We start from the raw sequence: 44,406 nt of genomic DNA on the forward strand, positions 1-44,406 counted from the left end.
CGCAACCAGGCCAGAATCAAATCGTCAATGCCCGAAGCCCACAACAGAAACGCGCCCCACAGCGCAGCGGCCAGTGAAGATTCCATCCGCTCGGAAAAACGGTTGGCCGGAATCGCCGAATGAAACACCGCCAGCACCACCCGAATCAAAATCATCCAACGCGCCGCCATCACCAGCAGGCGGAACCACACCGCCGTTGCCCCGAAAAAGGCAAACCAGCCGCCCAAAGCCAACGCCCCACCCAGCAGCATCAATAGCGGCCAAGCAATGCGGCGCCCGATATGGCGCAAAAAATGCGGCTTGCCGTCTTCCGTCGGCATCTTGCCCAGCAGCCGGCTGGAAAGGAAATACGCCCCCACCAGCAAAGCTAACGCCAACACCAAATCCACCCAACCAAGCGTTTTGGATAAGCTGCCGAGCAGCTGGTTCAGCCCGAATTCCTCACGCGAAAACAGGCTGAGCAAAAAGGTGTGCAGATTGGTACCGAGTTGGTCGAGCCAATCGGCATTGGTGGCGGCAGTGAGCAAAGGAGGCATAATGATTTTCCGTGCGGTGTGTGATGGCGGCGATTATATAGGCAAACGGTGGGGCTTCATATGGTGGCAGGATTAGCAGAGAAAGTAATGTTTAACTGAGGCATGAAATGGGAAGATGGGAGCAGGCTACCTGAAAAGTTTCAGGTAGCCATAACAATAATCGCTGCTAAGATGTAAAAACAGGAAACCTTTATCTTACCGCTTTTTCCCAATCAATACGGGGGCAGCATTACTCCTCTCCACAGCACTCCTGATGCCATCTACAGTACTCTGCCCTAATATTGTATTGGTCCATTGAGAACCTCTCTGTAGTCATTACCAGTTTCCAACATCCTAAAAATTAACCACTTTGCTTGACTGCGGAAATTGCCTTGTTTCAAGCTTCCTTTATATAATACTGGGCAATGTGGATTATTTGCAGGTTTTGGTAAAGGATAGTGTTTATGACGCAGCAAAACGTCCAACGGGCAGACGCGCTGGTTGCAGGTAGCCAGCTTCACACTTACATCGTCCTCAAAGTGCTCGGCTCCGGCGCATTCGGCATCACCTATCTGGCCGAACATATCCATTTCGGCTCGCAACACGTTATCAAAGAATACCTGCCCGACAGCGGCGTTCGCGTTCAAGGGCTGACCATTCAAGCCAAAAGCAGCAGTGACCAGGAAATCTTCAACTGGGGCTTAAACGGCTTTTTCAACGAAGCCAAGCTGCTCTACGGCTTAAGCCACCCCAACGTAGTCAAGGTAACCGACCTGTTCGAGGCCAACGGCACCGCCTATTTTGTGATGCCCTATCTGCGCGGTATCACCCTGCACCAATGGATTAAAGAACACCCCAGACCGAGTGAAAATGAGCTGGCCAGTATTTTTATCCCCTTGCTTGAAGGCCTGAAATATATTCACGAGCGCCAGCTGCTGCACCGTGACATCAAACCAGAAAATATCTTCATCACCGAAAACCAAACCCCGGTATTAATTGATTTCGGAGCCGCCCGGCAGGCTGTCGGCCAAAAAAGCCGACCACTTACCCAAATCCTTACCCCTCCTTTCGCCCCTATCGAACAATACCACTCACGCGATGTTTTCATGCCCGCTCTGGATTTATACAGTATCGGCGCCTGCATTTACCAATCCATTACCCACCAGCTGATTGAAGAAGCCCCCGCCCGCATCGCCGGCGAAGATACCCAACCCAAGCTGGCCGGCAGTCGCTATGAAGGCCGCTACAGCCATCATTTCCTTGCCGCCATCGACTACGCTCTCAACGTGCGTGCCGAAAACCGTTTCCAAAATGCTATGGATATGCAGCAGGCACTGCTTGGACTGGCAGAAATTCCATCTCAGGCTGCCTCCCTCCCCGAAGCCGGCAATACCACCCAAGCCTCTTACCCGACACAAACCGCCGTGCACGGGAAAGTGCTACCCAAACAGCGTAAAACTGCTCCAGCAGCGACCAGCAGCAAATCGAAATGGCTGTTGTGGGGTAGCATCGTTGCAGCAATGTTGGTAGTGCTGGTTATCGCCGCTTCCGTCCTGATGCGCGACAGTGATAAAAACGGCGAACCTGCCTCCCCACCCACTGCCTCAACTGCTGCTGATACACCGGTAGTACTGCCACCCGCCAGCCAAACCCAACCTGAGCAGCCCGCCGAAAACGATAGCGGCAAGAATGACGGCACCGGTATCTCGGCTGCTTATCTCAACGAAATTAACAAACAGCTGCCACAAATGATCAGCGACGGTGTGCGTTGGGACAAAACCGTCTATGTCGAGAGTAGCAACGAACTGATAATGCAGATTACCATGACCGACCTGCACCTCCGTGACCTCAACAACGACCAGCTCAACGAATTGCAGAGTGCTATCGGCCCAGCTATGGCCAAAACCTCCTGTACCGATCCCAATATCAGCCCGTGGCTGATCCAGCATAACGGTACCCTTATCATTGCCTTCTACGACAAAAACGGCAAACACCTTGTCGATGGCACAGTATCCGGCAGCGACTGTCCATAAACCAGCCCCTTCTGCCACATAGTTTTCAGGTAGCCTGCTGCCCAATTGCGGTATCAGATGGCCGCTGAAGGAGTACCTATGCAGATCAATTTCCATCAAGGCCAGTACATCGGCCAACGTGAAGAACAGCAAGACGCACTGGGCAACCTGGTGCTTTCTCCCCAGCACAAACTCTATGTGCTGGCCGACGGCATGGGCGGGCAGCGCGGCGGGCAAATTGCCGCCAAAACCGTAGTAGCTGCCTTTTTAGACTATTTTCAACAATATGGCCTACACGAAGCTGAGCAGGATTTGCGCCGAGCCCTGCACCAAGCCAACCAGACCCTGTCCGACACCCTGCGCCGACAGCCAGAACTCGAAGGTATGGGCACCACCGTTATTGCCGTGGTGGTAGACGAAACCGACAACCGCTACAGCTACATCAGCGTCGGCGACAGCCCTCTCTACACCTACGACCAAGGCAGCCTGCGCCGCATCAATGCCAACCATGCCTTTGCCGAAGATCTCAAACGCATGATCGCTGCGGGGGAAATCAGCAGCGAAGCCGCCGACCGCCACCCCGCCCGTCATGCCGTAACCAGCGCCGTAATGGGCAAAGACATCGCCCATATCGATTGTTCCTCCGGCACACTCTCTCCCGGCGAATTACTGCTCTTGGCCAGCGACGGTGTGCAAACCTTAAGCGATGAGGAAATCGAGCAAACCCTTATAGCTGCTTCAGGTAGCCTCGAAGACAAAGTAAACACCCTACTGGCCCTTGTGCAGGCCAAACGGCATCCGCATCAAGACAATACCTCGCTACTTTTGGTACAGGCAACTGCCAAACAAACCTCGCCCGCTACCCAAGTGCACGACCTGTCTACGCAAGCCCTCCCTACCACCGGCGAGTCCACGCTCTCTACCCGAATTTCAGGTAGCCCCCCGCCCGCACCATCCACCCCCAGCTTCCCAGCCAAAGGCCTTATCATTGGCTTTATTTTGGGTGCCCTCTTAGTTGGTACCTGGTGGTTCACATCCGACCGCCACACCCAGCACATGCCGCCAAACGAGGATGTTTCCTCCGCATCCGCAACCTCTGCACCGGCCACATCCGAACCTTATACACCGGCCTCTCCTACCCCTGCATCTGAGCCACCCTCTGTCGTATCCAACCCGAAAAATCCACCCGCTGCTTCCGTGCCGCTACCACTGACGCCGCCTGACTCCTCTGCGCCGCAAACCCGATAACACCATCTGCACAATCAATTAAGGAACCTCTATGAAACACTTTTGGCGAAAATTTCTGCTGCTATCCCTTTTGATGCTGCCCTGGCAGGCCAGCGCCAATCAGCCCGATGTTTTGAGCGCGGCCAAATCGGTATACCGCCTATGGATAGGCGTGCCGCTGCCGACGCAAATCGCCTCGCAGCTGGTCAGCCCGCAGATGCTCTCGGAAATCAACAGCAACGGCTATGTGCGCGTTGCCGCACAAAACGGGCAGAACCTTACCCTCTTCAAACAAAACGGCCAAATCTACCTCTTTGCCGGCCACGGTTCGGGCTATTTGGTGTCGACAGAAGGCCACCTCGTAACCAATGACCACGTTGCTAACGCAGATGTGGGTGAGATGGCACAGCTGGGCAAACCGGAAGTGTTTGTGGTGCGCACCATTGCCCCCCACCTAGAGCTAATTTCCACCCAGCAGATTTTCAGCGACAGTGCCAAAGATCTTAGCCTACTGCAAGTGCACGGCCTCACTGGCAAACCGCTGCCGCTGGCTGCCGAAAAATTCCTCCAACCTACCCTACCGGTGTTTTCCATCGGTTTCCCCGGTGCTTCCGATGATATTACCTCCGGCTTCGGCTTCGGCGACCCCAATGCCTACATCCAGCCGGTAATTGCCGAAGGTACGCTCAAACGCGAATTCAAAAACTACGAAAACCGCAGCTACTGGGAACACCACGCCCCCATCAGCGGTGGCAACAGCGGCGGCCCGCTGGTAAACCGCTGCGGCCAGGTGGTCGGCACCAACGAAGGTGCGCACAAAGAACAGGTTAATACTGTTATTGCCGTTTCCAATTCCGAACTTGTACCGATTCTGCAAAGCCACAACGTCAAATTCACCCAAATCAAGAACGAATGCGTAGACAGCGCCACCGCCAGCACTAAGCGCCAGCTCACCCTGCTTTATAGCGGCATGGGTTTGCTGATATTGCTGGCCGGCGGCGGCGGCGTGTATCTGCTGCGCCTGAAAAAACAAGTGAAAGCCGGCTCCAATCCGCCGATCAACTCCCAGTTGATCCGCCGCATCGTCGGCGCGCAGCAGATACAACAGGCGCAGCCAGCCCAAGCCGGCATTTCAGGTAGCGTTACACTCTCTGCACTCTGTGGCGGCAGCAATATCGTCTTGCCGGCCGGCAAACCCACGATTATCGGCCGCAGCGCACCCGCCTCCGTTATTATCAACCAAGCACAGGTATCCGCCCGCCACGTACAACTGCTGTTCGACGGCCGCCAAGTACAGGTGGAAGACTTGGGCAGCACCAACGGCACCTATGTAAACGGCAGCAAAATCACCCGTGCCGTTTTAAACGCCGGTGATGTATTGCAACTGACTGCCGACGAAAACATTGCCCGCTTCAGCATGGGCTCGCCACAAGCCGCCCAACCTCGTATTACCGCCACCCTACAACCGCTCAGCGCCGGTCTGCCCGCCATCGCACTCTACCTCGGTCAAACCGTCCGCATCGGCCGCAGTAGCGGCAACGACGTGGTGATCAACCGCCAGCAAATCTCCGGCAGCCACTGCCGTATCAGCGTAGATGCAGCCGGCAACGTTGTGTTGGAAGACCTGCAATCCACCAACGGCACCTTTGTAGACAGCCTGGAGCAGCGCATCAGCCGCACCACCTTGCGTCCCGGCCAAACCATCTATCTGGCCAACCGCGATATTGCCTACCAACTCACCCAATCATAAAAGGAACACAGCATGGCAATGACTCTCTGTGCTGCCGGCAAACACTACTACGACTCCGCAATACAGGCCGACTGCCCCTATTGCGGAGATTCTGGCTTTTCCGGCAGCCCCTACAGTGTAGCCACCCCGGCTCTCGCCAACGAACGCACCCAAATGCTCACTGCCGATTCGCAGGGACTGGCTGCCCAAAGTGCCAAGACCCAAATTCTTGATAACTCCACCACTACGGCAAATGGCAACCCTGCCTTGAAAACCCACATCATCGGCATGAGCAACCGACCCGATACCGAAGCCCGCGCCAAAGGCATGTGCGAATTCCCCGTGGTCGGCTGGCTGGTTATTACCGAAGGCCAAGGGTACGGCACCGATTTCCGCCTGATTCAAGGGGAAAACCGAATCGGGCGCAACGCCGATCTGGAAGTCTGCCTCGATTTCGGCGCGCAAAGCGACAACACCGTCAGCCACGAAGCCCATGCCGTCGTGGTATACGACCACCACGCCAACGAGTTCTTCATTGAGCGCGGCAGCAGCCGCAACCTTGCCATGCTTAACGGCAGCACTATCCGTGGCGAGCCCACCCTGCAACGCAACGACATCATCCAAGTCGGCGCCACCAAGCTGCTGTTCCTGCCCTTCTGCGATCACAGCTTTAAATGGCAGGCAGACTGATTGAGAAGACGTGAAAAGGCTACCTGAAAAGCAGCACAGCAAGTTTCTGCGAAGCTGAAATTTTCAGGTAGCTTTTATTTACATCCACTTTTCGACACAAGCAGTAGGCCGTCGCGAATACAAGAGTACGGCAAAGCGGGCTAATGCCGTACAGAAGGGAAATACTTTCGTTATATACCCGCCCCAACATTGTTTCAGGTAGCCTCAAATACCCGAGCCACTCAATCCTCGGGCTGGATAAAGCGCCACTGCCCCGGCAGCAAATCATCACACTCCCAATCGCCGAAGCGCAGGCGGTGCAGGGCTTCCACGCGGTTGCCGGCAGCGGCCACCATGCGTTTTACCTGGTGGTATTTGCCCTGGGTGATGGTGAGCAGCAGGCTGTGCGGGTTTTCCAATTCGGCCGCGGCAGCGGATACGGTTTCGTTGTCGTCGTGCAGCAGCACGCCTTGGCGCAGGGCGGCGCACAGCTCTTCGCCGGCAGGATGCTTGAGCGTGGCGCAGTAGAGCTTTCCCACATGGTGTTTGGGCGAGGTTTGGCGGTGGTTGAACGCGCCGTCGTTGGTGATGAGCAGCACGCCGGTGGTGTCGGCATCGAGCCGGCCGATGGCTTGCGGCTCGGTGGCGCGGATGTGGTCGGGTAGCAGGGAAAACACGCTGGGATAGTCGCGCGGTTTGTGCGAAGTTTCGTAGCCGGCGGGCTTGTGCAGCAGGATGTAGTAGTGCGGCAGGGGGATGACAGCGAGCTCTTCGCCGTCGATGGCGAGACGCTGCACTTGGTCGGGCTCGATTTCGGCAGCAGGCTGCTCGGCAGCTTCGTCGTTAATCGTAATGCGCCCTTGTTCGACCAGCTGGCGACATTGTTTGCGGCTGCCGATACCTTGGGCTTGCAGGTATTTGGTGAGTTGCATGGTTGGCGAATAGCGGATTGGATGCGGGGATTATAGCAAAGCAAGTTGGCGGCCTAGCTGTACTGCTAGAGGCTACCTGAAACCCAAAGGAACAGACGGAGCCCTATATCGGCATGGTAATGCCGACCTGCCATACAAAAGGCTACCTGAAAACGGTAAACCGTATTTTCAGGTAGCCTCTTCATATTGCAGCAGTGCAGTTTATGTGCGCCGTTGCAGTTTGCAGGCGAGCATAATGCTGGCGGCAAGCTCTTCCACGGATTTATGGGTGGTGCTGGTGTGGGGGATGCTGTGTTGACGGAACATGGATTCGGCTTCGCGCACTTCGCGCCGACAGTTTTCGGGGCTGGCATATTGGGAGTTGGGGCGGCGTTCGGTGCGGATATGGTGCAAACGGGCGGGATCGATGGTGAGGCCGAAGATTTTGGATTTGAAGGGCTTAACCATGCGCGGCAGGTCGGTGTTGTCCAAATCGTCGGGGGTAAGCGGGTAGTTGGCGGCACGGATGCCGTATTGCAGGGCGAGGTAGAGGCAGGTGGGGGTTTTACCGCTGCGGGATACGCCCATGAGGATTACGTCGGCGTCGGCAAGATCTTTGGCGGATACGCCGTCGTCGTGGTTGAGGGAGAAGTTTACGGCTTCCATGCGGGCATCGTAGCGCTCTGTGTTTTGGATGCTGTGGGTGCGTCCCACCTGCAATACGGCTTGGGTGCCGAGTTCTTCTTCAAGTTTATTGATAAAGGCATCGAAAAAGCTCAGGTGTAGGCCGTTGCAGTTGCGGATGATGTGGCGGATGTCTTCGCTGACGATACTGGTAAAGATAATGGGGCGCAGGTTGCAGCCGTCGGCAATTTTATTCACTTCGGCCACAATGCGTTCAGCTTTTTCGGGAGTATCAATGAAGGGGTAGGTGAAGCGTTTGAATTCGATGCTGTCGAACTGGTTGAGCAGGGCGTCGCCCATGCCTTCGGCGGTGAGGCCGGTGCGATCGGAAATGAAGATGGCGTGGCGTGTGCAGGGTGGCATTGGTGTTCCTTTCAGCTAGCCTAGTGGGATTCCTAATAAATTATTGATGCGTAAATATGCTTAAAAACGACTTATTCTAGCAGCTTTTGCGGTCCAGGTTTGGGTGTAGTTTTCCTACAAGGCAACGAGCCAACAGTACAGGCAGTACAGCAAGACGAGCCAACGCAGCAGGAAAAAAGCATGTGCTTCAGCTATAGCCCATGACAGAAACCCAGCCAGCGGCTAAAATACTGCCGCTTTCCCTTAACTACCCACAGGACGGAATAGAATCATGTCTGGCAACAATGTAATCTGGTTTGAAAATCTGCGTATGACCAACGTGGAACAGGTGGGCGGCAAAAACGCTTCCCTGGGAGAAATGATCAGCCAGCTGGCTGAAAAAGGCGTGCGCGTGCCCGGTGGTTTTGCTACCACGGCCAAAGCATACCGTGCGTTTCTGTCGCACAACGACTTGGACAAGCGCATTTCCGTCGCGCTGGCTGCGCTGGATGTAGACAACGTGACCGAACTGGCACGAGTGGGCGCACAAATCCGCCAGTGGATTTTGGATACTCCGTTTCCGGCTGAACTAGAAGCCGACATCAAAGCCGCTTGGGATAAACTGGTGGCCGACGCGGGCACCGACCAAATCTCCGTGGCCGTACGCTCTTCTGCCACTGCTGAAGACTTGCCGGATGCATCTTTTGCCGGCCAGCAGGAAACTTTCCTCAATATCCAAGGGCTGGACAACATGAAGGAAGCGATGCACCATGTGTTTGCCTCGCTCTATAATGACCGTGCCATTTCCTACCGTGTGCACAAAGGCTTCGCACATGACATGGTGGCCTTGTCTGCTGGCGTACAGCGTATGGTGCGCTCCGACGCTGGCGCTTCTGGCGTAATGTTTACCATTGATACCGAATCCGGCTTCGACCAGGTAGTATTTGTTACCGCCTCCTACGGGTTGGGTGAAACTGTAGTGCAAGGTGCGGTAAACCCCGACGAATTCTATGTGCACAAGCCCACCCTGCGCGCCGGCCGCCCCGCCATCCTGCGCAAAACCATGGGTTCTAAACTGATTAAAATGGTGTTCACCGACACCGCCGAAACCGGCAAATCTGTGCAGGTGGTAGATGTGGACGAAGCCGAACGCAAACGCTTCTCCATCAGCAACGAAGAAATCACTGAATTGGCCAAATACGCGCTGATTATTGAAGAGCACTACGGCCGCCCGATGGACATCGAATGGGGCCGCGACGGCTTGGACGGCAAGCTCTACATTCTGCAGGCTCGCCCCGAAACCGTGAAATCGCAGGAAGAGCGCAACAGCACCCTGCGCCGCTACCGCATCGAAAACAAATCTGCCGTATTGTGCGAAGGCCGCGCCATCGGCCAAAAAGTCGGTCAAGGTACCGTGCGCCTGATTAAAAACGCCGCCGAGATGGACCAAGTGCAGCCCGGCGACGTATTGGTGACCGACATGACCGATCCGGATTGGGAACCAGTGATGAAGCGCGCCTCCGCCATCGTTACCAACCGCGGCGGCCGCACCTGCCACGCTGCCATTATCGCCCGAGAATTAGGCATCCCGGCAGTAGTGGGCTGTGGCAACGCCACCGATGTGCTCACTCACGGCCAAAGCGTAACCGTATCCTGCACCGAGGGTGACACCGGCCTGATTTATGACGGTCTGCTAAAAGTAGAGGTAATTGATTTGGCATTGGATAACATGCCTGCTTCGCCAGTGAAAATCATGATGAACGTGGGCAACCCTGAGCTCTCCTTCGGCTTTGCCAGCCTACCCAGCGAAGGCATCGGCCTGGCGCGTATGGAATTCATCATCAACCGCCAAATCGGTATCCACCCGCGCGCATTGCTCGAATTCGACCGCCAAGATGCCGAACTGCAGGTGCAGATTAACGAGCGCATCGCCGGCTACTCCTCACCGGTAGATTTCTACGTGGACAAACTGGCCGAAGGCATCGCCACCATCGCCGCCTCCGCCTATCCGAAAAAGGTTATCGTGCGGATGTCCGACTTCAAATCCAACGAATATGCCAACCTGCTCGGCGGCAATATCTACGAGCCGCACGAAGAAAATCCCATGCTCGGCTACCGCGGCGCCGCCCGCTACATTTCACCCGATTTCAAAGACTGCTTCGCGCTCGAATGCCGCGCCCTGAAATACGTGCGCGACGAAATGGGTCTCACCAACGTGGAAATTATGATTCCCTTCGTGCGCACCCTGCACGAAGCCGAAGCCGTGGTGAAAGCACTAAAAGAAAACGGCCTAGAACGCGGCAAAAACGGCCTGCGTCTGATTATGATGTGCGAGCTGCCTACCAACTCCATCCTTGCCGAACAGTATCTGAAATACTTCGACGGCTTCTCCATCGGCTCCAACGACATGACCCAGCTCACCATCGGCGTAGACCGCGACAGCGGCGGCCCGATTGCCGGTACCTTCGACGAGCGCGATCCGGCGGTGAAAGTGATGCTGCACCTAGCCATCAAAGCCTGCCGCAAGCTGAACAAATACATAGGCATCTGCGGCCAAGGCCCGTCCGACCACCCGGATTTCGCTAAATGGCTGGTTGAACAAGGCATCGAAACCATTTCGTTGAACCCGGATACCGTGATTGAAACCTGGCTCTATCTGGCTAAAGAGCTGCCGCCCAAGCAGTAAGCCCGGCTAGACAGCCATAGCAAAGGCTACCTGAAACGCCACGCCGCTATTTTTGCACGGCGGGGTTTTCAGGTAGCCTCAATTACGCTTTGCCCGCCCGTATAGAAGGCAAGCTGTGCTGCATTTTGCAGCAATATGCAAATTTTGCTGCCGCCGCAGGCAGCATGAATTACAATGCCGCATCGCAACAGGCTACCTGAAATTTCAGGTAGCCTCTGCATCACCCCACGCCTAATCAGAAGAACTTGCCTGATATGAACAATTTCATCATCACCCCCTTCGAATCGGTACGCACCAACTCGGAAATATTCCGTTTGGATAGCACGTTCGACAGCATCAACCAAGAATGGGGCGAGGCCTCGAAAATCCTAATCGACAACATCCTGCGCCAAACCACCGAATACCGCTCTGCCTGCGAGCTGGTGTATGAAAATCAGGGCAAGAAATTGAAATCCATCATCTGCAACAAGCACACCAACCCCACGCTAAACAGCCTGGCCGTGTTCTCTGCCGAGAGCATTGCCGCCTGGAACGAACAATACGATTATGTGGAAGACAACTACTACCTCACCATCCCCGGCCTGGGCGTGTGCATCGGCAGCATGGGCGGCAAAAAATCCCCAAAGCGAAGACCGGCTGGTGATTGCGTTTGCGTGCGGCGAAATTGAGTATTACAAAATGTTTGTTCAGGTATAGCCGGTTTTTCAGGTAGCCCATTACACACCACTACAAGGATTTCCCTTATGACTACCCATTTAGGTTTCCCGCTGGAAACCGTTGCCGTTTTCGTTGTCCTCTCCGTGGGCGCTATTGCCATTGACCTGTTTGCCCACCGCAGCGACAAGCCCATGTCGCTTAAAAGCGCCGCACTGTGGTCGGTGTTTTGGATTGCGGTGTCGCTGGCGTTCGGCGGCTATTTGTGGTTCCACCACGGCAGCGAGATGGCCAGCCTGTTTTTCACCGGTTATGCGCTGGAGAAAGTGCTGTCGGTGGACAACTTATTCGTGATTATGGCCGTGTTTTCCTGGTTTAAAATCCCAGAGGCCTACCGCCACCGTGTGCTGTATTGGGGCATCATCGGCGCGATTGTGTTCCGCATGGTGTTCGTGGCCATCGGCACCGGCCTGATGGCGCTGGGGCCGTATGTGGAGCTCGTGTTTGCCGTAGTGGTGGGCTGGACGGGCGTCATGATGCTGCGCCGCGATGAAGAGGAGGAAGCCAACAAAGACTACTCCGAACACCTGGCCTACCGCTGGGCGCACCGTTTCTTCCCGGTATGGCCGCACCTCTATGGGCACAATTTCTTCCTACACGGCCACGAGCTTACCGAAGCTTGCCGCCAAAACCCCGACGTGCGCCTCGAGCCGGCCGGCGAAGACCTGAAACACCCAGAGCAACACCACCCGCAGCCGGTGAAAAAAGGCGCACTAGTGGCCACGCCGCTGTTTTTGTGCTTGGCCATTATTGAGATTTCCGATGTGATGTTTGCCTTCGACAGCGTGCCGGCGGTGATTGCCGTATCCAAAGAGCCGCTGATTGTGTACAGCGCCATGATGTTCGCCATCCTCGGCCTGCGTACCATGTATTTCGTGCTCGAAGCCCTGCGCGGCTATTTGGTACACCTGGAAAAAGCCGTGGTGGCGCTGCTGTTTTTTATCGCGGTAAAACTGGCGCTTTCCGCCTCCGAGCACCTGTTCCAACACGGCTACGAAATTTCGCCCAACGCCTCGCTGGTGGTGGTGCTGGTGGTACTGGCCTTGGGCGTGGCCGTTTCTTTCGTGTTCCCGGAAAAAAGCAAAACAGAAGAGCAAAACAAACAGCCCTAAGCACACAGGCTACCTGAAAGCGCTGCTGCAATTCAGCACGGCAAAGCTCAATTTCAGGTAGCCTTTGCGTCTGCTAAGGGCAGGCCCTTTGTGGCATAATACCGCCCATTTCCATCTTTCCAACAACCGCTAATCATGACCAAATCACTGCAACGTAAAATCTTGGTTACCTCCGCCCTACCCTATGCCAACGGCAGCATCCACCTCGGCCACATGGTCGAACACATTCAAACCGACGTTTGGGTGCGCTTTCAAAAACTGCGCGGCCACGAGTGCCACTACTGCTGCGCCGACGACACCCACGGCACGCCCGTGATGCTGGCCGCGCAAAAACAAGGCATCGCGCCCGAAGACATGATTGCCAAAGTGCGCGAAGAGCACATCGCCGACTTCACCGGCTTCCACATCGGCTACAGCAATTATTACAGCACCCATTCACTTGAAAACAAACAGTTTTCCGAACAGATTTACCGCGCGCTGAAAGCCAACGGCAAAATCGAAAGCCGTGTCATCGAGCAGCTTTTCGACCCTGAAAAACAAATGTTCCTGCCCGACCGCTTCGTCAAAGGCGAATGCCCCAAATGCCACGCCCAAGACCAATACGGCGACAACTGCGAAGTCTGCGGCACGACCTATTCCCCGACCGAACTGATTAACCCGTATTCCGCCGTTTCCGGTGCCAAACCCGAATTGCGCGAATCCGAACACTTCTTCTTCAAACTGGGCAAATGCGCGGGCTACCTGAAAGAATGGACTTCCGGCAACAACCCGCACGACGGCAAGCCCCATCTGCAAGCCGAAGCCCTCAACAAAATGAAAGAATGGCTGGGCGAAGGCGAAGAAACCACCCTGTCCGACTGGGACATCTCTCGCGACGCGCCATATTTCGGTTTCGAAATCCCCGACGCGCCGGGCAAATACTTCTACGTTTGGCTGGACGCGCCTGTCGGCTACATGGCGTCGTTTAAAAACCTGTGCGACCGTATCGGCATCGATTTTGACGAATACTTCAAAGCCGACAGCCAAACCGAGATGTACCACTTCATCGGCAAAGACATCCTCTATTTCCACGCCCTGTTCTGGCCCGCCATGCTGCATTTCTCCGGCCACCGCGCCCCGACCGGCGTGTACGCACACGGTTTCCTGACCGTGGACGGACAAAAAATGTCCAAATCGCGCGGCACCTTCATTACCGCCAAATCCTATCTGGAACAAGGTCTGAACCCCGAGTGGATGCGCTACTACATCGCCGCCAAACTCAACAGCAAAATCGAAGATATCGATTTGAACCTGCAAGACTTTATTTCCCGCGTAAACAGCGACCTCGTCGGCAAATACGTCAATATCGCCGCCCGCGCGTCAGGCTTTCTGGCCAAACGCTTTGAAGGCCGTCTGAAAGACGTTTCAGGTAGCCTGTTATTGCAAAAACTCGCTGCCGAAAGCGACGACATCGCCGAGCAATACGAAAACCGCGAATACGCTCGCGCCCTGCGCGACATCATGGCATTGGCAGACGCGGTGAACGAATACGTCGATGCCAACAAGCCGTGGGAGCTCGCCAAACAGGAAGGTCAGGACGAACGCCTGCATGAAGTATGCAGCGAACTCATCAACGCCTTCACCATGCTGACCGCCTACCTCGCCCCCGTGTTGCCGCAAACCGCCGCCAACGCCGCGCGTTTCCTCAATCTGGACGCGATTATCTGGGCGAACACGCGCGAAACCCTAGGCGAACACGCCATCAACAAATACGAACATTTAATGCAACGAGTGGAGCAAAAACAAGTGGACGATTTAATCGAAGCCAACAAACAAAGCATTCAGACGACCCCCGCGCCTGCCGCCGAAGAGAGCAAATACGAAAAAGTTACCGAACAAGCGAGCTTCGACGACTTCATGAAAATCGACATGCGCGTTGCCAAAGTATTGAACTGCGAAGCCGTCGAAGGCAGCACCAAACTCTTAAAATTCGACCTCGATTTCGGTTTTGAAAAACGCATCATTTTCTCCGGCATCGCCGCGTCTTATCCCAACCCTACCGAATTGAACGGCCGCATGGTTATCGCCGTCGCCAACTTCGCCCCACGCAAAATGGCAAAATTCGGCGTATCCGAAGGCATGATTCTCTCCGCCGAACTGCCAGACGGCTCCTCCCGTATCCTCAGCCCCGATACTGGTGCTCAGCCCGGGGATAAGGTTTGCTAAATGCGGAAAGGTTATCTGAAAATTGTTAGCTTCGCAGACACTACACTACTGTGCTGCATTGAAACCTTGCTTTCAGATAGCCTTTTCTGATACATTCTACTGCCGTTTCTTGCTGAAGCAACTCTGCTAGAGGAATCAATATTATGAAAAAATCCCTCGCCCTCCTGCTACTGGCCTCCTTCGCCGTGCCTGCCTTTGCTCAAACCCGGCCAGGCACCGACCATGCCTCACTGGCTGCCGAGTGCGAGCAGCTAATTAAAGATACCAACACCTTGGCCAACGGCACGCTCTGTTATCGGGAAAGCCCGGAAGCATCAAGCTATTTCAACGATTTATCCATGATACTGCTGTTTAACCACCCCAAAGTGGATCAATGCCGCCAGCAAGCTAGGCAATCTCCAAATCAAAGCCATACGGCCCGCCCCACCAACGCTGATTTGGGCAAACTGTGCGCCGAGAGCCGAGTCGAACGCGCCCGTCTGCGCCGTGAGATTGAAACCTATCTCGACAGCAAAATGGCCGAATACGCCGCTGTAGAAGCCCCCAAACGCGGCATCTCCGCTGCAGAACTGCTGCACCAAACCCGCGCCAAGGAAACCGAGCGCCGAGCCAAAGTGGATGCCGCCATACGCCGGATAGACGGCCGTTAAGCAGCATATACCTGCAAGCAAAAGGCTACCTGAAAATTTGTTTTCAGGTAGCCTTTTCATATGCTCAAGCAGCCGTTTATTTCTGTTGCTGTGGCGCGCTCATCTGCTCCTGCCAGCGCTGCATATTCTGCTCCAATTGCGTTTGGTTGATGATACCGGCCGAAGCAAACAATACCATAACGACCATGGCCGTTACCAATAAAGTACAGAAACCGGCAAAATAGCCCAGCAACACCTGCCACAGACGCACGCCGCAGAGGCGGGCATAGCCCATCACACCCACGGCAAACGCCCAAGCCATCCAAACTTGCAGCAACAGCGCCAAAGCAGGCACATACAGCACCAACAAGGCTGGCACGGTGAGCACATCGGTGAGCAGCGTGTAGCCCCACAAGGATTGCCGCCGGCCACCGAGTGCGCCCATCAGCCGGGTCATCACGCCGGCAAACACCGGCCATTTCACCAAATTTAGGCAAAACACAAACACCATCATGCCGTATTGCCCGGTCAGCACGGGCGAAAGCATCGCTGTATTCACGGCAGCCACCATCACCAGCGCGCCCAGGCAATCCGGCAGTGAGTAGGCGTATTCTTCGGCAGGGCGCAATCGCAGCCGCATCAGGTTGGCGGCATCGCTCATCAATCGGTACATGGCAAGCAGTCGTTGGTTGTGGAAAGGCGGCATTATATCGCCAAAGCCATAAACGTTCGCACAAAAGCTGAGGCTACCTGAAAGCTGCAACAAAGTTAAACCATCTCTGTTTCTCAGGTAGCCTCTTAGTATCCCGGCCTTACCGCGCCCGATAATCGGCCACCGGCGTAGGGTAGCCGTTGGTGTTCACTTCCGCTGCGGCCAGCCACGGGGCATGGATACGACGGCTATCGAGGTGCGCCAACTGCGGCAAATGGCGGCGAATGAATTGGCCGTCGGGATCGAGCTTTTGCGACCAAACCACGGGGTTGAAGGGCTGCCGCTCAACCCGCTTGCCGCCCAAACCGGCTGCCAGCTGCCAGTTGCCGCTATTGGCGGCGGGCTCGAAATCCAGCAGCTGGCAGGCAAACCAGTCGGCACCATCCTGCCAGCGGCCGCCCAGCACGCGGCAGAAAAAGGCGGCGCAGAAACGGCGCAGGCTGTGCGGCAGCCAGCCGGTATCGCGCAAGAGGCGCATGGCGGCATCGGCCAGCGGGTAGCCGGTTATGCCTTGCTGCCAAGCGGCCAGCAGTGCTTGATTGGTCTGCCCGGCGGCGCGGTGTTCGGGCAGGCCATGCTGCAACACATCGGGATATTGGCGGAAATAATGCTGCCAAAATTCGCGCCGTGCCAAAGCTTCGTGCCAAGCGGCGGCATCAGGCACGTTACCGGCTGATGCCCACACTCGGCGCACCGACAGCGTGCCGAGCACCAGATGCGGCGAGAGCTGCGAGCTGCCGTGTTGGGCGGGCAGGTCTCGTAGCACGGCGTAATACGGCAGGCGCGGCAAAAATTCGGCCAGCTGCTGCTGGGCGGCAGTTTCGCCACCGGGAATGGTGAGCACGGCTCGAGGGACAACAGGCAGCGCGGCGATTTTCAAATTTTCAGATAGCCTTTGCTGCTGCGCAGCCAAATCCGGCGGAGGCCAGATCGGCGCTTGCCAAGAGGCATATTGTTCAACACACGCGGCCTGCCAGGCTACCTGAAACGCGGCAAAGGCCGGCTCATTGAAATACGGCTCACGGATAAATTGGAAGGGCGGCTGCAATAAGCCGTCGGCCACGCTGTACAAACGGCAGCCCTGCTTTTCCAGCGCGGCACGTAATGCGCCCTGCCCAGCCCCGTCGCTTGCACACACTATTTCCACCGCGCGGCAATGTGCCGCCGTTTCGGCCACCGCCTGCACGGGATTGCCTTCACGCACATACAGCGGAATACCGCACTCGGCCAGCCGCGCCTGCAAATCGCGCAGGCTCTGCCAAATAAAATAGCGCCGCCGCGCCGTAAGCGTGCTTTCGCTCGGCCAGACATACAGGCCGAGCAGCGGACGGCCGCTGCGGGCGGCTGCTTGCAGGGCGGGCTGATCGTCGGTACGCAGGTCGTGGTGGAACCAGACTAAGGTGGTGGGCACACTCATTTTGCGGGGGTTTCCGGCGTTTGTTCGGGGAAGCGAGAGCAGATGGCACGGCAGCCTGCTTGGTGCACCAATTCCGGTTCGAGCTTATTGAGGCAGTCGGTGTGGCCCAGCGGGCATTCGCGCTTGAAACAGGGGCTGCACTCGAGGTGCAGGCTCACCACCTGCGCGTGCGGGCTCAGGGGTGGGGTGTGCTCGGGGCTGGACGAGCCATAGACGGCGGCCAACGGGCGGCTCAGCGCGGCAGCCAGATGCATCAGGCCGCTATCGTTGCACACCACGATTTGCGCCAAGGCGAGCAAATCGATGGCTTCGGAAAGGCTGGTGTGCCCGCACAAATTGGTGCAGAGGCTACCTGAAAGCCGCTGCACTTCTTCGGCGGTTTCATGGTCTTTGGCCGAGCCGAACAACCAAATCTGATAGCCTTCGGCGGCATAGCGTTTGGCCAGCGCGGCAAAATGGCGCGGCGGCCAGCGTTTGGCCGGGCCGTATTCCGCACCTGGGCAGAAGGCGGCGATTGGCCGGGCGTTGTCCAAACCATGTGTCTGCATGGCGGCTTCGCTGGCAGCAGCGGAAACGGCGAGGCGGGGGAAATCGCCGGGGCGCGGTTCGAACGGCACGCCTTTCGGGTAGGCCAAGGCGGTGTAACGATCAACCATCAGCGGCAACGCGGCCTTATCCAGCTTGCGGATGTCGTTGAGCAGCAGATAGCGGCTCTCGCCCACATAGCCGGTGCGCTGCGCGATACCACCGGCGCGGGCAATCAGCGCGGATTTAAATGAGCCGGGCAACACGATCACTTGGTCATAACCGCACCGCGCCAGTTCTTTGCCCAGCCGCCAACGCTCGCGCAGCCGCAATGCGCCGTGAGCGAAGGGGTTTTCCAAAATCCGGTTGATTTCGGGCATGCGTTCGAACACGGCCATCGACCACTTGGGCGCAAATATGTCAATCCGGCAGCCGGGATGCAATTCGCGCAGGTGGCGGTAAAGCGGCTGCGTCATCACGCAATCGCCAATCCAAGAAGGAGAGATGATGAGGATATTTTTGGGCATGGCAAGGAATCGGCGGGATATAGCGAATGAATTTAACGTTCGCTATAGAACAGCGGCGTAGACATTTTTCAGGCAGACTCTGGCGGCTTTGGTATGCCGTTATAGAGGGATTCCTGTAGTAATGCTAAGAGGGCCAAGGCGGTAACAGTTGCGAACTGCCCCACTATACTAAAACCAGAGCGTTAGTGATGCCCACCTACTTCGCCGTTGAGCTGATAGATGCTGCCACAATACGAGCATTCGATGCTGCCGTTGGAGGTAATCGGCAAAAATACACACGGTTGGCCATCCCAGGCTTCGTGCGTGGGGCCGCTGCAATGTAGAGGCAGATCAGCAGGCGTGATAACGATGGGAAGCTGTACTTGGTAGGGCATGGTGGGTATCCTTATTAGATAATTGGTGTGTTGGTTGCAGGAAAGCATTTTGTACACAGGGTTGCTAGCAAATTAGCCTAGTCTTGGCTATGTATTAGCTTGCTATACTGCCTTATATTGGGAATGTATTTAGCCGGCCGATTGGTGGATCTGGCTAACCTTAAGGGATTATACCGATGCTTGGATAGGAGGTGTAGCAGATAGCTATTGCGGGGGTAGATTAGTATCCGCAGCTGGAATACGAACAAAGCTGCCTGAAAATAGTGTGCCAATCATAAGAATTGAGAGCACTGAATAAACGGGATTAGTGTCCTGTCCATCAAGATAGGATACTACACCGAAGTTCAGCAAAAGTAGCGGAGTTGTGCATGATTCCAAATATGGGACGATTAGATTCAACGCCTTTCAGAAGAGAGCTTTGAAGAAAGAAGGAGTTGGCCATTTAATTGTTGCATAAATAGAATATAAATTTAGTTTGCTTTGCCACACTCCTCTGTGCTGTCCGCAACTTACCACCTTGTCTCATCCCTATTTGGAACAAATATAAAGCTTAATTCAAAGCCCAACAAATAAAAAAAGCCGAATTCTATGTAATCCACAGAATTCAGCTTTCAGCAACAGCTCAATCAAACAGTTATGCAGCCTCAGTATTTGAGTCTTCAGCGGCCAAATCGGTCAATTGCACCAATGCTAACGGCGCATTGTCACCTTTACGGAAGCCATATTTCAAAATACGAACATAACCACCATTGCGGCTGGCAAAACGAGTACCCAACTCATCGAACAGTTTCACTACAACATCTCTGTCGCGAGTTCTGTTAAAGGCAGTACGACGATTAGCCAAAGAAGGCTTCTTACCCAAAGTAATCAAAGGCTCTACTACTCGTCTCAACTCTTTAGCCTTAGGCAGAGTAGTTACAATAGTTTCATGGGTTAAAAGCGAATTAGCCATATTACGCAACATCGCTGCACGATGGCTGCTTGTGCGGTTTAATTTGCGGTTGGCATTACCATGACGCATAATTTTATTATCCTTTTCAATTAAATATTAAGGCTTATCTAAACCAACAGGTGGCCACACATCCAATTTTGAGCCCAAGGTCAAGCCTTTTGAAGCCAATACTTCTTTAATCTCGTTTAAAGATTTTCTGCCAAGATTCGGGGTTTTCAGCAATTCGGTTTCGGTTCGCTGAATCAAATCACCAATATAGTAGATATCTTCAGCTTTCAAGCAATTCGCTGAACGAACAGTCAATTCCAAATCATCTACTGGGCGTAGCAGAATCGGGTCGATATGCGGAGCTTCTTCTTTAGACTCTTCAACCGGTGTCCCTTCCAAGTCAGCAAATACCGACATTTGATCAATCAGTATCCGAGCTGCTCGACGCACTGCCTCTTCCGGATCAATTGCACCATTGGTTTCAATATCTAAAACCAAACAATCCAAGTCCGTCCGCTGCTCCACACGAGCAGCCTGAACCTCAAAGCTAACACGATGAACAGGAGAAAAGTTGGCATCCAAATGAATAGCGCCAATTTGCTTGTGGTCATCATCCCTGCTACTAACAGTTTGATAGCCACGACCCTTTTCTACAGTAATTGTCAGTTCAATCTTGCCATTATCAGACAAGCGGCAAATAACATGTTCTGGATTAATTACTTCCACATCATGCGGCAATTCCAAATCAGCAGCAGTTACTACCCCACTACCTGATTTATTTAAGCTAACCTGGACCGAATCACGTCCCTGAAGCTTGAATACCACTCCTTTAATATTCAGCAATATGTCTACAACATCTTCCTGAACACCATCTAAAGTAGAATATTCATGCAGTGCACCGTCAATTACCACCTCTGTAGGTGCAAAACCATTCATTGATGATAGCAATATACGGCGCAACGCATTGCCTAATGTATAACCAAAACCCCGCTCAAATGGCTCCATAAAAACTTTTGCACGCGTTGCAGACAAAGCATCTACATCAATCTGTCGCGGCTTCAGAAATTCATAGGTGCTGTTTTGCATTTAACTGCCCCCTTTTTTGAGCCAATGAAATTATTTTGAGTAAAACTCAACCACTAACTGCTCGTTAATATCACTATACAAGTCAGCACGGTCAGGCATATTTCTAAATACGCCCTCTTGCTTATCGACATCTACAGAAACCCAGCTTGGCAAGCCAATTTGAGCAGCCAATTGCAATGATTCTTGGATACGAACCTGTTTTTTAGCTTTTTCCCGCACAGAGACAGTATCTCCCGCTTTTACCTGGAAAGACGGGATATTAACTACTTCGCCATTCACTAAAATTGCTTTATGGGATACCAACTGACGAGCTTCCGCACGAGTAGAACCAAAACCCATGCGATATACCACGTTATCCAAACGTGACTCAAGCAGCTGCAACAACAGCTCGCCAGTCGCACCCCTACGACGTGAGGATTCAGCAAAATAACGGCGGAACTGTCTCTCTAACACACCATATAATCTACGGATTTTTTGTTTCTCACGTAGCTGAATACCATAGTCAGACAAACGACCTCTTCTTGCACCATGCTGACCAGGAGCGTTTTCAAGTTTACATTTTGACTCAATAGGACGGCGCGCACTTTTCAAAAAAAGATCGCTACCTTCACGACGAGCTAATTTGCATTTAGGGCCAATATAACGTGCCATAAGTTAATTACTCCAGATTAAATACGACGTTTTTTAGGTGGACGACATCCATTATGAGGCAATGGAGTAACATCGGTAATACTTACAATCTTAAAACCGATAGCATTTAGAGAACGAACAGAAGACTCTCGACCAGGCCCAGGCCCTTTAATGCGAACTTCCAAATTTTTCACACCATATTCCTGCGCAGCCTTACCAGCTGCTTCAGCAGCTGCCTGAGCGGCAAAAGGGGTGCTTTTACGAGATCCTTTAAACCCTGCACCACCAGATGTAGCCCAAGACAGAACATTACCCTGTCGATCAGTAATGGTAATTATAGTATTATTAAAAGAGGCATGAATATGGACAATACCATCATTCACTACTTTCCGTACTTTTTTACGCGCACGCGCAACTGTAGTTGCTTTAGCCATTTAACTTAATCTCCTAACCCTTTTTGCCTGCAATTGCCTTACGAGGACCTTTTCTAGTACGGGCATTAGTCCTAGTACGCTGCCCACGACATGGCAAACCACGACGGTGACGAAACCCACGATAACAACCCATATCAATCAGTCGTTTGATATTCATAGTAATTTCACGACGCAGATCACCTTCAATTTCATACTGCGCAACCTGCTCACGCAAAGCATCTAACTGCCCCTCTGTCAAATCCTTTACCTTAATATCAGGAGCAATAGCTGCATTATTACAAATCAATTTTGCGCGACTGGCGCCAATACCATAAATTACCTGCAAACCAATTACAACATGGGCATTATTAGGAATATTCACTCCTGCAACACGAGCCATTCTTCGTTTCCTTTTAAGACGAAAAGCTACACAAGCATAGCATATTTTATTTTAAACAATTAGCCTTGTCGCTGTTTATGACGTGGATCTGTGCAGATCACTCTCACAACGCGATTGCGACGAATAACCTTGCAATTGCGACAAATCTTCTTTACCGATGGTTGAACACGCATTTATTTTCCTTTTCATGATTTAACGAGCTCGAAAAACGATACGAGCACGGGATAAGTCATAAGGTGTCATTTCTACAGTAACCTTATCACCAGGTGAAATCCGGATATAGTGCATTCGCATCTTCCCAGAAATATGTCCTAATACTTCATGGCCATTTTCCAGTTTAATTTTAAAAGTCGCATTAGGCAAAGTCTCCAATACCTCGCCCTGCATTTGTATAGTATCTTCTTTAGCCATAATCTCTTTACTTACATAGTACAATTACTTCTTAGCTGAACCTTTCCTCATTAAATGCTCATACTGCTGATTCATACGATAGGAAGCAACCTGAGTACCAAAGTCCATAGTAACAACAACCAAAATAAGAAGAGACGTTCCACCCAAATGAAATGGAATGCCGAGCACTCCCGTAACAAACTCTGGAATCAAGCAAATAATAGTTATATACAACGCACCAAAGAAGGTAAGGCGCATAACCACTTTTTCCAAATAATTTGAGGTTTGTTCACCTGGCCGAATACCTGGGATGAAAGCCCCACTTTTCTTCAAATTCTCAGCCATTTCTCTTGGGCTAAATACTAACGCAGTATAAAAATAGCAGAAGAAAATTATGGCCGCTGCAAATACTACCAAATATAAAGATTTACCTGGGGAAAGATTAGCAGCGATAAAATCAACAAATACATTACCATCCACTCTTTTATCCAACCACCCAATAATTTGAGACGGGAATAAAATTACGCTAGATGCAAAAATTGGAGGAATCACGCCTGCCATATTTATTTTAAATGGCAAATGGGTTTTCTGTCCTTGTACAATTCGGTTCCCGATTTGTCGACGCGCATAATGAATAGGAATCTTACGCTGAGCACTCTCAATATAAACAACTATATAGATCAGGCACAACCCACCGAACAATACAAAAAGAATTGCCCCATAGCCACTAGCACCAGTAATTGCCAGATTCAACAAGTTACTAACCGCGCTAGGGAGAGCAGCCACAATTCCTGCTGTAATTAATAATGAAACACCATTACCAATACCACGCTCAGTCATCTGCTCTCCAAGCCACATCAAGAACATGGTTCCGGTTACCAGACACGTAATTGTAGAAATGTAGAACTCTGACCGTCCAATCACTACAAGATCTGGTTGCTGATAAACAAACGCTGCCGCTGTAAATGCTTGTACTATCGCAACAATCAGAGTTCCCCAACGAGTATATTTGGTCAAAGCTCGGCGTCCCGCTTCCCCTTCCTTTTTCAAGGCCTTTAACGATGGTAGTACCTCAGCAACCAATTGAATAATAATAGATGCTGAAATATATGGCATAATTCCTATGGCAAAAATACTAAACCTCTCTAAAGAACCACCAGAGAAGAGATTAAGCATCCCCAAGATACCGGCATTACCTTCCTTAAAACTATTAGCGAGTGCTGCAGCATTGACTCCAGGTACAGGAATATGAGCCCCTACCCTAAAGACGATAAGAGCCCCGAGCAAAAATAACAGGCGTCTTCTCAAATCATTCATTCTTGCTAAATTCCTAATTACAGCCACCTCTCGGTATTTTCAACAAATATCAAGACAACTCTACAACCCCACCAACAGCCTCAATAGCTGCCTGAGCACCTTTGGTAACCTTAACGTCGCCACGAACAGTAAGTACTTTAGCAATAGACCCAGTAGCAACCACTTTAACCGCGCTCACCTCAGAGTTTAATAAGCCGTTTTGTTTTAATGTTAGGATATCAACCTCTTTACCATTTACTTTATTCAAGTCAGACAAAGTAATAACTGCTGCTTTCAAAGAAGAGATTGGCTTAAAACCCCTCTTGGGAAGGCGGCGTTGAAGAGGCATCTGCCCGCCTTCAAAACCAACCTTATGAAATCCACCAGCACGGCTTTTTTGCCCTTTATGTCCACGACCACACGTTTTACCAAGACCACTACCAATACCACGTCCAACACGACGCTTAACATGGATAGAGCCTGCAGATGGTTGAATTGTATTCAAAAACATAAATAATTAGCCCCCAACCTTCAAGAGATAACTTACTTTATTAATCATTCCACGATTTTCAGGAGTATCTAACACTTCAACTGAATGATGCCGATGGCGCAAACCCAAGCCCTGGACACACTGCCGATGAGATTTAACCGTACCAATCAAACTCTTAGTAAGCGTTACAATAATTGTCTTTTGCGTACTCATCTTAAACCCCTAACTCTTCCACAGACATACCGCGTTTAGCTGCCACCTCACTCGGGGTATATAATTTTACCAAACCGTCTAAAGTGGCTCGAACGATATTATATGGATTAGTAGAACCATGTACTTTTGCAGAAATATTATGAACCCCCATTGCTTCAAAAATTAGTCGCATTGGGCCACCGGCTTTTACACCACTACCTTCTTTTGCAGGCTGCATAAACACCTTTGTAGCACCATGTTTACCAACCACCTCGTGGTGAATAGTTCCATTATTCAATGATACCTTAATCATTGAACGTCTAGCCTGATCCATAGCTTTCTGAACCGCAGCAGGTACTTCTTTAGATTTACCCTTACCCATTCCGATACGGCCATCACCATCACCAACCACTGTCAGTGCTGAAAACGCCATGATTCGACCACCCTTAACCACCTTGGTGACACGATTAACGGCAACCATTTTTTCAATCAAGCCATCATTACGTTCTTCAATATCTTGCTTTGCCATTATCTGATCCTCAAATCTGTAACTATTATCCTAGAAATTCAGGCCATTTTCACGAGCGGCCTCTGCCAATGCTTTGACACGCCCATGATACTGAAAACCAGATCTATCAAAAGCAACTCTTTCAATACCTAATGCTTTAGCTTTTTCCGCAATTCTTTTACCCACTAAAGATGCAGCTTGAACATTACTGCATGAGTCTAAGCTTTTTCTTACCTCTGACTCTACTGTGGAAGCCTGAGACAAAACAATACCACCACTTGCATCAATTATTTGTGCGTAAATATGGTTATTACTTCGAAATACGCACAACCTAATCTCTCCAAGTTGCTTTATGCGCGCACGCGCTTTATGCGCGCGACGAGCTCTTCTAGTATACTTATCCATGAATGCAATTCCTTAGCTATTTTTTCTTTGCTTCTTTCAAAACTACCACTTCGTCCAAATAGCGTACACCCTTACCTTTATAAGGCTCAGGAGGTCGAAAACCACGAATTTCAGCTGCTACCTGCCCTACAATTTGCTTATTGGCGCCCTTCAGCGCTATCTCCGTGGGAGACGGTGTCTGAACAGACACACCTGCTGGCATATCATAAACAACAGGATGCGAGAATCCCAAAGAAAGATTTAAGGTAGAGCCCTGGGCCTGTGCACGATACCCCACACCAACCAACTGTAACCTTTTCTCAAATCCTTCAGCCAACCCTTTAACCATGTTAGCTGCAATCGCCCGAATAGTACCTGACATTGTATCTGCTTCTTTAGTATCAGTAACAGCAGAAAATACTAACTGCCCATCAGCAAACTGAACCAAGATACTACTAGGCACTGCAACACTTAACTTGTCACTCTTATTCTTTATTACCAACTTACCAGCCCCAAGCTCAACATCAAGACCAGCAGGGACATGCACTGGATTTTTTGCTATACGAGACATTTTAAATAAAGCTCCTTAATTGGCCACTTAAAGTCAAGCCACGATGCACAACAACTCACCACCCACACCTGAGGCAAGAGCCTTATGCCCAGTCATCACGCCCTTGGATGTACTAACGATAGCAATACCCAACCCATTCATAACTCGCGGAATTGAATCTGCACCCTTGTACACCCTTAAGCCGGGACGAGAAACTCGCCTAATCTGCTCAATTACCGGCTTTCCCAGGTAATACTTCAACTGAATTTCCAAAACGGGCTTCACACCAGAAGACACCGAAAAGCTATCAATATACCCTTCCTCTTGCAGAACTTTAGCAATTGCACATTTCACCTTAGAAGAAGGCATAGCAACGGAAGCTTTATTTGCACGCTGCGCATTACGAATGCGAGTCAGCATATCAGAAATAGGATCATGCATACTCATTACTATTTATCCTTAAATTTACCAGCTGGCCTTAATAACACCAGGAATCTCACCACGCATCGCAATCTCGCGAATCTTAGTACGCCCTAAGCCAAACTTACGGAAGGTGCCACGTGGTCGACCCGTTAAAGCACAGCGTCTTCTTTGACGAATAGGTGATGCATTTCGAGGAATAGCTTGAAGCTTTAAACGAGCCTCAAATCGCTCTTTATCACTTACCCCAGCATCATTAATTACTGCAAAAATTGCAGCCCTCTTTGCAGCATACTTTTTTGCAAGCGCAACGCGTTTAGCTTCTCGATTAATAAGAGCTTTTTTTGCCATGATTATCCCTTAAATGGAAATTTAAAAAGCGAAAGCAATGCTCTTGCCTCTTCATCCGTTTTCGCAGTAGTAGTAATCGTGATATTTAACCCACGAAGTGTATCAATCTTATCGTACTCAATCTCAGGGAAAATAATCTGCTCACGAACACCCATATTATAATTACCTTGACCATCAAAAGATTTACTATTCACCCCTCGAAAGTCTCTAACACGCGGCAAAGCTACAGAAATTAATCTATCCAAAAATTCAAACATCCTCTCCTTACGAAGAGTAACCTTGCAACCAACCGGATAGTCATCACGGATCTTAAACCCAGCAATTGATTTTCTAGCCAAAGTAACAACAGGCTTCTGCCCAGCAATTTTTTCCAAATCGCTAACAGCATGCTCCATCACTTTTTTATCAGCAACTGCCTCACCAACCCCCATATTTAATGTTATTTTTTCAATACGAGGAACCTCCATGATGGACTTATACCCAAACTGCGACATCAACGCAGGAACAACCGTCTCAATATAAAACTCTCTCAACCGTGCCATACCTAAATTTCCTTAGCTCAACTTAAGCCAACTCAGCACCATTAGACTTAAACACTCTCACACGTCTAACCTTGCCATTCTCATCAATCAACTTAATACCAACTCGATCCGCTTTCTGCGTCTCTTTGTTATAAATAGCGACGTTTGAAATGTGAATAGGCATATTTTTAACAACCACACCACCCTCAATATTACGCATAGGATTAGGCTTTTGGTGCCTCCTAACAAGATTCACTCCCTCAACAACTACCTTATCACCTAACAAACGGGTAACTTGCCCCTGCTTACCTTTATCTCTACCCGAGATAACAACAACATGATCGCCCTTAATAATTTTACTCATAATCTTATCTCTCAGATCACTTCAGGAGCCAACGAAACAATCTTCATAAACCGCTCAGTACGCAATTCACGCGTTACCGGCCCAAAAATGCGCGTACCCATAGGCTCAAGCTTAGTATTCAGCAGTACAGCAGCATTATTATCAAATTTAATTAACGCACCATCTGCACGACGAATGCCTTTAGCTGTACGAACAACAACAGCATTATATACATCACCTTTTTTCACTCGGCCACGTGGAGCCGCATCCTTAACCGATACCTTAATAACATCACCAACGCTTGCATAACGGCGCTTAGAACCACCAAGCACCTTAATGCACATAACGCGACGAGCACCAGAGTTATCAGCCACATCCAAAATAGTCTGCATCTGAATCATGTCATTACCTTTTTAAAACCAACTTAACCTATCATTAGTCTCAAATAGATGACCAGCATCTACCAAAATAGATCAGTTTTGGCCCCGACAGGGAGAAACTCCTAGGAAACTAGAAGCTAGAAAGGCGAGGAGTCTACAGCCTTTTCTTTCCTACTGCAAGACCTCGCCTACAAAAATACCAAAATTACAACTAAATTTCTTGAGACTTCTCAAGCAGGCTTTGGACAACCCATGACTTTGTCTTGGACAAAGGGCGACCCTCAGCAATTACCACCACATCACCCACTTTGCACTCATTTCGCTCATCGTGAGCGTAAATTTTAGTGGATCGCTGGATAATCTTACCATACAAGGGGTGTTTTACTCTGCGCTCAATCAAGACGGTTACTGTTTTATCCATCTTGTCGCTGATCACCCTACCTTGCAAAGTTCGAATAATTTTGGCATCACTCATTGCCAACCCCTTTCTCAGCTAACTTGGTTTTTACGCGAGCAATATCACGACGAACGCGCTTCAGCTCACTATTCTTGCTTAGCTGGCCAGTAGCATGTTGCATACGCAAACTAAATTGCGTCTTTAACAAACCAACCAGATCAGCCTCCAGCTGCTCCAATGATTTATCTTTTAAATCAATCATTTTCATCATTTACCTACCTGCCGGGACACAAATGTTGTACGTATAGGCAATTTTGCAGCCGCTAAAGCAAACGCCTCTCTAGCCAAGGATTCTGATACTCCATCCATTTCATAGAGCACTTTGCCAGGCTTGATTTCAGCGACATAATACTCTACAGAGCCTTTACCGCCACCCATACGTACTTGGATTGGTTTTTCAGTAATAGGTTTATCTGGAAACACACGAATCCAAATACGCCCACCACGCTTAATATGACGAGTCATAGCACGTCGAGCCGCTTCAATCTGTCGAGCCGTTAATCTGCCACGACCAATTGCCTTCAAACCAAAATTACCAAAGCTGACATCGTATCCATTAGTAGCGACACCTGTATTGCGACCTTTATGCTGCTTGCGATATTTCATTCTAACCGGCTGTAGCATGGCGGCCACCTCCTTTTCTACGCTTATTCTCAGTGTTGGTATTTTCCAACAACTGCCCAGTCTCGCCCTTATAAACCCATACTTTCAGGCCTATAACACCATAGGTGGTATGAGCCTCGCTAGTGGCATATTCAACAGCTGCTCGCAAAGTATGCAACGGCACACGGCCCTCACGATACCACTCGCTACGAGCGATATCCGCGCCATTCAGACGCCCTGAAGTCATAATTTTGATACCTTTAGCTCCAGCACGCATAGCATTTTGCATAGCGCGCTTCATTGCGCGACGGAACTGTACACGTTTTTCCAACTGCTGAGCGATACCATCAGCAATAACTTGCGCATCCAATTCAGGTTTACGAATTTCTTCGATATTCACATGAACAGGAACACCAAGCAATTGGTGCAAATCTTGCTTCAATACCTCAATATCCTCGCCCTTTTTACCAATCACGACACCAGGGCGTGCAGTATGAATGGTGATGCGAGCAGATTTAGCCGGACGCTCAATCACTACGCGGCCTACTGAAGCATTGGCTAAGCGCTTATGCAAATAATCACGCACATCGATATCCTGCTTCAATACAGCAGCAAATTCTGTGCTCTTAGCAAACCACTTAGATGACCAGTCTTTATTTACAGCTAGGCGAAAGCCAGTTGGATGAATTTTTTGTCCCATAGCTTTTCCTTAGTTTCCTACTGTCACATTAATATGACACGTTTGTTTTTCAATACGGTTGCCACGACCTTTTGCCCGGGCACGGAATCGTTTTAAGCTCGGCCCCTTGTCCACAAAAATCGTTACAACTTTAAGCTCATCAATGTCAGCGCCTTCGTTATGCTCAGCATTAGCGATAGCAGACTCTAATACCTTTTTAATCAGCTCAGCACCTTTCTTTGTGCTAAATGCCAAAATATTAAGAGCTTGCTCTACCTCTTTGCCTCGAATTAAATCAGCAACTAACCGGGCTTTTTGAGCAGAAATACGGGCATTTTTATGTTGTGCAGATACTCTCATAATTCACCTTATTTCTGAGCCTTTTTATCAGCCAAGTGTCCTTTAAAAGTACGAGTAAGCGCAAACTCACCCAACTTATGGCCAACCATATTATCGCTAATAAACACAGGCACATGAGTGCGGCCATTATGTACCGCAATAGTCAACCCAATAAAATCAGGGAGAATTGTTGAGCGGCGAGACCATGTTTTAATAGGACGCTTATCATTACCGGCGCGAGCAGCATCAACCTTTTTCAGCAGGTGCAGATCGACATATGGACCTTTTTTCAATGAACGAGCCATATCAATTAACCTTTATTTGAATAGCGGCGACGAACAATCATATTGTCCGTACGCTTATTATTACGAGTTCGGTAACCCTTAGCCGGAGTACCCCATGGGCTGACAGGCTCACGAGCCTCACCGGTACGACCTTCACCACCACCATGTGGGTGATCCACAGGGTTCATTACCACACCGCGGACGGTCGGACGAATACCACGCCAGCGATTAGCACCAGCTTTACCAATTTTCTTCAGACTTTGCTCTTCATTACCAACTTCGCCAACAGTGGCACGGCAATCGATATGGATCTTACGCACCTCACCTGAACGCAGACGAACTTGAGCGTAAACACCTTCTTTAGCCAGCAAAACCGCGGAAGCACCAGCTGAACGAGCAATCTGAGCACCTTTGCCAGGTTTCATCTCGATACAGTGGATGGTGGTACCAACCGGAATATTACGAATCGGCAAAGCATTACCAACTTTGATTGCAGCTTCTGCGCCAGAAACCAACACGGCACCCGCTTGGATACCGCGAGGAGCAATAATATAACGGTGCTCACCATCAGCGTAGCAAAGCAGCGCAATGAAAGCGGTACGGTTCGGATCGTACTCAATACGCTCAACTTTCGCAGGAATATTATCCTTATCGCGTTTAAAATCTACTACGCGGTAGTGATGTTTATGCCCACCACCTTTATGACGAGTAGTGATATGACCGTTATGGTTGCGGCCAGCGATAGAGTTTTTCTTCTCCACCAGCGGCGCATAAGGAGCACCCTTATGCAGACCCTCTGCAACCACGCGAACCATGCCGCGGCGGCCTGCAGAAGTCGGCTTCATTTTTACAATAGCCATAATATTTATTCCTTATCTGCAGCTGCTGCAACAGATTCCAAATTCAGCTCCTGTCCAGCAGCCAAGCTGACATAAGCTTTCTTCACATTACTGCGGCGACCCAGAGTGCGACCAAAACGCTTTACTTTCCCTTTGATTGCAACTGTAGTCACAGAGGCTACCTGAACACCAAACAACAATTCAACAGCAGCTTTAACTTCTGCCTTGGTTGCATCAGGCAACACTTTAAAAGTCATCTGGTTGCGTTTCTCAGCCAACAAATTGCTCTTTTCAGAAACAACAGGAGCCAAAATTACTTTCATCAAACGTTGTTGATTCATACCCATTGCTCCTCAAGTTGTGCAACCGCTTCCTTAGTTACCACTACTTTTTTATAGCAAAGCAAGCTGTACGGATCAATCTGCTGAGCTTCCAGAACCAACACATTTGGCAGGTTACGTGAAGACAGATATACGTTTTCGTCCAGCTGATTGGTAACAAACAAAACCTGCTCCATACCCAAATTTTTCACTTGCTCAGCAAAAGCTTTGGTTTTAGGAGTAGCAACAGACAGCTCTTCAATCACAAACAAGCGCTCATCACGCACCAACTGGGACAAAATAGTCGCCATACCGGCACGGTACATCTTACGATTAACCTTCTGAGTAAAGTTTTCATCGGGTTTGTTTGGAAACGCACGACCACCCCCTCTCCACAACGGAGAGGAAGACATACCAGCACGAGCACGACCTGTGCCCTTCTGACGCCACGGCTTTTTGGTGGAGTGTTTTACTTCAGCACGAGTCAGCTGTGCACGGTTACCAGAACGGGCATTTGCCAAAAAAGCAGTAACCAGCTGGTGGACCAATGCCTCGTTATACTCACGGGCAAACAGCGCATCGGAAGCAGCAAGGCTACCTGAAACCTGGCCTTTAGCATCAATTACTTTTAATTCCATTACGCACCTACTTTCATGCTGGGGCGAACAACCACATCACCATTGGCGGCACCAGGAACCGCACCCTTAACCAACAGCAGATTGCGTTCCGCATCCACACGAACCACTTCCAAACGCTGCACGGTCGCAGTGGTATTACCATACTGACCAGCCATACGTTTACCCGGGAACACACGACCCGGATCTTGGTTCATACCGATAGAACCAGGAACACGGTGAGAACGGGAGTTACCGTGAGAAGCACGTTGCGCACCAAAGTTATGGCGCTTGATAGTACCGGCAAAGCCCTTTCCTTTAGAGGTGCCGGTTACATCCACAAACTGGCCAGCTTCAAAAATAGCAACAGTTACTTCGTCGCCCACTTTCAATTCAGCCAATTTTTCTTCAGTCAAAGCAAACTCATGCAAACCACGACCTGCCTCAACACCCGCTTTCGCAAAGTGGCCGGCTTCCGCCTTGTTTACACGATTGACTTTCTTCTGACCAAAGGTAACCTGAACAGCAAAATAGCCGTCGGTATCTTTGGATTTTACTTGAGTGACGCGATTAGGAGACATTTCCAACACGGTTACCGGCACGGAAACACCTTGCTCAGTAAACACGCGAGTCATGCCCACCTTTCGCCCAACCAGACCTAAAGTCATGATTCTTCCTTATATAACAACGGGTCAGCTACGATTGGCCGACCTTTTGAACAAAACAAAAACTTGGCCAAAAATGCCAAGATGCTAACTATACTATATTTTCACCAAAACTTTCAAGTAGAAACTTTGCCTTAATCCCACACAGTAAGGCTACCTGAAATTAATGCATGCCTTCCAAATGCAAGCATATAACCACGCGTTATATCGACATGGCAACAGAACAGGTTTCAGGTAGCCTCAAGGCCGTTGTTAAAATAACCATAGCGGCACAACGCCTGCCAGTTTCACCAACTAATCTCGAGGAACTCATCATGTACAGCTTGGGGGCATGAACTGCAACACCCCAACCGACATCATTTTCTCCTTTGAAGGATTCCGCTTGTGCGGCGGGCCTACCGACCGACACGCCGACGGCTTCGGCATCGGCTTCTTCGAAAACAAAGGCGTGCGCATATTCCATGACGACAAACCCTACGCCAACTCGCCGATGGCCGAGTTTGTGGTAAAAACCTACCAAATCAAATCCACCAACGTCATCGCCCACATCCGCAAGGCTACCCAAGGCAGCGTCGGCCTGGCCAACACCCACCCCTTCATCCGCGAAATATTGGGCAAATACTGGCTGTTTGCCCACAACGGCCACCTTGGTGGTTTCCAACCTAAAGAAGGCAAATACTACCGCCCCATCGGCAGCACTGACTCCGAACGTGTTTTCTGCTTTATATTAACTGGAGCAACTGCACAGCCGTTTTGAGCACAAACTGCCGATGGGCAGACTATTTACCGAAGTGGCCACATTCACCGCCCAAATCCGCCACCACGAATTATTCAATTTCATGCTGTCCAACAGAGAAATCCTGTTTGCCCACGCCAGCACTCTGCTGTATTACATCATCCGTATCATCCGCCCCCCTTCGGCGAAGCGCACCTTATCGACAACGACGTAACTGTAGATTTCGCCGCGGCGACTACGCCCACGACTGCGTGACCATTATTGTCACACAACCCCTGACCGCCAACGAACCCTGGACACGAATGCCCCGATAACCCGCGCTACCTCAGCCAACAAAAGGCTTGGCCATCGCCCGCGCTGCCGACATGGCCGCATAAATCCTTTCACGCCGCAATAATCTAGTTGTTCTGCAGACAGATTGTTTTCATTATTGCCACACCTCAAGCATTAACACTTGAAAAAATTTTGATTTACCCGCTTGACATACACCTCGCCTTTCCTTTACTTTACAGCCATGCCTTTGCGTAAAGCTGCGAGGTTTGCCGCAAATAAATGTACAAACATTGATCCTCGTCAACCTCACGGTAAGGGCGATTGATGCAACGGCATCTTCAGAAATGAAGTTCTTCAACCACAGAGACAGGCCGTCTGCCCGAGACCACTGCTTCTCATTAATATATGGATGGATATCATGAATGAATCTCAACATACCGACACCCCCCAATTAGACGAAAGTCAGGTCATGGCAGTTCGTCGCGAGAAATTGGCAGAAATCCGCAAGCATGGCGTAGCATTCCCGAACGACTTCCGCCGCAATGCTTTTGCTGGTGACCTGCAGAGCCAATACGGCGAACTGTCTAAGGAAGAGTTGGAAGAAAAGAACGTAACCGTCAAGGTAGCCGGCCGCATGATGCTGCAACGCGATATGGGTAAGGCCAGTTTCGCCACCCTGCAAGACGTTTCCAGTCAAATCCAGCTCTACGTAAATGACCAAGGTGTTGGTGAGAAGATTCACGAAGAGTTCAAGCACTGGGACTTGGGCGACATCCTCGGCGCAGAAGGCGTGCTGTTTAAAACCAACCACGGCGAGCTGACCGTACGCGTAAGCCAAATCCGTCTGCTGGCCAAAGCACTGCGCCCCCTGCCCGACAAAGTGCACGGCCTGAAAGACCAGGAAACCCGCTACCGCCAGCGTTATGCTGATTTGATCGTGAATGCCGAATCACGCGAGATCTTCAGAAAACGTGCTCGCATTATCCAGACTATCCGCAACTTCATGATCGGTGAAAAATATCTGGAAGTGGAAACCCCGATGATGCACCCGATTGCCGGTGGCGCAGCGGCTCGTCCGTTTGTTACCCACCACAACGCGCTGGACATCCCGCTGTTTATGCGAATTGCTCCCGAGCTCTATCTGAAACGTTTGGTGGTAGGCGGTTTCGAGCGCGTGTTTGAAATCAACCGCAACTTCCGTAACGAAGGTGTGTCTGCCCGCCACAACCCCGAGTTCACCATGATGGAGTTCTACGAGGCATTCTCCGACTACCACCGCATGATGGACATGACCGAAGGCGTGATCCGCGCTTGCGCCAACGCCGTTTGCGGCAGCCTGCACGTTCCTTACAACGGTAAAGAAGTGGATCTGGAAAAACGCTTTGACCGCCTCACCATCGTGGACGCGATCAAAAAATACAATCCGCACTACACCGACGAGCAGCTGAACGATGAAGAATGGCTGAAAAAAGAAGTGGTGAAACACGGCGAAGACCTGCCTGCCGCCCCCGGCATCGGCAGCCTGCAGCTGGCCTTGTTTGAAGGCTGCGCCGAAGGCAAGCTGTGGAACCCCACCTTCATTATCGACTATCCGGTTGAAGTGTCTCCCCTGGCCCGCGCTTCCGATACCAATCCGAAGCTCACCGAACGTTTCGAACTGTTTGCAGTAGGCCGCGAGCTGGCCAACGGCTACTCAGAGTTGAACGACCCGGAAGACCAGGCTGATCGATTCAGATCACAAGTGGCTCAGAAAGAAGCCGGCGATGACGAAGCCATGAACTACGACGCCGACTACATCCGCGCCATGGAATACGGCCTGCCGCCCACCGGCGGTTGCGGTATCGGTATCGACCGCTTGGTAATGTTGCTGACCAACGCCCCGAGCATCCGCGACGTTATCCTGTTCCCGCATATGCGTCCGGAAGAAGGCCAGAACTAATCCTTCAGGCTTAATCAAAGGCTACCTGAAATTTCAGGTAGCCTTTATTTTTACCTAGTTTAAACAGAGTAGTTTAGTCCAATTTGCCGTGGCATTGTTTGTAGCGTAGACCGCTGCCGCAAGGGCAGGGGTCGTTGCGGTGTACCATTTGGCCGCGGGCAGTAAGGGCTTCGGGGCTGAAGTCGTCCTCGGCAAAATCAGCGGCTTCGGCAGTACTGCCATTAACAGCCAAGTAGCTGATATCCGGCGCTGGAGCATGGTTTTCTTGATAGGCCATTTGCACGGGAGCACTTTCCTTGGCCACCGGCTCATTCTGCTCGAAACGCACTTGCGACAGGAGCCTGGCGGTTTCGCCGCGAATGCTCTGCCACAGGTTTTGGAACATCTCGAAAGATTCCATTTTGTATTCCTGCTTCGGATTCTTCTGGGCATAGCCACGCAGGTGTATGCCTTGGCGCAGGTAGTCCATAGCGGAGAGGTGTTCACGCCATTGGCTATCCATCACTTGCAGGAAGATATTGCGTTCGAACTGATGCATCAACCCGGCGCCTACCATATCGGTTTTGGCGGCGTAGTCATCTTGTGCCAGTTTCCAAGCGCGCTCTTTCACATCTTGGTTGTCAAGAGTGGGGTCTTGCTTGAGCCACTCGGTAACCGGGGCGTGAATGTGGAAGTCGGCAAACAGCTGTTTCTCCAGCGCCACCAAATCCCACTGCTCTTCGATGCTGTCGGCGGGCATATACAAATCAACCAAGTTGTCGAGCGCTTCTTGGCGCATCTCGGTCATCATGGCGGAGTTGTCTTCGGTTTCCAGCACTTCGTTGCGGCGGCTGTAGATAACCTTGCGCTGGTCGTTAGCCACGTCGTCGTATTCCAGCACTTGTTTGCGCATATCGAAGTTGCGGCCTTCCACTTTGCGCTGGGCGCTTTCAATCTGGCGGGTGAGTAGGTTGGCTTCAATCGGCACACCGCGTTCCGGAGCAAGTTTCTCGAGCAAGGCAGCGTGGCGGTCGAGCGCGAAGAGGCGTAGCAGCGGGTCTTCAAACGAGAGGTAGAAGCGGCTGGAGCCGATGTCGCCCTGACGGCCGGAACGGCCGCGCAACTGGTTGTCAATGCGGCGACTTTCATGTCGCTCGGTGCCGACGATGTGCAGGCCACCGGCAGCGATCACACGATCGTGCTCTTCCTGCCAGCCGTCTTCCAGTTCTTTGATGCGGGCGGCTTTTTCTTCTTCGCTCAAATCGGGATTGTTGCGGATGATGTGGCTGAGATGTTTCACGTTGCCACCGAGTACGATGTCGGTGCCGCGGCCGGCCATATTGGTGGCCACAGTAATCATGCCGGTTTTACCGGCCTGTGCCACGATATCGGCTTCGCGGGCGTGCTCTTTGGCGTTCAAAACGTTGTGCGCCAAGCCGGCGCGGGAGAGCATATTAGACACCAGCTCGGAGTTTTCGATGCTGGTGGTGCCCACCAGGATGGGCTGGCCTTTGGCATGGCGCTCTTTAATGTCGGCCACCACGGCTTCGAATTTTTCTTCGGCGGTGCGGAATACTTGGTCGTTGAAGTCTTGGCGGATCATCGGCCGGTTGGTGGGGATGATCACGGTTTCCAAACCATAGATGCTTTGGAACTCATAGGCTTCGGTGTCGGCGGTGCCGGTCATACCGGAGAGTTTGCTATAGAGGCGGAAGTAGTTCTGGAAGGTAATGGAAGCCAGGGTTTGGTTTTCTTGGCGGATTTCCACGCCTTCTTTGGCTTCCACAGCCTGATGCAGGCCTTCTGACCAGCGGCGGCCGGTCATCAGGCGGCCGGTGAATTCGTCCACAATCACGATTTCGCCGTCTTGCACCACATAGTGCTCGTCCAAGTTAAACAGGCTGTGGGCGCGCAAAGCAGCCATCAAGTGGTGCATCAGGGCGATGTTGGCGGTGGAATAGAGCGAATCTCCTTCTTGCAGCAGGCCCATTCTGGTAAGGACTTGCTCGGCATGTTCGTGGCCGGCTTCGCTAAGCAATATGGTGCGGTTCTTCTCGTCCACCCAATAATCGCCCTCGCCCTCTTCTTCTTTTTGGCGTACCAGCTGGGCGGGCACTTTATTCATCACCAAATACAGATCAGTGTTGTCGTCGGCCTGACCGGAGATGATGAGCGGGGTACGGGCTTCGTCGATCAGAATGGAGTCCACTTCGTCCACCACAGCGAAGTTCAGCTCGCGCTGCACTTTGTCGCTCAGCTGGTGCACCATATTGTCGCGCAGGTAGTCGAAGCCGAATTCGTTGTTGGTGCCGTAGGTGATGTCGGCGTTGTAAGCTTCGTGTTTGGAGGCCTGATCCATATTGGCCACAATCACGCCCACTTTCATGCCGAGGAAGTTGTAGAGCGGACCCATGATATCGGCATCGCGGGAGGCAAGGTAGTCGTTTACCGTTACCACGTGCACGCCTTTGCCGGCGAGCGCGTTCAGATACACGGCCAGCGTGGCCACCAGGGTTTTGCCCTCGCCGGTGCGCATTTCGGCGATTTTGCCTTGGTGCAACACCATGCCGCCAATAAGCTGTACATCAAAATGGCGCATACCCAGCGTGCGGCGGGAGGCCTCGCGGCACACCGCAAAAGCTTCTTCCAAAATGTCGTCCAAGGTTTCGCCTTTGGCGAGCCGTTGTTTGAATTCTGCGGTTTTGGCTTGCAGCGCCGCATCGTCGAGCTGCTGGATGTCTTTTTCCATGCCGTTGATGCGTACCACGGATTTGCGGTATTGTTTCAGAAGCCTGTCGTTGCGGCTGCCGAACACTTTCTTGGCCAGTGAAGTAATCATAAAATATTTAATCCCTTATGCGGTATTGCTGTTGCCCTGTGTGCTCGATTCAAACCGCGGCGGCATTCGCCTGCCGGCTTATTCCGGTTCAAATCTAATCCACTGCGATAGTAAAATAACGGGTAATTCTAGCATAATCAAACCTGTTCGCGCTTGGGAATATGGCTCGCCCTGGCAGGATTTCAAGCGCATCGGGCAAGCTTTTTTATCAGCAGCGGCAGTTTGTCTGTTTTCAGGCAGTCTCTTGATGAGGTTTTTAGGTGTATCCTGCCTGCTTTGCCGTTGCCCAACCCCTCTTTTCAGATAGCCTTATATGTCCGACCTCAACCGCCTCAACCCCAGCCGCCACAGCCTGCACAGCCGCGACAACCTCAGCCGTGGCGAATCGCTGCTACACGATTTAATCGTACAGGCCGAGAGCTGGCGGCATGCCGCCCAAGCACTGGAAGCACGGCTACCGGCCAAGCTGCAACAGCATTGCCGGGCGGTACGGGTGCGCAAAGGGGTTTTGGTTTGGTATGCAAGCAACAATATGGCAGCGGCACGGCTGCGGATGCTCGCGGCGGGGCTGCTGCCGGCTTGGCGAGCGGTGTGCCCGGAGGTGCGCGAAGTGCAGGTAAAAATCAGCCCGCCGGAGCAGGAGCGTCCAAAAGAAAAACAGGCCAAACTGAGCCGCACCGCTGCCGAACAATGCTTAGCGGCAGCGGATGATTTGGCGCACCACCCAGAGCTGGCGGCGGCGCTGCGGCACTTGGCAAGGCATGCAGAGGAAGACGAATAAGGCCGCTATCGGTTGGCAGCCAACGGCAGCAAATATTTTTTCAGGTAGCCTCTCCCCCACACATAAAAACAGCATGACATAAAATCATGCTGTTTTCTTGTTTCCCACTTCAGGCTACCTGAAAGCTTACACTCAATGCGCACAGCCGCAATGTCCGCCGCCGCAACCACCGGCTGCGTGGTGGTTTTCAGGTAGCCTTTCCACCGCCTCACCGGTTTCGGCATGGTATGACAGCGGCACCAAATCCAGCTTGGCCATCAGCAGGCGGTCGCCGTCTTCATCGGGGTTTTCCGTGGTTAAGAGCTTATCGCCGTAGAAAATCGAGTTCGCGCCCGCCATGAAACACATCGCCTGCATGGATTCGGGCATATTGCTGCGCCCGGCAGAAAGGCGCACGAAACTGTGCGGCATGGTAATCCGTGCCACGGCAATGGTGCGGACAAACTCCGTCCAATCCAAATCTTCGGCATCGGCCAGCGGCGTGCCTTCCACTTTCACCAGTTGGTTAATCGGCACGCTTTCCGGCTGCGGGTCGAGGTTGGCGAGGCTGGCAATCAGCCCGGCACGCTCGGCGCGGGTTTCGTTCATACCCACAATGCCGCCGCAGCAGATTTTCAGGCCGGCATTGCGCACTTTGCCCAAGGTGTCCATTCGGTCTTCGTGTTTGCGGGTGTGGATGATGTCGTTGTATCGCTCGGGGTCGGTGTCGAGGTTGTGGTTGTAGTAGTCCAGGCCGGCTTTTTTGAAGTCTTCCGCCATGCCGTCTTCCAGCATGCCGAACGTGCCGCAGGTTTCCATGCCCAACCCCTTCACGGCTTTGATGATTTCGGACACCACGGCCACATCTTTCGGCTTCGGCCCGCGCCATGCCGCACCCATGCAGAAACGGCTGGCACCGCGCGATTTGGCGATTTTGGCTTTTTCCACGATTTCGCCCACATCCATCATCTGCTCTTTGCCCAGATTGGTGTTGTGGTGCGCCGATTGCGGGCAGTAGGCGCAATCTTCCGGGCAGCCGCCGGTTTTGATGGAAAGCAGGGTGGAAAGCTGGATTTCGCGCGGGTTGAAATTCTGGCGGTGGATTTCGGCGGCATGGAATACGAGGTCGAGAAAGGGCAGCCCGAACAGGGCTTCGACATCGCATTTTTTCCAATACTGCGCAGTGGGATGCGGCTTTGGCTCGGTTTGACGGCGCAAAGCCACCGGGGAGAGGGTGGTCATAGGAGTGTTCCTTCAATAAGGGTTTGCGGCGGCGCAATGTCGCCGACGGGCAAAGCCGGGTCGCAATGTCCGCGGTCTGCCCTGACTGGTCGGAAGCTTTATTCCGAAGGCGGCAAGTGTAGCCAAAAACCAAACGGCAGGCTACTTGAAAGAGAAGTTTCAACGCAGTTAAAAACACAATACAGCAAAGTTTCTGCTCAACCAAAATCTTCAGGTAGCCTTTATAGCGCTCCACCCCATCAATCCGCGCTGATTTCCTCCAGCGTGCGCCCCTTCGTTTCCTCACCCAGCAGCACGATCACCATCACCACCGCCGCCAGCACCGCCGCAAACATCACGAAAATCCGCGCGAAACCGCCGCTGCCGCTCATACCGGCCACCACCATCGGCGCCACAATCCCGCCGATGCGCCCCACCGCGCCTGCCCAGCCAGAGCCAAACGCGCGGAAGCGCACCGGATACAGCTCCGGCGTGTAAGTGTAGAGCACTCCCCACGCGCCCAGATTGAAAAACGACATCAAACTGCCCCACAGCATGATTTCCAGCGTAGAGTCGCTTTGGCCGAAGCAATAGGCGCACACCGCACACGCGCCAAGAAAGCCTGCCAGTGTGGCCTTACGCCCGATTTTTTCCACCAGCACCGCCGCCGCAAAATAGCCCGGCAGCTGCGCCAGAATCATCACCAGCACATATTCAAACGTTTTCACCACCGAATAGCCCTGCCCCGCCAGCAGCTTGGGCAGCCAAGTGAAAATCCCGTAATAAGAAAACACGATGCCGAACCAAATCAGCCACAGCATCAGCGTGCGGCGGGCAAACGGCGGCCGCCACAGCTGCGCGAGGCGGATTTTCTCCTTCTTCTGCACAGTCGGCACAATCATTTCCGCCGCCTGCGCTACGCCCGATTCCGCCTCCAAACGGCACACCAATTCGTGCGCTTCCTCCGCCCTACCCGCCGCAATCAGATAAGGCACCGATTCCGGCAGCCGCTTCCACGCCGCAAACGCATACAAAAGCGGCACCGAGCCCGCCGCAAACGCGCTGTGCCAACCGAATTTCGGAATCAGGAAATACGAGGCCAGCGCCGCCGCCAGCCAGCCCAAGCCCCAAAAACTCTCCAGCAGCACGATAAACCGCCCGCGTACCTTCGGCGGCGCATACTCGCTCACCAACGACACCGCCACCGGCAGCTGCCCGCCCAAGCCGAAGCCAACCCAGAATCGGAAAAACAGCAGCGCGGCCAAGTTCGGCGACAACGCGCACAAACCCGTGGCCGCGCCGTAGAGCACCATGGTGCTGGCAAACACATTGCGCCGCCCGAAACGGTCGGCCGCCCAGCCGCTCAACACCGCGCCCAGCGCCATGCCCACAAAGCCGATGCTCACCACCCAACCCGACTGCTGCGCACTCAGCCCCCACTCTTTGGCCAAAGTAACCAACACAAACGACACCATGCCCGTATCCATCGCGTCAAACAGCCAGCCCAGCCCGATTAAGGCCAGCAGGCGGTAGTGGAAACGACTTAAAGGCAGAGCATGAAGGCGCGACAAAATATCCATTGGGTTTCTCCTCGTGAAATGTGGAAAGGCTACCTGAAACACAGCGGCGCAGTTTGAAAACATCGAAACGATATAGCTAAATTTATTTCAATTTCCACCAAGTTGTATCGCTATATAGTTGGCTTAAAAACAGAATATGAATTGAGAAATTCAACTGCATAAAAATAATAATAGCTCGCATTATAGCGAACTGCATCGGGGCATGCCAGCCATGTGCCGGAAGCTTGTGGCAGCCAGCCCATTCCAATATCCCATCATCACCATAAAGAATAAATTTATATAATATCAATCATTTAATTAATAAAATATCCCTTCCAAAACAGTTATGCCTCACAGAAAGGCTACCTGAAAATTCAGGTAGCCTTTTTCTTACTGCAAGCGGGAAACAAGTCCACAACGTGTGGTTTATTCGCCTTCCAACCGCTCTATTTGCCGATACAGAAGCGGCTGAAAATAACACCCAGAAGGTCGTCGGCGTTGAATTCGCCAGTGATGGTATTGCAGGCGTTTTGTGCCAGGCGCAGGTGTTCGGCGAAGAGTTCGAGCTGGTGGCGGCCGCACAGGGCGGCGAGTTCGAGCTCGGCTTGGGCGGCTTCCAGCGCGCGCAGGTGGCGGCTGCGGGCGAGAAACAGGCTTTCGCTTTCGCCCTGCCAGCCGATTTGCCGCAGCAGCGCCTGTTTGAGCAAATCGAGCCCGGCACCGTTTTTGGCGGAAAGTTTGATCAGGGTGTCGGCGCCGCTGGGCTGGCCGCTTTGCCTGCAGCTTTCCGCCGCTTCGCCGCTGAGGTCGATTTTATTGCGGATTTCAATGCGTTTGAGCCCGGGCGGCAGCTGGGCGAGGATTTTACAGGTAGCCTCGTTCAGCCCTTCGTTCGGATCGATGAGAATCAAGGCCACGTCTGCCTGCTGCACGGCTTGGCGGCTGCGCTCGATGCCGATTTGCTCCACCGGGTCGGTGGTATCGCGCAGGCCGGCGGTGTCGATGATGTGTATGGGAATGCCTTCAAGCGTAATCTGCTCGCGCACGGTGTCGCGGGTGGTGCCGGCAATGTCGGTAACGATGGCCACGTCCTCGCCAGCCAAAGCGTTGAGCAGGCTGGATTTGCCTACATTGGGCGCACCCACCAGCACCACGTTCATGCCTTCGCGCAAAATCGCGCCCTGCCCGGCTTGGGCAAGCACTCGGGCAAGACGCTCTTGCAACGCGGCGAGACGCTCATCCACCTTGGCTTCGGCCAGAAAATCGATGTCTTCTTCAGGGAAATCCAGGGCAGCTTCCACCAACATGCGCAAGGTGATGAGTTCGTCCACCAGCTCGTGAATCTGTTGGGAAAACGCGCCTTTAAGCGAGCGCACGGCCAGACGGGCGGCAGATTGGCTGGCGGCATCGATAAGGTCGGCCACGCTTTCGGCCTGCGCCAAATCGAGCTTGCCGTTTAAAAAGGCGCGTTTGGTAAACTCGCCCGGCTCGGCCGGTTGTGAGCCCAGCTCGAAACAGCGTTGCAGCAGCATCTGCAACACCACGCGCCCGCCGTGGCCGTGCAGTTCGATTACGTCTTCGCCGGTGAAGCTGGCGGGGGCGGGGAAATAGAGCAGAAGGCCGTTGTCGATGGCTTCGCCTGCGGCATCGACAAAATCGGTGTGGAGCGCGCGGCGCGGCTGCGGGGTTTTGCCGCCGCTGATTTGCTGCGCCAGCGGCAGCAGCTGCCTGCCGGAAAGCCGGATAACGCCCACCCCGCCCTGCCCGGCGGCAGTGGCAATGGCGGCGATGGTGGAAGTGGATGGCGATGACATAGGGCTACCTGAAACCGTAAAAATAAAAAGCAATATAACACAACCACAAAAGGCTACCTGAAAACTTGAAACACGGTTTTCAGGTAGCCTTTTATATGAGGGGGCTTATTCGTCTTCGTCCTCTTCCTCGTCGCCCAAATCCACTTCCTCAAGCGGGATCACCCGGGTGCGGTAGCGCAGTTTGTGGTAGAGATAGAAACCG

49 protein-coding genes and 2 pseudogenes (1 of these 51 only partly in view) are annotated in these 44,406 nt (G+C 52.1%); 12 read left to right on the plus strand and 39 right to left on the minus strand.

The genetic code is table 11. The annotated features are described in order from the left end of the window. A protein-coding gene (locus A7P99_RS06810) for a mechanosensitive ion channel family protein (protein WP_067447451.1) crosses the window boundary here: on the minus strand, positions 1-536 show its 5' end (the start). 943 nt of this gene lie to the left of the window's left edge; the window shows 536 of its 1,479 coding nt (coding positions 1-536); it begins with the start codon at positions 534-536; its stop codon lies beyond the left edge, outside the window. 443 nt (positions 537-979) lie between these two features. Between A7P99_RS06810 and A7P99_RS06815 the strand changes: the two genes are divergently transcribed. The 4 genes from A7P99_RS06815 (at position 980) to A7P99_RS06830 (ending at position 6,173) form a co-directional block, all read left to right on the plus strand. Next, the gene (locus A7P99_RS06815; protein WP_067447450.1) at positions 980-2,548 is read left to right on the plus strand and encodes a serine/threonine-protein kinase; all 1,569 of its coding nucleotides are present in this window, start codon (positions 980-982) and stop codon (positions 2,546-2,548) included. Between the two features lie 78 nt (positions 2,549-2,626). Then, a complete protein-coding gene (locus A7P99_RS06820) occupies positions 2,627-3,775 on the plus strand; it encodes a PP2C family serine/threonine-protein phosphatase (protein WP_067447449.1) in 1,149 nt (382 codons plus the stop codon). A 31-nt stretch (positions 3,776-3,806) separates the two neighbouring features. Further along, a complete protein-coding gene (locus A7P99_RS06825; RefSeq protein ID WP_067687051.1) occupies positions 3,807-5,504 on the plus strand; it encodes an FHA domain-containing protein in 1,698 nt (565 codons plus the stop codon). A gap of 12 nt (positions 5,505-5,516) precedes the next feature. Then, on the plus strand, positions 5,517-6,173 hold the full coding sequence (locus A7P99_RS06830; RefSeq protein ID WP_067687052.1) for an FHA domain-containing protein: 657 nt from the start codon (positions 5,517-5,519) through the stop codon (positions 6,171-6,173). Between the two features lie 221 nt (positions 6,174-6,394). Here A7P99_RS06830 and A7P99_RS06835 read toward each other — a convergent pair whose 3' ends face one another. Both A7P99_RS06835 and A7P99_RS06840 read right to left on the minus strand, forming a co-directional pair. Next, the gene (locus A7P99_RS06835) at positions 6,395-7,084 is read right to left on the minus strand and encodes a pseudouridine synthase (RefSeq protein WP_067447445.1); all 690 of its coding nucleotides are present in this window, start codon (positions 7,082-7,084) and stop codon (positions 6,395-6,397) included. A gap of 201 nt (positions 7,085-7,285) precedes the next feature. Beyond that, the gene (locus A7P99_RS06840) at positions 7,286-8,110 is read right to left on the minus strand and encodes a pyruvate, water dikinase regulatory protein (RefSeq protein ID WP_067447444.1); all 825 of its coding nucleotides are present in this window, start codon (positions 8,108-8,110) and stop codon (positions 7,286-7,288) included. Positions 8,111-8,381: 271 nt separating this feature from the next. Between A7P99_RS06840 and ppsA the strand changes: the two genes are divergently transcribed. From ppsA to A7P99_RS06865, 5 genes and pseudogenes are all read left to right on the plus strand, one after another. Further along, a complete protein-coding gene (ppsA, locus tag A7P99_RS06845; protein ID WP_067447436.1) occupies positions 8,382-10,775 on the plus strand; it encodes a phosphoenolpyruvate synthase in 2,394 nt (797 codons plus the stop codon). Between the two features lie 254 nt (positions 10,776-11,029). Next, a complete protein-coding gene (locus A7P99_RS06850; protein ID WP_067442733.1) occupies positions 11,030-11,443 on the plus strand; it encodes a hypothetical protein in 414 nt (137 codons plus the stop codon). A gap of 75 nt (positions 11,444-11,518) precedes the next feature. Beyond that, a complete protein-coding gene (locus A7P99_RS06855; RefSeq protein ID WP_067528242.1) occupies positions 11,519-12,601 on the plus strand; it encodes a TerC/Alx family metal homeostasis membrane protein in 1,083 nt (360 codons plus the stop codon). Between the two features lie 129 nt (positions 12,602-12,730). Then, positions 12,731-14,806, plus strand: a pseudogene (gene metG / locus A7P99_RS06860) (methionine--tRNA ligase); the annotation flags it as partial. 143 nt (positions 14,807-14,949) lie between these two features. After that, the gene (locus A7P99_RS06865; protein ID WP_067528244.1) at positions 14,950-15,456 is read left to right on the plus strand and encodes a hypothetical protein; all 507 of its coding nucleotides are present in this window, start codon (positions 14,950-14,952) and stop codon (positions 15,454-15,456) included. A 76-nt stretch (positions 15,457-15,532) separates the two neighbouring features. On the opposite strand, the gene A7P99_RS06870 is transcribed toward A7P99_RS06865, so the two are convergent. The 32 genes from A7P99_RS06870 to rplC all read right to left on the minus strand — a co-directional run bounded on the left by A7P99_RS06870 (position 15,533) and on the right by rplC (position 33,087). Further along, positions 15,533-16,141: a hypothetical protein gene (locus A7P99_RS06870; protein WP_067528246.1), complete on the minus strand. Its 609-nt coding sequence runs from the start codon at positions 16,139-16,141 to the stop codon at positions 15,533-15,535. A 106-nt stretch (positions 16,142-16,247) separates the two neighbouring features. Continuing rightward, positions 16,248-17,558: a deoxyribodipyrimidine photo-lyase gene (locus tag A7P99_RS06875; RefSeq protein ID WP_197481762.1), complete on the minus strand. Its 1,311-nt coding sequence runs from the start codon at positions 17,556-17,558 to the stop codon at positions 16,248-16,250. A gap of 2 nt (positions 17,559-17,560) precedes the next feature. After that, positions 17,561-18,616: a lipopolysaccharide heptosyltransferase II gene (gene waaF, locus A7P99_RS06880; RefSeq protein ID WP_067447430.1), complete on the minus strand. Its 1,056-nt coding sequence runs from the start codon at positions 18,614-18,616 to the stop codon at positions 17,561-17,563. Positions 18,617-18,798: 182 nt separating this feature from the next. Then, positions 18,799-18,990 (minus strand): zinc-finger domain-containing protein, encoded by a 192-nt coding sequence (locus A7P99_RS06885; RefSeq protein WP_067687062.1) that lies wholly within the window; start codon positions 18,988-18,990, stop codon positions 18,799-18,801. 634 nt (positions 18,991-19,624) lie between these two features. Further along, positions 19,625-20,011 (minus strand): 50S ribosomal protein L17, encoded by a 387-nt coding sequence (rplQ, locus tag A7P99_RS06890; protein WP_067444105.1) that lies wholly within the window; start codon positions 20,009-20,011, stop codon positions 19,625-19,627. Between the two features lie 27 nt (positions 20,012-20,038). After that, positions 20,039-21,016, minus strand: coding sequence for a DNA-directed RNA polymerase subunit alpha (gene rpoA, locus A7P99_RS06895; protein ID WP_067442718.1), 978 nt, complete (start codon positions 21,014-21,016; stop codon positions 20,039-20,041). A gap of 30 nt (positions 21,017-21,046) precedes the next feature. Beyond that, positions 21,047-21,667, minus strand: a complete 621-nt coding sequence (rpsD, locus tag A7P99_RS06900) for a 30S ribosomal protein S4 (RefSeq protein WP_067442716.1) — start codon at positions 21,665-21,667, stop codon at positions 21,047-21,049. A 17-nt stretch (positions 21,668-21,684) separates the two neighbouring features. Beyond that, a complete protein-coding gene (rpsK, locus tag A7P99_RS06905) occupies positions 21,685-22,080 on the minus strand; it encodes a 30S ribosomal protein S11 (protein WP_067687065.1) in 396 nt (131 codons plus the stop codon). Between the two features lie 13 nt (positions 22,081-22,093). Then, a complete protein-coding gene (gene rpsM, locus A7P99_RS06910; RefSeq protein ID WP_067447427.1) occupies positions 22,094-22,459 on the minus strand; it encodes a 30S ribosomal protein S13 in 366 nt (121 codons plus the stop codon). Between the two features lie 59 nt (positions 22,460-22,518). Continuing rightward, on the minus strand, positions 22,519-22,632 hold the full coding sequence (gene rpmJ / locus A7P99_RS09725) for a 50S ribosomal protein L36 (protein ID WP_049259016.1): 114 nt from the start codon (positions 22,630-22,632) through the stop codon (positions 22,519-22,521). Between the two features lie 19 nt (positions 22,633-22,651). Beyond that, positions 22,652-22,870, minus strand: coding sequence for a translation initiation factor IF-1 (gene infA, locus A7P99_RS06915; protein WP_049259017.1), 219 nt, complete (start codon positions 22,868-22,870; stop codon positions 22,652-22,654). Between the two features lie 24 nt (positions 22,871-22,894). Then, entirely contained in the window at positions 22,895-24,166 is a 1,272-nt protein-coding gene (gene secY / locus A7P99_RS06920) for a preprotein translocase subunit SecY (RefSeq protein ID WP_067447425.1), read from the minus strand. A gap of 49 nt (positions 24,167-24,215) precedes the next feature. Further along, the gene (gene rplO / locus A7P99_RS06925; protein ID WP_067442709.1) at positions 24,216-24,656 is read right to left on the minus strand and encodes a 50S ribosomal protein L15; all 441 of its coding nucleotides are present in this window, start codon (positions 24,654-24,656) and stop codon (positions 24,216-24,218) included. 6 nt (positions 24,657-24,662) lie between these two features. Beyond that, positions 24,663-24,848 carry a 50S ribosomal protein L30 gene (gene rpmD, locus A7P99_RS09730; protein ID WP_082881547.1) on the minus strand — a complete coding sequence of 62 codons (186 nt, stop codon included), beginning with the start codon at positions 24,846-24,848 and terminating at the stop codon, positions 24,663-24,665. 1 nt (position 24,849) lies between these two features. Beyond that, entirely contained in the window at positions 24,850-25,356 is a 507-nt protein-coding gene (gene rpsE, locus A7P99_RS06930) for a 30S ribosomal protein S5 (RefSeq protein WP_067442707.1), read from the minus strand. Between the two features lie 30 nt (positions 25,357-25,386). Further along, positions 25,387-25,740: a 50S ribosomal protein L18 gene (gene rplR, locus A7P99_RS06935; RefSeq protein WP_067442706.1), complete on the minus strand. Its 354-nt coding sequence runs from the start codon at positions 25,738-25,740 to the stop codon at positions 25,387-25,389. Positions 25,741-25,756: 16 nt separating this feature from the next. Continuing rightward, positions 25,757-26,290, minus strand: coding sequence for a 50S ribosomal protein L6 (gene rplF, locus A7P99_RS06940; RefSeq protein WP_067447422.1), 534 nt, complete (start codon positions 26,288-26,290; stop codon positions 25,757-25,759). Positions 26,291-26,323: 33 nt separating this feature from the next. Beyond that, positions 26,324-26,716: a 30S ribosomal protein S8 gene (rpsH, locus tag A7P99_RS06945; RefSeq protein WP_067447420.1), complete on the minus strand. Its 393-nt coding sequence runs from the start codon at positions 26,714-26,716 to the stop codon at positions 26,324-26,326. 18 nt (positions 26,717-26,734) lie between these two features. Next, positions 26,735-27,040: a 30S ribosomal protein S14 gene (gene rpsN / locus A7P99_RS06950; RefSeq protein WP_049259020.1), complete on the minus strand. Its 306-nt coding sequence runs from the start codon at positions 27,038-27,040 to the stop codon at positions 26,735-26,737. A 2-nt stretch (positions 27,041-27,042) separates the two neighbouring features. Beyond that, positions 27,043-27,582 (minus strand): 50S ribosomal protein L5, encoded by a 540-nt coding sequence (rplE, locus tag A7P99_RS06955; protein WP_067442703.1) that lies wholly within the window; start codon positions 27,580-27,582, stop codon positions 27,043-27,045. Positions 27,583-27,604: 22 nt separating this feature from the next. Next, positions 27,605-27,925: a 50S ribosomal protein L24 gene (gene rplX, locus A7P99_RS06960; RefSeq protein WP_067442701.1), complete on the minus strand. Its 321-nt coding sequence runs from the start codon at positions 27,923-27,925 to the stop codon at positions 27,605-27,607. 11 nt (positions 27,926-27,936) lie between these two features. Further along, a complete protein-coding gene (gene rplN, locus A7P99_RS06965; protein WP_067442699.1) occupies positions 27,937-28,305 on the minus strand; it encodes a 50S ribosomal protein L14 in 369 nt (122 codons plus the stop codon). Between the two features lie 190 nt (positions 28,306-28,495). Further along, the gene (gene rpsQ, locus A7P99_RS06970; protein ID WP_067442697.1) at positions 28,496-28,759 is read right to left on the minus strand and encodes a 30S ribosomal protein S17; all 264 of its coding nucleotides are present in this window, start codon (positions 28,757-28,759) and stop codon (positions 28,496-28,498) included. Continuing rightward, positions 28,752-28,949 carry a 50S ribosomal protein L29 gene (rpmC, locus tag A7P99_RS06975; protein WP_035573964.1) on the minus strand — a complete coding sequence of 66 codons (198 nt, stop codon included), beginning with the start codon at positions 28,947-28,949 and terminating at the stop codon, positions 28,752-28,754. Before rpmC ends, rpsQ begins: the two co-directional genes overlap by 8 nt. Continuing rightward, positions 28,949-29,365, minus strand: coding sequence for a 50S ribosomal protein L16 (gene rplP, locus A7P99_RS06980; protein ID WP_003823806.1), 417 nt, complete (start codon positions 29,363-29,365; stop codon positions 28,949-28,951). Before rplP ends, rpmC begins: the two co-directional genes overlap by 1 nt. Continuing rightward, a complete protein-coding gene (gene rpsC, locus A7P99_RS06985) occupies positions 29,349-30,044 on the minus strand; it encodes a 30S ribosomal protein S3 (RefSeq protein WP_067444103.1) in 696 nt (231 codons plus the stop codon). The genes rplP and rpsC overlap by 17 nt, the downstream gene beginning before the upstream one ends. Before the next feature lie 9 nt (positions 30,045-30,053). Further along, positions 30,054-30,383: a 50S ribosomal protein L22 gene (gene rplV, locus A7P99_RS06990; RefSeq protein ID WP_064083613.1), complete on the minus strand. Its 330-nt coding sequence runs from the start codon at positions 30,381-30,383 to the stop codon at positions 30,054-30,056. Between the two features lie 8 nt (positions 30,384-30,391). Then, complete coding sequence (gene rpsS, locus A7P99_RS06995; protein WP_003823801.1) at positions 30,392-30,667, minus strand: 30S ribosomal protein S19; 276 nt, start codon at positions 30,665-30,667, stop codon at positions 30,392-30,394. Positions 30,668-30,672: 5 nt separating this feature from the next. Beyond that, complete coding sequence (gene rplB / locus A7P99_RS07000; RefSeq protein ID WP_067447418.1) at positions 30,673-31,506, minus strand: 50S ribosomal protein L2; 834 nt, start codon at positions 31,504-31,506, stop codon at positions 30,673-30,675. Between the two features lie 5 nt (positions 31,507-31,511). Further along, entirely contained in the window at positions 31,512-31,826 is a 315-nt protein-coding gene (gene rplW, locus A7P99_RS07005) for a 50S ribosomal protein L23 (protein WP_197481763.1), read from the minus strand. Further along, positions 31,823-32,443: a 50S ribosomal protein L4 gene (gene rplD, locus A7P99_RS07010; RefSeq protein WP_067447416.1), complete on the minus strand. Its 621-nt coding sequence runs from the start codon at positions 32,441-32,443 to the stop codon at positions 31,823-31,825. Before rplD ends, rplW begins: the two co-directional genes overlap by 4 nt. Next, on the minus strand, positions 32,443-33,087 hold the full coding sequence (gene rplC, locus A7P99_RS07015; protein WP_067442691.1) for a 50S ribosomal protein L3: 645 nt from the start codon (positions 33,085-33,087) through the stop codon (positions 32,443-32,445). Before rplC ends, rplD begins: the two co-directional genes overlap by 1 nt. 328 nt (positions 33,088-33,415) lie before the next feature. On the opposite strand from rplC, the pseudogene A7P99_RS09735 reads away from it, so the two are divergent. Both A7P99_RS09735 and lysS read left to right on the plus strand, forming a co-directional pair. Beyond that, positions 33,416-34,125 (plus strand): annotated as a pseudogene (locus tag A7P99_RS09735) (class II glutamine amidotransferase); the annotation flags it as partial. A gap of 386 nt (positions 34,126-34,511) precedes the next feature. Continuing rightward, positions 34,512-36,032: a lysine--tRNA ligase gene (lysS, locus tag A7P99_RS07030; RefSeq protein ID WP_067447405.1), complete on the plus strand. Its 1,521-nt coding sequence runs from the start codon at positions 34,512-34,514 to the stop codon at positions 36,030-36,032. Between the two features lie 73 nt (positions 36,033-36,105). On the opposite strand, the gene secA is transcribed toward lysS, so the two are convergent. Next, on the minus strand, positions 36,106-38,850 hold the full coding sequence (gene secA / locus A7P99_RS07035) for a preprotein translocase subunit SecA (RefSeq protein ID WP_067447404.1): 2,745 nt from the start codon (positions 38,848-38,850) through the stop codon (positions 36,106-36,108). A gap of 313 nt (positions 38,851-39,163) precedes the next feature. On the opposite strand from secA, the gene A7P99_RS07040 reads away from it, so the two are divergent. Then, positions 39,164-39,631 carry a DciA family protein gene (locus A7P99_RS07040; RefSeq protein ID WP_067447403.1) on the plus strand — a complete coding sequence of 156 codons (468 nt, stop codon included), beginning with the start codon at positions 39,164-39,166 and terminating at the stop codon, positions 39,629-39,631. Between the two features lie 132 nt (positions 39,632-39,763). On the opposite strand, the gene bioB is transcribed toward A7P99_RS07040, so the two are convergent. The 3 genes from bioB to mnmE all read right to left on the minus strand — a co-directional run bounded on the left by bioB (position 39,764) and on the right by mnmE (position 44,204). Continuing rightward, the gene (gene bioB, locus A7P99_RS07045) at positions 39,764-40,852 is read right to left on the minus strand and encodes a biotin synthase BioB (RefSeq protein ID WP_082880670.1); all 1,089 of its coding nucleotides are present in this window, start codon (positions 40,850-40,852) and stop codon (positions 39,764-39,766) included. A 239-nt stretch (positions 40,853-41,091) separates the two neighbouring features. Then, positions 41,092-42,411, minus strand: coding sequence for an MFS transporter (locus A7P99_RS07050; RefSeq protein ID WP_067528250.1), 1,320 nt, complete (start codon positions 42,409-42,411; stop codon positions 41,092-41,094). 425 nt (positions 42,412-42,836) lie between these two features. Further along, a complete protein-coding gene (mnmE, locus tag A7P99_RS07055; RefSeq protein WP_067447399.1) occupies positions 42,837-44,204 on the minus strand; it encodes a tRNA uridine-5-carboxymethylaminomethyl(34) synthesis GTPase MnmE in 1,368 nt (455 codons plus the stop codon). Between the last annotated feature and the right edge of the window lie 202 nt (positions 44,205-44,406).

The organism is Eikenella sp. NML120348 (assembly GCF_001648435.1).
GTDB classification, from domain to species: Bacteria; Pseudomonadota; Gammaproteobacteria; order Burkholderiales; family Neisseriaceae; genus Eikenella; species Eikenella exigua.

Bases quoted from the DNA above. Each gene is read 5' to 3' on its own strand.
- A7P99_RS06815 (WP_067447450.1), top strand. From the start codon at position 980: ATGACGCAGCAAAACGTCCAACGGGCAGACGCGCTGGTTGCAGGTAGC.
- A7P99_RS06820 (WP_067447449.1), top strand. From the start codon at position 2,627: ATGCAGATCAATTTCCATCAAGGCCAGTACATCGGCCAACGTGAAGAA.
- A7P99_RS06825 (WP_067687051.1), top strand. From the start codon at position 3,807: ATGAAACACTTTTGGCGAAAATTTCTGCTGCTATCCCTTTTGATGCTG.
- A7P99_RS06830 (WP_067687052.1), top strand. From the start codon at position 5,517: ATGGCAATGACTCTCTGTGCTGCCGGCAAACACTACTACGACTCCGCA.
- A7P99_RS06835 (WP_067447445.1), bottom strand. From the start codon at position 7,084: ATGCAACTCACCAAATACCTGCAAGCCCAAGGTATCGGCAGCCGCAAA.
- A7P99_RS06840 (WP_067447444.1), bottom strand. From the start codon at position 8,110: ATGCCACCCTGCACACGCCACGCCATCTTCATTTCCGATCGCACCGGC.
- ppsA (WP_067447436.1), top strand. From the start codon at position 8,382: ATGTCTGGCAACAATGTAATCTGGTTTGAAAATCTGCGTATGACCAAC.
- A7P99_RS06850 (WP_067442733.1), top strand. From the start codon at position 11,030: ATGAACAATTTCATCATCACCCCCTTCGAATCGGTACGCACCAACTCG.
- A7P99_RS06855 (WP_067528242.1), top strand. From the start codon at position 11,519: ATGACTACCCATTTAGGTTTCCCGCTGGAAACCGTTGCCGTTTTCGTT.
- A7P99_RS06865 (WP_067528244.1), top strand. From the start codon at position 14,950: ATGAAAAAATCCCTCGCCCTCCTGCTACTGGCCTCCTTCGCCGTGCCT.
- A7P99_RS06870 (WP_067528246.1), bottom strand. From the start codon at position 16,141: ATGCCGCCTTTCCACAACCAACGACTGCTTGCCATGTACCGATTGATG.
- waaF (WP_067447430.1), bottom strand. From the start codon at position 18,616: ATGCCCAAAAATATCCTCATCATCTCTCCTTCTTGGATTGGCGATTGC.
- A7P99_RS06885 (WP_067687062.1), bottom strand. From the start codon at position 18,990: ATGCCCTACCAAGTACAGCTTCCCATCGTTATCACGCCTGCTGATCTG.
- rplQ (WP_067444105.1), bottom strand. From the start codon at position 20,011: ATGCGTCATGGTAATGCCAACCGCAAATTAAACCGCACAAGCAGCCAT.
- rpoA (WP_067442718.1), bottom strand. From the start codon at position 21,016: ATGCAAAACAGCACCTATGAATTTCTGAAGCCGCGACAGATTGATGTA.
- rpsD (WP_067442716.1), bottom strand. From the start codon at position 21,667: ATGGCACGTTATATTGGCCCTAAATGCAAATTAGCTCGTCGTGAAGGT.
- rpsK (WP_067687065.1), bottom strand. From the start codon at position 22,080: ATGGCTAAAGCAACTACAGTTGCGCGTGCGCGTAAAAAAGTACGGAAA.
- rpsM (WP_067447427.1), bottom strand. From the start codon at position 22,459: ATGGCTCGTGTTGCAGGAGTGAATATTCCTAATAATGCCCATGTTGTA.
- rpmJ (WP_049259016.1), bottom strand. From the start codon at position 22,632: ATGCGTGTTCAACCATCGGTAAAGAAGATTTGTCGCAATTGCAAGGTT.
- infA (WP_049259017.1), bottom strand. From the start codon at position 22,870: ATGGCTAAAGAAGATACTATACAAATGCAGGGCGAGGTATTGGAGACT.
- secY (WP_067447425.1), bottom strand. From the start codon at position 24,166: ATGAATGATTTGAGAAGACGCCTGTTATTTTTGCTCGGGGCTCTTATC.
- rplO (WP_067442709.1), bottom strand. From the start codon at position 24,656: ATGTTTTTGAATACAATTCAACCATCTGCAGGCTCTATCCATGTTAAG.
- rpmD (WP_082881547.1), bottom strand. From the start codon at position 24,848: ATGAGTACGCAAAAGACAATTATTGTAACGCTTACTAAGAGTTTGATT.
- rpsE (WP_067442707.1), bottom strand. From the start codon at position 25,356: ATGGCAAAGCAAGATATTGAAGAACGTAATGATGGCTTGATTGAAAAA.
- rplR (WP_067442706.1), bottom strand. From the start codon at position 25,740: ATGGATAAGTATACTAGAAGAGCTCGTCGCGCGCATAAAGCGCGTGCG.
- rplF (WP_067447422.1), bottom strand. From the start codon at position 26,290: ATGTCTCGTATAGCAAAAAATCCAGTGCATGTCCCTGCTGGTCTTGAT.
- rpsH (WP_067447420.1), bottom strand. From the start codon at position 26,716: ATGAGTATGCATGATCCTATTTCTGATATGCTGACTCGCATTCGTAAT.
- rpsN (WP_049259020.1), bottom strand. From the start codon at position 27,040: ATGGCAAAAAAAGCTCTTATTAATCGAGAAGCTAAACGCGTTGCGCTT.
- rplE (WP_067442703.1), bottom strand. From the start codon at position 27,582: ATGGCACGGTTGAGAGAGTTTTATATTGAGACGGTTGTTCCTGCGTTG.
- rplX (WP_067442701.1), bottom strand. From the start codon at position 27,925: ATGAGTAAAATTATTAAGGGCGATCATGTTGTTGTTATCTCGGGTAGA.
- rplN (WP_067442699.1), bottom strand. From the start codon at position 28,305: ATGATTCAGATGCAGACTATTTTGGATGTGGCTGATAACTCTGGTGCT.
- rpsQ (WP_067442697.1), bottom strand. From the start codon at position 28,759: ATGAGTGATGCCAAAATTATTCGAACTTTGCAAGGTAGGGTGATCAGC.
- rpmC (WP_035573964.1), bottom strand. From the start codon at position 28,949: ATGAAAATGATTGATTTAAAAGATAAATCATTGGAGCAGCTGGAGGCT.
- rplP (WP_003823806.1), bottom strand. From the start codon at position 29,365: ATGCTACAGCCGGTTAGAATGAAATATCGCAAGCAGCATAAAGGTCGC.
- rpsC (WP_067444103.1), bottom strand. From the start codon at position 30,044: ATGGGACAAAAAATTCATCCAACTGGCTTTCGCCTAGCTGTAAATAAA.
- rplV (WP_064083613.1), bottom strand. From the start codon at position 30,383: ATGAGAGTATCTGCACAACATAAAAATGCCCGTATTTCTGCTCAAAAA.
- rpsS (WP_003823801.1), bottom strand. From the start codon at position 30,667: ATGGCTCGTTCATTGAAAAAAGGTCCATATGTCGATCTGCACCTGCTG.
- rplB (WP_067447418.1), bottom strand. From the start codon at position 31,506: ATGGCTATTGTAAAAATGAAGCCGACTTCTGCAGGCCGCCGCGGCATG.
- rplW (WP_197481763.1), bottom strand. From the start codon at position 31,826: ATGAATCAACAACGTTTGATGAAAGTAATTTTGGCTCCTGTTGTTTCT.
- rplD (WP_067447416.1), bottom strand. From the start codon at position 32,443: ATGGAATTAAAAGTAATTGATGCTAAAGGCCAGGTTTCAGGTAGCCTT.
- rplC (WP_067442691.1), bottom strand. From the start codon at position 33,087: ATGACTTTAGGTCTGGTTGGGCGAAAGGTGGGCATGACTCGCGTGTTT.
- lysS (WP_067447405.1), top strand. From the start codon at position 34,512: ATGAATGAATCTCAACATACCGACACCCCCCAATTAGACGAAAGTCAG.
- secA (WP_067447404.1), bottom strand. From the start codon at position 38,850: ATGATTACTTCACTGGCCAAGAAAGTGTTCGGCAGCCGCAACGACAGG.
- A7P99_RS07040 (WP_067447403.1), top strand. From the start codon at position 39,164: ATGTCCGACCTCAACCGCCTCAACCCCAGCCGCCACAGCCTGCACAGC.
- bioB (WP_082880670.1), bottom strand. From the start codon at position 40,852: ATGACCACCCTCTCCCCGGTGGCTTTGCGCCGTCAAACCGAGCCAAAG.
- A7P99_RS07050 (WP_067528250.1), bottom strand. From the start codon at position 42,411: ATGGATATTTTGTCGCGCCTTCATGCTCTGCCTTTAAGTCGTTTCCAC.
- mnmE (WP_067447399.1), bottom strand. From the start codon at position 44,204: ATGTCATCGCCATCCACTTCCACCATCGCCGCCATTGCCACTGCCGCC.